Annotated in this window: 66 protein-coding genes, 1 tRNA gene and 1 pseudogene (2 of these 68 only partly in view); 55 read left to right on the top strand and 13 right to left on the bottom strand. The window is 46.6% G+C overall.

Annotated features, from left to right (window positions below; genetic code table 11):
• A protein-coding gene (locus FGT79_RS05725; RefSeq protein ID WP_138751777.1) for a LexA family transcriptional regulator crosses the window boundary here: on the top strand, positions 1–30 show its final stretch. Its footprint begins 204 nt before the window's first position; the window shows 30 of its 234 coding nt (coding positions 205–234); its start codon lies off the left edge, out of view; its stop codon occupies positions 28–30.
• Positions 31–70: 40 nt separating this feature from the next.
• On the opposite strand, the gene FGT79_RS05720 is transcribed toward FGT79_RS05725, so the two are convergent.
• Entirely contained in the window at positions 71–721 is a 651-nt protein-coding gene (locus FGT79_RS05720) for a LexA family protein (protein WP_138751776.1), read from the bottom strand.
• A gap of 177 nt (positions 722–898) precedes the next feature.
• Between FGT79_RS05720 and FGT79_RS05715 the strand changes: the two genes are divergently transcribed.
• From FGT79_RS05715 to FGT79_RS05580, 30 genes and pseudogenes are all read left to right on the top strand, one after another.
• On the top strand, positions 899–1,099 hold the full coding sequence (locus tag FGT79_RS05715; protein ID WP_138751775.1) for a helix-turn-helix domain-containing protein: 201 nt from the start codon (positions 899–901) through the stop codon (positions 1,097–1,099).
• Between the two features lie 189 nt (positions 1,100–1,288).
• Positions 1,289–1,951: a Rha family transcriptional regulator gene (locus tag FGT79_RS05710; RefSeq protein WP_246096163.1), complete on the top strand. Its 663-nt coding sequence runs from the start codon at positions 1,289–1,291 to the stop codon at positions 1,949–1,951.
• Positions 1,951–2,139, top strand: a complete 189-nt coding sequence (locus FGT79_RS30975) for a hypothetical protein (RefSeq protein ID WP_212758511.1) — start codon at positions 1,951–1,953, stop codon at positions 2,137–2,139. The genes FGT79_RS05710 and FGT79_RS30975 overlap by 1 nt, the downstream gene beginning before the upstream one ends.
• Positions 2,140–2,334: 195 nt before the next feature.
• The gene (locus tag FGT79_RS30970; RefSeq protein ID WP_171056090.1) at positions 2,335–2,499 is read left to right on the top strand and encodes a hypothetical protein; all 165 of its coding nucleotides are present in this window, start codon (positions 2,335–2,337) and stop codon (positions 2,497–2,499) included.
• Positions 2,496–2,633: a hypothetical protein gene (locus FGT79_RS30965; protein ID WP_171056089.1), complete on the top strand. Its 138-nt coding sequence runs from the start codon at positions 2,496–2,498 to the stop codon at positions 2,631–2,633. Before FGT79_RS30970 ends, FGT79_RS30965 begins: the two co-directional genes overlap by 4 nt.
• A 91-nt stretch (positions 2,634–2,724) precedes the next feature.
• A complete protein-coding gene (locus FGT79_RS05705; protein ID WP_138751773.1) occupies positions 2,725–3,009 on the top strand; it encodes a hypothetical protein in 285 nt (94 codons plus the stop codon).
• A gap of 98 nt (positions 3,010–3,107) precedes the next feature.
• On the top strand, positions 3,108–5,126 hold the full coding sequence (locus tag FGT79_RS05700; protein ID WP_138751772.1) for a hypothetical protein: 2,019 nt from the start codon (positions 3,108–3,110) through the stop codon (positions 5,124–5,126).
• Entirely contained in the window at positions 5,123–5,371 is a 249-nt protein-coding gene (locus FGT79_RS05695; RefSeq protein WP_138751771.1) for a hypothetical protein, read from the top strand. The genes FGT79_RS05700 and FGT79_RS05695 overlap by 4 nt, the downstream gene beginning before the upstream one ends.
• Positions 5,368–6,480, top strand: a complete 1,113-nt coding sequence (locus FGT79_RS05690; protein ID WP_212758509.1) for a hypothetical protein — start codon at positions 5,368–5,370, stop codon at positions 6,478–6,480. The genes FGT79_RS05695 and FGT79_RS05690 overlap by 4 nt, the downstream gene beginning before the upstream one ends.
• On the top strand, positions 6,481–7,206 hold the full coding sequence (locus FGT79_RS05685) for an MBL fold metallo-hydrolase (protein ID WP_138751770.1): 726 nt from the start codon (positions 6,481–6,483) through the stop codon (positions 7,204–7,206).
• Between the two features lie 13 nt (positions 7,207–7,219).
• Positions 7,220–7,831, top strand: coding sequence for a 3'-5' exonuclease (locus tag FGT79_RS05680; RefSeq protein ID WP_246096161.1), 612 nt, complete (start codon positions 7,220–7,222; stop codon positions 7,829–7,831).
• Between the two features lie 81 nt (positions 7,832–7,912).
• Positions 7,913–8,515 carry a DUF1642 domain-containing protein gene (locus FGT79_RS05675; protein WP_212758507.1) on the top strand — a complete coding sequence of 201 codons (603 nt, stop codon included), beginning with the start codon at positions 7,913–7,915 and terminating at the stop codon, positions 8,513–8,515.
• A gap of 15 nt (positions 8,516–8,530) precedes the next feature.
• Entirely contained in the window at positions 8,531–9,391 is an 861-nt protein-coding gene (locus FGT79_RS05670; RefSeq protein WP_138751768.1) for a hypothetical protein, read from the top strand.
• A complete protein-coding gene (locus FGT79_RS05665; RefSeq protein WP_138751767.1) occupies positions 9,327–9,674 on the top strand; it encodes a hypothetical protein in 348 nt (115 codons plus the stop codon). The genes FGT79_RS05670 and FGT79_RS05665 overlap by 65 nt, the downstream gene beginning before the upstream one ends.
• A gap of 50 nt (positions 9,675–9,724) precedes the next feature.
• A complete protein-coding gene (gene dnaB / locus FGT79_RS05660; RefSeq protein ID WP_138752939.1) occupies positions 9,725–11,083 on the top strand; it encodes a replicative DNA helicase in 1,359 nt (452 codons plus the stop codon).
• Positions 11,084–11,243: 160 nt separating this feature from the next.
• Positions 11,244–11,639, top strand: a pseudogene (locus tag FGT79_RS32505) (LexA family protein); the annotation flags it as partial.
• A gap of 20 nt (positions 11,640–11,659) precedes the next feature.
• Positions 11,660–12,229: a hypothetical protein gene (locus tag FGT79_RS05650; protein WP_138751766.1), complete on the top strand. Its 570-nt coding sequence runs from the start codon at positions 11,660–11,662 to the stop codon at positions 12,227–12,229.
• A gap of 236 nt (positions 12,230–12,465) precedes the next feature.
• Entirely contained in the window at positions 12,466–12,645 is a 180-nt protein-coding gene (locus FGT79_RS05645; protein ID WP_138751765.1) for a hypothetical protein, read from the top strand.
• The gene (locus FGT79_RS05640) at positions 12,609–13,694 is read left to right on the top strand and encodes a hypothetical protein (protein WP_246096159.1); all 1,086 of its coding nucleotides are present in this window, start codon (positions 12,609–12,611) and stop codon (positions 13,692–13,694) included. Before FGT79_RS05645 ends, FGT79_RS05640 begins: the two co-directional genes overlap by 37 nt.
• A 1-nt stretch (position 13,695) precedes the next feature.
• The gene (locus FGT79_RS05635; protein ID WP_138751763.1) at positions 13,696–13,926 is read left to right on the top strand and encodes a hypothetical protein; all 231 of its coding nucleotides are present in this window, start codon (positions 13,696–13,698) and stop codon (positions 13,924–13,926) included.
• Between the two features lie 3 nt (positions 13,927–13,929).
• The gene (locus FGT79_RS05630; RefSeq protein ID WP_138751762.1) at positions 13,930–14,529 is read left to right on the top strand and encodes an HNH endonuclease signature motif containing protein; all 600 of its coding nucleotides are present in this window, start codon (positions 13,930–13,932) and stop codon (positions 14,527–14,529) included.
• A 172-nt stretch (positions 14,530–14,701) separates the two neighbouring features.
• Positions 14,702–15,859: a DNA-methyltransferase gene (locus FGT79_RS05625; RefSeq protein ID WP_138751761.1), complete on the top strand. Its 1,158-nt coding sequence runs from the start codon at positions 14,702–14,704 to the stop codon at positions 15,857–15,859.
• Positions 15,860–15,891: 32 nt separating this feature from the next.
• Positions 15,892–16,107, top strand: a complete 216-nt coding sequence (locus FGT79_RS32500; RefSeq protein ID WP_425465007.1) for a zinc-finger domain-containing protein — start codon at positions 15,892–15,894, stop codon at positions 16,105–16,107.
• Positions 16,108–16,126: 19 nt separating this feature from the next.
• Positions 16,127–16,591: an ASCH domain-containing protein gene (locus FGT79_RS05615; protein WP_342778460.1), complete on the top strand. Its 465-nt coding sequence runs from the start codon at positions 16,127–16,129 to the stop codon at positions 16,589–16,591.
• A 13-nt stretch (positions 16,592–16,604) separates the two neighbouring features.
• Entirely contained in the window at positions 16,605–16,865 is a 261-nt protein-coding gene (locus FGT79_RS05610; RefSeq protein WP_138751758.1) for a hypothetical protein, read from the top strand.
• Positions 16,866–17,187: 322 nt separating this feature from the next.
• Positions 17,188–17,823, top strand: a complete 636-nt coding sequence (locus FGT79_RS05600; protein WP_138751756.1) for a hypothetical protein — start codon at positions 17,188–17,190, stop codon at positions 17,821–17,823.
• A 69-nt stretch (positions 17,824–17,892) separates the two neighbouring features.
• Positions 17,893–18,309, top strand: coding sequence for a helix-turn-helix domain-containing protein (locus FGT79_RS05595; RefSeq protein WP_138751755.1), 417 nt, complete (start codon positions 17,893–17,895; stop codon positions 18,307–18,309).
• 29 nt (positions 18,310–18,338) lie between these two features.
• Positions 18,339–19,028 (top strand): putative metallopeptidase, encoded by a 690-nt coding sequence (locus FGT79_RS05590; protein WP_138751754.1) that lies wholly within the window; start codon positions 18,339–18,341, stop codon positions 19,026–19,028.
• 155 nt (positions 19,029–19,183) lie between these two features.
• The gene (locus FGT79_RS05585) at positions 19,184–19,807 is read left to right on the top strand and encodes a sigma factor-like helix-turn-helix DNA-binding protein (RefSeq protein ID WP_138751753.1); all 624 of its coding nucleotides are present in this window, start codon (positions 19,184–19,186) and stop codon (positions 19,805–19,807) included.
• 17 nt (positions 19,808–19,824) lie between these two features.
• Positions 19,825–20,070, top strand: coding sequence for a hypothetical protein (locus FGT79_RS05580; RefSeq protein WP_138751752.1), 246 nt, complete (start codon positions 19,825–19,827; stop codon positions 20,068–20,070).
• 151 nt (positions 20,071–20,221) lie between these two features.
• Here FGT79_RS05580 and FGT79_RS05575 read toward each other — a convergent pair.
• Positions 20,222–20,294 (bottom strand) — tRNA-Val (locus tag FGT79_RS05575).
• 43 nt (positions 20,295–20,337) lie between these two features.
• A complete protein-coding gene (locus FGT79_RS05570) occupies positions 20,338–20,505 on the bottom strand; it encodes an aspartyl-phosphate phosphatase Spo0E family protein (protein ID WP_138751751.1) in 168 nt (55 codons plus the stop codon).
• A 330-nt stretch (positions 20,506–20,835) separates the two neighbouring features.
• On the opposite strand from FGT79_RS05570, the gene FGT79_RS30960 reads away from it, so the two are divergent.
• Together FGT79_RS30960 and FGT79_RS05565 are read left to right on the top strand one after the other, a co-directional pair.
• On the top strand, positions 20,836–21,003 hold the full coding sequence (locus tag FGT79_RS30960; RefSeq protein ID WP_171056088.1) for a hypothetical protein: 168 nt from the start codon (positions 20,836–20,838) through the stop codon (positions 21,001–21,003).
• A gap of 134 nt (positions 21,004–21,137) precedes the next feature.
• Positions 21,138–21,389 (top strand): DUF3892 domain-containing protein, encoded by a 252-nt coding sequence (locus FGT79_RS05565; RefSeq protein WP_138751750.1) that lies wholly within the window; start codon positions 21,138–21,140, stop codon positions 21,387–21,389.
• Between the two features lie 77 nt (positions 21,390–21,466).
• Here the strand turns inward: FGT79_RS05565 and FGT79_RS05560 are convergent, their stop codons facing one another.
• The gene (locus FGT79_RS05560; RefSeq protein WP_138751749.1) at positions 21,467–22,201 is read right to left on the bottom strand and encodes an MBL fold metallo-hydrolase; all 735 of its coding nucleotides are present in this window, start codon (positions 22,199–22,201) and stop codon (positions 21,467–21,469) included.
• 124 nt (positions 22,202–22,325) lie between these two features.
• Here FGT79_RS05560 and FGT79_RS05555 point away from each other — a divergent pair, with 124 nt between their 5' ends.
• The 3 genes from FGT79_RS05555 to FGT79_RS05545 all read left to right on the top strand — a co-directional run bounded on the left by FGT79_RS05555 (position 22,326) and on the right by FGT79_RS05545 (position 23,687).
• Complete coding sequence (locus tag FGT79_RS05555; RefSeq protein ID WP_138751748.1) at positions 22,326–22,529, top strand: hypothetical protein; 204 nt, start codon at positions 22,326–22,328, stop codon at positions 22,527–22,529.
• Between the two features lie 169 nt (positions 22,530–22,698).
• Positions 22,699–23,262, top strand: coding sequence for a stalk domain-containing protein (locus FGT79_RS05550; RefSeq protein ID WP_138751747.1), 564 nt, complete (start codon positions 22,699–22,701; stop codon positions 23,260–23,262).
• 116 nt (positions 23,263–23,378) lie between these two features.
• On the top strand, positions 23,379–23,687 hold the full coding sequence (locus FGT79_RS05545) for a DUF1292 domain-containing protein (protein ID WP_138751746.1): 309 nt from the start codon (positions 23,379–23,381) through the stop codon (positions 23,685–23,687).
• Positions 23,688–23,779: 92 nt separating this feature from the next.
• Here FGT79_RS05545 and FGT79_RS05540 read toward each other — a convergent pair whose 3' ends face one another.
• On the bottom strand, positions 23,780–24,196 hold the full coding sequence (locus FGT79_RS05540; protein WP_138751745.1) for a DUF1885 family protein: 417 nt from the start codon (positions 24,194–24,196) through the stop codon (positions 23,780–23,782).
• 132 nt (positions 24,197–24,328) lie between these two features.
• Complete coding sequence (locus FGT79_RS05535) at positions 24,329–25,798, bottom strand: aminotransferase class I/II-fold pyridoxal phosphate-dependent enzyme (RefSeq protein WP_138751744.1); 1,470 nt, start codon at positions 25,796–25,798, stop codon at positions 24,329–24,331.
• A gap of 176 nt (positions 25,799–25,974) precedes the next feature.
• Here FGT79_RS05535 and FGT79_RS05530 point away from each other — a divergent pair, with 176 nt between their 5' ends.
• Positions 25,975–27,156 (top strand): MFS transporter, encoded by a 1,182-nt coding sequence (locus tag FGT79_RS05530; RefSeq protein ID WP_138751743.1) that lies wholly within the window; start codon positions 25,975–25,977, stop codon positions 27,154–27,156.
• Positions 27,157–27,518: 362 nt separating this feature from the next.
• The gene (locus FGT79_RS05525; protein ID WP_138751742.1) at positions 27,519–30,548 is read left to right on the top strand and encodes an efflux RND transporter permease subunit; all 3,030 of its coding nucleotides are present in this window, start codon (positions 27,519–27,521) and stop codon (positions 30,546–30,548) included.
• Positions 30,549–30,685: 137 nt separating this feature from the next.
• On the opposite strand, the gene FGT79_RS05520 is transcribed toward FGT79_RS05525, so the two are convergent.
• The 3 genes from FGT79_RS05520 to FGT79_RS05510 form a co-directional block, all read right to left on the bottom strand.
• Positions 30,686–31,333 carry a DUF1054 domain-containing protein gene (locus FGT79_RS05520; protein WP_138751741.1) on the bottom strand — a complete coding sequence of 216 codons (648 nt, stop codon included), beginning with the start codon at positions 31,331–31,333 and terminating at the stop codon, positions 30,686–30,688.
• A gap of 75 nt (positions 31,334–31,408) precedes the next feature.
• Positions 31,409–32,050, bottom strand: coding sequence for a response regulator transcription factor (locus FGT79_RS05515; protein WP_138751740.1), 642 nt, complete (start codon positions 32,048–32,050; stop codon positions 31,409–31,411).
• Between the two features lie 34 nt (positions 32,051–32,084).
• A complete protein-coding gene (locus tag FGT79_RS05510; RefSeq protein ID WP_138751739.1) occupies positions 32,085–33,215 on the bottom strand; it encodes a sensor histidine kinase in 1,131 nt (376 codons plus the stop codon).
• A gap of 220 nt (positions 33,216–33,435) precedes the next feature.
• Between FGT79_RS05510 and FGT79_RS05505 the strand changes: the two genes are divergently transcribed.
• From FGT79_RS05505 to gndA, 6 genes are all read left to right on the top strand, one after another.
• The gene (locus FGT79_RS05505) at positions 33,436–34,380 is read left to right on the top strand and encodes an ABC transporter ATP-binding protein (protein ID WP_138751738.1); all 945 of its coding nucleotides are present in this window, start codon (positions 33,436–33,438) and stop codon (positions 34,378–34,380) included.
• A gap of 12 nt (positions 34,381–34,392) precedes the next feature.
• A complete protein-coding gene (locus FGT79_RS05500) occupies positions 34,393–35,562 on the top strand; it encodes an ABC transporter permease (protein ID WP_138751737.1) in 1,170 nt (389 codons plus the stop codon).
• Positions 35,555–36,706 (top strand): ABC transporter permease, encoded by a 1,152-nt coding sequence (locus FGT79_RS05495; protein ID WP_138751736.1) that lies wholly within the window; start codon positions 35,555–35,557, stop codon positions 36,704–36,706. The genes FGT79_RS05500 and FGT79_RS05495 overlap by 8 nt, the downstream gene beginning before the upstream one ends.
• 570 nt (positions 36,707–37,276) lie before the next feature.
• Positions 37,277–38,998, top strand: a complete 1,722-nt coding sequence (locus FGT79_RS05490; RefSeq protein ID WP_138751735.1) for a proline--tRNA ligase — start codon at positions 37,277–37,279, stop codon at positions 38,996–38,998.
• 254 nt (positions 38,999–39,252) lie between these two features.
• Positions 39,253–39,849 (top strand): hypothetical protein, encoded by a 597-nt coding sequence (locus tag FGT79_RS05485; protein WP_138751734.1) that lies wholly within the window; start codon positions 39,253–39,255, stop codon positions 39,847–39,849.
• A gap of 284 nt (positions 39,850–40,133) precedes the next feature.
• Positions 40,134–41,546, top strand: a complete 1,413-nt coding sequence (gene gndA, locus FGT79_RS05480; RefSeq protein WP_138751733.1) for an NADP-dependent phosphogluconate dehydrogenase — start codon at positions 40,134–40,136, stop codon at positions 41,544–41,546.
• A 15-nt stretch (positions 41,547–41,561) separates the two neighbouring features.
• On the opposite strand, the gene FGT79_RS05475 is transcribed toward gndA, so the two are convergent.
• The gene (locus FGT79_RS05475) at positions 41,562–41,885 is read right to left on the bottom strand and encodes a hypothetical protein (protein WP_138751732.1); all 324 of its coding nucleotides are present in this window, start codon (positions 41,883–41,885) and stop codon (positions 41,562–41,564) included.
• A gap of 145 nt (positions 41,886–42,030) precedes the next feature.
• Here FGT79_RS05475 and FGT79_RS05470 point away from each other — a divergent pair, with 145 nt between their 5' ends.
• The 6 genes from FGT79_RS05470 to ptsP all read left to right on the top strand — a co-directional run bounded on the left by FGT79_RS05470 (position 42,031) and on the right by ptsP (position 49,026).
• A complete protein-coding gene (locus FGT79_RS05470) occupies positions 42,031–42,558 on the top strand; it encodes a shikimate kinase (RefSeq protein WP_138751731.1) in 528 nt (175 codons plus the stop codon).
• 75 nt (positions 42,559–42,633) lie between these two features.
• Positions 42,634–43,929 carry a 3-phosphoshikimate 1-carboxyvinyltransferase gene (gene aroA, locus FGT79_RS05465; RefSeq protein ID WP_138751730.1) on the top strand — a complete coding sequence of 432 codons (1,296 nt, stop codon included), beginning with the start codon at positions 42,634–42,636 and terminating at the stop codon, positions 43,927–43,929.
• 58 nt (positions 43,930–43,987) lie between these two features.
• On the top strand, positions 43,988–44,422 hold the full coding sequence (locus FGT79_RS05460; RefSeq protein ID WP_138751729.1) for a CoA-binding protein: 435 nt from the start codon (positions 43,988–43,990) through the stop codon (positions 44,420–44,422).
• A 102-nt stretch (positions 44,423–44,524) separates the two neighbouring features.
• A complete protein-coding gene (locus FGT79_RS05455) occupies positions 44,525–45,151 on the top strand; it encodes a hypothetical protein (RefSeq protein WP_138751728.1) in 627 nt (208 codons plus the stop codon).
• Between the two features lie 249 nt (positions 45,152–45,400).
• A complete protein-coding gene (locus FGT79_RS05450; protein WP_138751727.1) occupies positions 45,401–47,287 on the top strand; it encodes a glucose PTS transporter subunit IIA in 1,887 nt (628 codons plus the stop codon).
• Positions 47,284–49,026: a phosphoenolpyruvate--protein phosphotransferase gene (gene ptsP / locus FGT79_RS05445; RefSeq protein WP_138751726.1), complete on the top strand. Its 1,743-nt coding sequence runs from the start codon at positions 47,284–47,286 to the stop codon at positions 49,024–49,026. Before FGT79_RS05450 ends, ptsP begins: the two co-directional genes overlap by 4 nt.
• On the opposite strand, the gene FGT79_RS05440 is transcribed toward ptsP, so the two are convergent.
• Positions 49,023–49,553: a type 1 glutamine amidotransferase domain-containing protein gene (locus FGT79_RS05440; RefSeq protein WP_138751725.1), complete on the bottom strand. Its 531-nt coding sequence runs from the start codon at positions 49,551–49,553 to the stop codon at positions 49,023–49,025. The genes ptsP and FGT79_RS05440 overlap by 4 nt on opposite strands.
• A 52-nt stretch (positions 49,554–49,605) precedes the next feature.
• Here FGT79_RS05440 and FGT79_RS05435 point away from each other — a divergent pair, with 52 nt between their 5' ends.
• The 4 genes from FGT79_RS05435 (at position 49,606) to FGT79_RS05420 (ending at position 52,630) form a co-directional block, all read left to right on the top strand.
• The gene (locus FGT79_RS05435; RefSeq protein WP_171056087.1) at positions 49,606–50,043 is read left to right on the top strand and encodes a VanZ family protein; all 438 of its coding nucleotides are present in this window, start codon (positions 49,606–49,608) and stop codon (positions 50,041–50,043) included.
• A gap of 187 nt (positions 50,044–50,230) precedes the next feature.
• Complete coding sequence (locus tag FGT79_RS05430) at positions 50,231–50,614, top strand: hypothetical protein (RefSeq protein ID WP_342778458.1); 384 nt, start codon at positions 50,231–50,233, stop codon at positions 50,612–50,614.
• Between the two features lie 308 nt (positions 50,615–50,922).
• Positions 50,923–51,927 (top strand): catabolite control protein A, encoded by a 1,005-nt coding sequence (gene ccpA / locus FGT79_RS05425; RefSeq protein ID WP_138751723.1) that lies wholly within the window; start codon positions 50,923–50,925, stop codon positions 51,925–51,927.
• A 4-nt stretch (positions 51,928–51,931) separates the two neighbouring features.
• Positions 51,932–52,630 (top strand): 5'-methylthioadenosine/adenosylhomocysteine nucleosidase, encoded by a 699-nt coding sequence (locus FGT79_RS05420; protein ID WP_138751722.1) that lies wholly within the window; start codon positions 51,932–51,934, stop codon positions 52,628–52,630.
• Positions 52,631–52,716: 86 nt separating this feature from the next.
• Here the strand turns inward: FGT79_RS05420 and FGT79_RS05415 are convergent, their stop codons facing one another.
• Entirely contained in the window at positions 52,717–53,895 is a 1,179-nt protein-coding gene (locus tag FGT79_RS05415; protein ID WP_138751721.1) for an acetoin utilization protein AcuC, read from the bottom strand.
• Positions 53,896–54,095: 200 nt separating this feature from the next.
• On the bottom strand, positions 54,096–54,731 hold the full coding sequence (locus FGT79_RS05410) for a GNAT family N-acetyltransferase (protein WP_138751720.1): 636 nt from the start codon (positions 54,729–54,731) through the stop codon (positions 54,096–54,098).
• Between the two features lie 241 nt (positions 54,732–54,972).
• On the opposite strand from FGT79_RS05410, the gene acsA reads away from it, so the two are divergent.
• Positions 54,973–56,083, top strand: the 5' portion of a protein-coding gene (gene acsA, locus FGT79_RS05405; protein WP_138751719.1) for an acetate--CoA ligase. The gene runs 614 nt beyond the window's last position; the window shows 1,111 of its 1,725 coding nt (coding positions 1–1,111); the start codon lies at positions 54,973–54,975; its stop codon lies off the right edge, out of view.

Here is a 56,083-nt window from a genome sequence, read left to right as displayed (position 1 = left end):
AAAGTCACGAAGGTGAACATAGTGAATTAGAAAGACCCGCCTCTGTTATGAGGCGGGTCTTTCGTATGTATTAGAAATTAATTACAATCTTTCTCAGTTTGCCGATCACCTTAATATTCGACTCATCGCCATCGTTGTAAATAATCGGTGGATATTTGTCGTTAGCTGACTGTAGGAAAAGTGTCGTTCCTTGTTTGTATACCTTTTTCAACACCGCTTCTTCTCCGATCAGAACTGCAGCTATTTCCCCGTCTTCAACTTCTTCTTGCTTGCGGATCAGCAGCAAGTCTCCATCATGAATTCGAGCTCCGGTCATACTATCACCCTTTGCTCTCAGGTAAAAATACTCCCCGCCATTAAGCCATGCTTTCGGTGTCGATTCATAACCCTCTATATTTTCATATGCGAGTTCGCCGTTTCCGCAAGAGATTTTTCCGACTATTGGCAGGCTTATTGTCTCTTCTTCTTCTTTCTCAATTCCGAGTTGGTCATAAGCGCCTTCTGTTAATTGGAGCACGGTTACACCGAGTGCTTCAGCCAACCTCTTCAAGCGCGCTGTATCTATTTTATGTTGTCCCTGCTCGTATCTTTGAATTGTTTTTTTGGATAGATCAACTTTTTCTCCAAGAACTTGCAGGCTGAAATTTCTGATTGTCCGGTACTTATGTATGTTTTTTCCGACGATTTCATAAAATTTTTGAGTGTCAAAAATCTCGCTCATTTCAAATTCTCCTTCATATAATGATCTGAAAATAGTATACCTCCAATAAGACACAAAAGCAAACAATTGTGGTTTTTTGTGTCTCGAAAAGGGTTGACACACTATTTTTGTGGTGATATTCTGAGTGTGTCTTAATCGAGACACAAAAAAAGAAACGACGACAAGGAGGTGATGGAGATGAAGATTACTGTGAAAGCAGCTCGAGTAAACAGCGGCCTAAAAGTAAAAGAAGCTGCTGATCACTTGAATCTTTCGCTAAACGGTTATTCTAAAAAAGAGAATGGTCGTGCTAGATTCTATGCGGACGAACTTGCTCAGCTTAGTAAATTATATAAAGTTCCATACGAAAATTTTTTTGAAGCGGCGTGTCTTAATTGAGACACGATATAAGATAGGCACTCCGCTGATCAAGGCGAAATTAATGAGGGTTTCGCCAGTAAACAAGGTAATCGCGAGTGAGTAACAGTTTTTAAACCAACGCTTACTAAAGGTTTAGTATACGGTGAAAAGCAATACACACATTTATTTGGAAACTTAATGCCACTAACATACGAAAGGATGATGAAAATGAGCAAATTAGTTCGCATCGAGAACGGCCAGCCAGTAACCGACAGCCTGATTGTTTCTGAAGTATTTGGAAAAGAGCATTTCAATGTAATGAACGACATTAAGACTCAGCTTAGCAAACTAGAGGAAGCTGGGGAAAGTGAATGGGGTTCCTTGAACTTTCAAGACACCCAATATCAACACTCGCAAAACAAACAATGGTATCCAAAATATGATTTAACTGAGGATGCTTTCGCGATCATTGCAATGTCATATGTTACGCCGGCAGCAATGAAGATGAAGGTGCGCTTTTTGGAAGAGTTCAAGCGTATGCGCCAGCAGCTATCTGATCCTTATGCCAATCTTAGTCCTGAAGTCAGAGCGATATTTGCGGTTGATACAAAGGTCCAGCAGCTTGAAAGCCGCATAGACGAAATCGACGGTAAGGTCGAGACACAGATCACTTTAACGCAAGGGGAACAACGGCGTATTCAGAAGGCGGTAGGAGCGCGGGTGTACGATTTCACTCAGGATTCTGACGAACGTAGATCTATGTTTAGTGAACTCTACCGCGAGATCAAGGACCGCTGGGGTGTTCCGAGTTACCGCGATGTTCTGCGGAAGGACATGCTCGACGTAATCAAATACATTGAAGCATGGTTCCCGAAGAAGGTGTCGATCTAATGACAACAGTTGAAACAGCCGCCAAGATGATAGCCGCAGCAAAGCGCGACACGAAGACATACGGCGAGGCGCTTATCAATCTCGGGCCCGCATCTAGGGAGGTAGCTCCCATTGATTTCGCAGCTTACGACATGGCGGTACAGTCGCTTCTCGCCGAAATGAAAGCTCAGCCGCACGGAGGTGCCTAGTCATGATCCAAATATTCCACAAGATCTATTGGCGCTTTTGTGGCGAAAAGCACTATGAGGAAACCGAGTTATACCTCGTCCCAAAAGACACCACTCGCCCGTCACAGCATCGTTCAGCTACACGGTACGTTAACCGCCAGCTTCCGCTAGGACACCGCACTCGCGGTGATGTGGGGCTACTATAGGAGGGATTCAATGCGTTCGATTATTGAAGCTAAGGCAGATGCGGTCACCCACTTGAACCAGCTTTACAAGTTTCTGTTTAGCAGTGAGGTTTCTGCCGAGCACATTGGCTGGTTGAATCTGGAGATTGCGGAGCTAGAACGGGATATCGTCCGTCAAGAGGCGATCGCGATATGAACCGCATTTCGGACGAGCTGCTGAACTATCTTGCTGATCGGTTTGTAAGTCAGAAGATATGGCACCTCTATCAGATCAACCTAGAACAATATATTGAGGGCTGGCAGCAGGGACATTGGAGAGATTGGGCTTGATTTCGCAAACGCGAAAATCATGTACCCTTATTATTTTTTTGCCAAAAACGGTATTCTGAGCGGTTTTAGTACCTGGGAGGAGGTGAAAACGATGAATGGAGCAGTCAAGAATGAGGATGTTCTTGTGAAGGTTGAAATTAGAACGCCGCATAAAACGGTGATTATCACCCTTAATGAGGAGTTTCAGAACAAAATTGTTATTTCCTTGGAGGCGTGGAATCGAAAACCGGACAAAGAAGTGAAAGTCATCTTTGAAGATGAAACGTTCACTTGGATCACTTGCCCGCAAGATGCATTTATTTACCGCACTTATACAACCATCGCTGTAGATGATGAAACGCCGATTTACGAAATTCCAGACGATTGTCCGTTTTAATGAAAAAGCCCTAACAGCGATGGCCGTCGCGTTAGAGCCGCAATCAAACAATTCAACGCCAGTTTAACACGGAGCTGGCAAGAAGGGAAGGGCTAACATTGAATCAGAAAATAGCACTTATATCATTAGCATTTAGCTATTTCAAAGGCTTGATTGATTTCAAGCTTGAGGCAGATGGAGAGGACGTCGATGTTTACGGCGACAATGCAGCAGGCAAGACCACCCTGTTCGACGGATTCTCGTATCTCCTTTTTGACAAGGACAGCCGCGATAAGGCGCAGCCTGAGAAGTGGATCAAGACGCTTAATCAGGAAGGTATACCGATCCAAGATGGCAAGCATCAAATTGAAGGTGTCTTGTTAATCAACGGGAAGACACTCACACTGCGTAAAGTTTTTTCGGAGAAGTGGACGAAGAAGCGCGGTTCAGCTATTCCGGAATTCTCGGGCCATGACACAAAATACTTCTTCAACGGCGCGGAGTTGAAACAAGGGGAGTACAAGGCAGAGATTGCCCGAATTATCGATGAGGATACATTCAAACTCCTCACCAATCCGACTTATTTTAACGAAGTGTATGACAAAAACAAGCGTCGCAAGCTTTTGCTTGAGATGTGCGGGGACCTAGCCGATGAGCACGTAATCGCAAGTAATCCCGACTTGCAGGAGCTGCCGTCTTTGCTGGGAGATTCGACGCTTGATTTGCATAGGAATTACCTGAAAACCGAACAGAAGCGAATTAACAGCGAAATAAACAACATCCCGGTTAGCATCACCGCGATTCAGCGAGCTATGCCGGCTATCAACGGCGCTGATGAAAAAACACTTGAGGTGCAGTTGAAGTCCATTCGGAGTCGCATTGCTGGGAAGGAGGAAGAGTTTAATCGTCTCCAATCAGGCGGTGAGGTAGCTGTACAAGAGAATCGCAAGCACGAACTGCAAGGGGAGTTGTTGCAACTCAAAAACAGCATCCAGTCCGGAACACTCGATAAGGTTAACGCGCAGCGCAGCGAGCTCTCGAAGCTCCAAGGTAAACAGTCAGAAATCGAGACGGAGTTCAGCAGGACAAGCCGAGATCATAGCGAGAACGTCCGCATCATCGATGGTAAGAATGCGGAACGCGAGAAACTACGTGAAAAATACGTAGAGGTTCAGGCGCAGGAATTCGCGCATACAGGCAGCGACGATTGCCCTTCATGCGGACAGGCATTGCCGTCTGAGAAAGTCGATGAAGCGCACCAAAAGGCATTACAAGCATTTAATGCAGGCAAGTCGTTACGACTGGAGCAAATCAGAGCTGATGGTCACGCTGCTAAGGACTTAGTAGAACGGCTAGGAGCGCAAAACGAGAAACTTGCAGTAAAACGTCAGCAGTTGAATGAGCAAATGGCTGAAGGAGAGAAGTCAATCAGCAAAACCAAATCTGCGTTGGCAGCATTGGAAGCAAACATTCAAGACGTTGACACTAACCCTGAGTACATTGCAAAAAAGCAAGAAATGGCAGATGTGGAGGCGCAGATAGTTTCTATTCGCACATCGAATGCTGGGATGATTGGCGAATCGAGATTGGAGTTAGTTAACCTTCGAATGGAGGCAGACAAACTCGAGCGTGAGCGCGGGGCGTATGCAGCTACCGCAAAGAGTCGAGAGGAAATTGCATCTTTAAAGGAAAGGGAGAAGCAGCTCGCTCGTGAGTATGAGGGGCTTGAGCGCCAAGTGTACCTAACGGATGAATTCATTCGAACTAAAGTGACACTGCTTGAATCGAAGATCAATTCTATGTTCCGAAACGTGCGGTTCAAACTGTTCAACACACTTGTAAATGGCTCGTTGGAAGAAGTATGCGAGACGTTATATGGCCCTAATCTGGTTCCTTACAGCGGCGGTCTTAACCGTGCAGCTCAGCTCAATTCAGGGCTAGACATCATTGAGACGCTATCCATTCATCGTGGTGTATCGGCACCGATCTTCATCGATAACGCCGAGGCTGTAACCGAGTTGGTTAAAACGACAGGACAACAAATTAGGCTGATCGTTAGCAAATCAGACAAGCTTCTACGGGTTGAGAATGCTGGCAACCCTAATGCAATCATTGTCGACAATGAGGTGATCGCATGAGAGAGGTTGTCGTCGTAAAAGTCCTATCAGGGACTGATCGGGATGGGCTAATGAAAGAAACGCTTGAGATTGACGGCAAAGAGGTGATGAGCGCAGGTTCGCTCAGTGAATGCCCAGAAGACGCGATTCTTGAACGTGATTTACTCGGACCTTCTGATTTCGCACATCTATTGAACAGTTTTCTGATTGAACATAAAGGCAAGCAAGTCCAATTTGTATATGAAGATATGGAGGATGAAGAATGAGCAACCAAGTGTATTCGACGCAACTAACTAAGGTGAATGACACCTTTTTGCCGATGATCGAAAATCAATTAATTGGTAACGGGCTAAATATGGACCAGTATTCAAAACAATGTGTAATGAATGCTTTGTCATCGATTAATACAGCGCTTGATGCTAAAGGGATTACTTTTAGTGATCCGCAACTGGACAAAAGCAATGTGACAACGATTTTGCTTCAAATTGCGTCACTCAAGCTTAATGCGGCAGCCAGCCCTCGTGAAGTATACTTCACGGTCCGTAACGTTAAAACGGGCAAAAAAGAGAACAACAGAGACGTTTACAAAAAGACAATTGAGATGGGCGTAGAGGGCGATGGTAACGACGCTATCCTGTCACGCTTTGGGCGCCACGTCAAAGAGGTTCGTCAATACTGGCTTGTTCGGGAAGATGATCATTTCGAATACCCGAGCTTCAACGGTCTTGAAATGACGCCGCCGAAATGGACACCTAAAGGTAAGGGTCCTGTTGTGAGAGTGGTTTATCCAATCATTCGTGACAACGATATTATTGAATACTACATTTCAGAGCGTGAAGAGGTAGCGAAAAACCTTTTTGCACACATCAACAACGGAATGATGAATGAAACATTCGGCATTTGCGCGAATCGTTATGATGCTACGGCTGACCAAAAAAAGCAGATCACAGCAAAGAAAACCGAGTATCTCAAAAGAGCTGAGAAACTTGGATTGGGAGCTTTGGATGATGCCGATTTGTTGCAGTGGATAAGCCCGGCGTGGTCAGAATTCCACAGCCGTGAATCGATGCTCATTCGTAAAATGAGAAACAATGTGGTCAAGAAAATCCCTAAGGATTTCGGAAATGCTTTCGTGGAGATGGTCCACAGTGAAGCGACTGACGAAGGCTATACAGCTACTCGTCGAGAGATTTCAGACAATGCCAACACTGAACCAATTGACGTGGAGTTTGAAGCTCGAACTGTCTCGCTAGATGAGTCTGAAACGGTCCAACATCAAGAAGTTGCTCAGCCTGCAAAATCAAGCGAGACGCAAACGAACACCGAAGATCAGGGAAAACCGGAAAAAATCGCTATCGAAGGTTTGGACTTCTAAATGATAAAGATAACCCCGATCGGCTCCAGCAGCGCAGGAAATGCGTATCACATAACGGATGGAGAAACCGCCTTGCTGCTGGAGGCGGGGCTCTCATTCAAAATTATTCAACGATCATTGAATTACCGAACAAGCGAGCTGGCAGCATGCCTCCTTACACATAATCACGGTGACCATGTTAAAGGAGCGAACGAGGTTATGAAGGCTGGAATCGACGTTTATTGCTCAGCTGGCACAGCAGAAGCTGCTGGCTTATCGGGCCACAGGGTTAACGCGGTTGAGTCGATGAACAAATTCACGATTGGTACATGGACCATCTTGCCCTTCGATGTACAGCACGATGCCGCAGAGCCGTTAGGCTTCCTGCTCGCTAATCAAGCTGGAGATAAACTACTGTTTGCTACAGACACCTACTATATTAAGTACAAGTTTTTGGGGTTGACCCATTTACTCATTGAATGCAATTACAGCGAATCAATTGTTGAGCAGAATATCCTTTCACAGACTGACGAGGATAAGCGAAGCAACCTCATCTATCGCAGGAGTCGCCTTATCAAGTCTCATTTCAGCTTAGAAAATATGAAAGAGTTTATCCGCTCAAACGACATGAGCCAGGTACTTGAGATTTGGCTGATCCACTTAAGCGATACGAACAGCGATGAAGCACTTTTCAAGCGTGAAATACAAGAACTGACCGGGCGACCTGTGTATGTCGCCGGCAGATAGGAGCGATTAATACATGTGCATTATGGATGATATATGCGTATTCGACTTTGAAACAAGCGGGCTTAGTCCAATTGAGGAGCGAGTAATCGAGATGGCCGCAATTAGATATCGAGAAGGTCAGAGGGTTTCGGAATTCAGCACCTTAATTAAATTCGATGGCGAACTAACTCCAAAAATTACAGAGATCACAGGAATTACTGATGAGAAGATTGCAAACGGCATGGATGAGAAAACGGCGTTTCTATGCTTGAGACATATCATGGGTCCGAGCAGCGTGCTTGTAGCCCACAATGCACAGTTCGATCTCCAATTCTTGCATCATGCCATGTTCCGAATTGCAGGTAAGACGTTTGCCAATCCGTTTATCGATACGCTGACGATAGCGCGGGACCGCACTAAATATCCCCACACGCTTACTGACATGTGCAACAACTACAACATTCCGCTTGACGGCGCACACAGGGCATTGGCGGACGTAGAGGGCACATTGGCTTTGCTACAGGCTATGCACAAACAACATCCAGTTGACGAATGGGTTAACAAGCTGAGTTATGTAGCTAAATATGGGGAGCCAAAATGGGTGCCGGCGCATGCGGAGTTAACTCCAGTAGTGTGGAAAAAATAAAGGACGGTGAATCGAATGGGACGCATGAATCAAAAGGATTTTATCCATATAAAAACTTGCTCTAAATCATACGGAGCCTTAGTGCTTATCGATCATGTCCGCGCTCTAGTTGCCCACGTTGAAGCAATTGAGCTCGAGCTCAGGGTATCCAAAGAGGACGAAGAAGAAGCGGTTCGTAGGTGTGGTGAAGCGGAGTTGAGTATTATACGCCTTAATCAGCAGGTCATGCAGCTTAAACGGGAGTTGGGTGAATCTCGCGCCGATGAATTACAGGCAACTATGTCTGCAGACAGGCTGAGCACCGAGAATGACGCATTGAAAGCTGAGCTAGAGTCTAAGAAAGTCGTGCTGCCGAAGGAAGTAGCAGAGGATCTAGAAGCACGATTAAAAGCTAATCAAGGAATGATCTACAGCACCGCTTATGATTTTGTTCATAACAAGTATATATCGAAACACACTTGGGGTTGGGTTAACAGGCAAAATGATTGCAATTTGATCACGATTGCCATAGTCAACGGCTACACAGTCGAGGAACCTCCAACCACAGAGGATAAGATGCGGGAGCGATTCGAGGAGCGGTTGATACATTACGAAATCAAAGCCGGCATTGATAACAAAACTCTAGCGGCTGTACTAGCTCACGAGGTGCGCGAAGTGCTGGCCGAAGAACGACAGGAAGAATAAAGCAGGTGAGGTGAAATGGCAGGCGGTGCTTTTCAAACAAGCAGGGAGTTATTCGAAAATCCGATCTGGCAAAACATCGTCGAATTTAGATTGTTCTTCTTAATCTACGGAAAAGCCGTTTTTGCAGAGGAGGGGGTTAAGGTTGCGGATGACCTTATCCTCCAGCGTGGCGAGTGGCTCCGATCAACTCGAAAACTGCAAGAAGACCTGCAATATGTGGAAAATAGACAGGTAAAAACCTACTCCGTTTCCACAATAAATCGAACAATTTCTCGTTTAGTACGCTTGCAGAGAGTCTGCACGAAAACGCATGAACTTGGAACAGTGTTTACAGTGCTAAATTATGAGCAATATCAAGGGTTTGGAGGGTATCGGAATATGGAACTTGGAACACAACTTGGAACAGTCACGGAACAAACGCGGAACAATAATAAGAATGTAAAGAAAGAAAAGAACTTAAAAGATCTTATATCTTGTATTTTTGACCATTGGATGAGCAAAGATTTGGTAAAGCACAGGACCATAACCCCGCAGATAAATCTGCAAATCAAGTACAAGTTGAATCACTATTCAGAGGAAGAAATGATTCAGGCTATTACGTCCTATGATGCCATTCTTAATAATCCAAATTACAAACTGAATACTAGATGGGGATTGCTAGACTTCTTAGAGAAGGGCCATTTCGAAAAGTTCCTACCAGATCGAGACCCTTATACCTTTTACCCCAAGGTCGTAAATGATCTAGTTCCACCAAAACAATCAAAGCTTAGTAAAAACAAAGCACTCCTGCAGCGGGGGAGGGCGAACGCAAATGTTACCGGAGCAAGCAGAGTTTCTCCTGTACAAAGCATCGGCAGCTTACCCGAATCAACTTGAGCTTGAAGAAGAGACTGTTGTTGTTTGGATAGAGCGACTTGCCAATGTCCCTTATGAATGGGGCCTGTCAAATTTAGACTTCCACATCGATACAAATGATTTTTTTCCCAAAATATCAAATATCACTCGTTACGATTTGCAGCCAGTCAAAAACAATGATGCATTGCGGCTGGAAGCAACTCAGAAGATAGCTCTCCTCGACCATTGGATACAGACGGATGCTCCTGCTCCGGATGGCTATTGGGAAAATGTGCGCAAGAAGATATGGGGTGATCGAACATGAGTTGGCCGCACGATGAAGCTCCACCTGACTATGAAGCTAACTATCTAGGGATGCCAGACGCAGAACCTTACAACCTCGAAGCTGAACAGGCTGTAATAGGGTCGATCCTGCTTGAAGCTGAATCTTTTGAGAAGGTAAAGGATCGGTTAACAAAGGGGAAGTTTTACGACAAGGCTCATAGAACGATTTACAAGGCTATGTGCGATGTGTACGAATCGAAGGCACCAATAGACGTTGTGACGGTTTGCGCGGCGCTACAGGACGATGACAAGCTTGGAGAAGTAGGAAGTGTTACTTACCTCGCTCGCTTATCCGGATCAGTGCCGTCTGCTTCCAGCATAACCTATTACGCTGATATCGTCATAGACATGGCCCTGCGGAGGGAATCGCTTGTCATTGCACGCGAGCTGGTGAAGCACGCTACATCGGAGCAGGACGTTGCGGGGTTTGTCGCACTGGCCGAGAAGCGCATATCAAAGCTGACGGCTGAGAACAAGCCGCCTAAAGCGTTCGTGACCATGAGAGATGCGCTGTTTCAGGTATTCGAACAGACTGAGGAAAAATTCAACAACCGTCATGAAAACAAAGGCGTTACGGGTATGCCGAGCGGTTTGACTGATCTAGATAAGATGACGGCAGGCTTCCAGCGGAGCGACCTTATTATCATTGCTGCCCGTCCTTCTGTTGGTAAGACAGCCTTTGCTCTCAACATCGCACAGAACGTTGCTATTAGGGCGAAGGAAACTGTAGCCGTCTTCAGTCTTGAAATGTCAGCATCTCAGCTTGTACAGCGGATGATCTCAGCAGAAGGCAACATTGATGGCGAAAAGCTGAAAACGGGATACTTCGAGCCGGACGATTGGGGCAAGATGACCAACGCGATTGGCATCCTATCAGAAGCCAATATTTTTATCGACGATACGCCAGGCATTACAGTCGGGGAGATCCGGTTCAAATGTCGTGAGCTCAGAAAGGAAAAGGGCTTGGGTATGATCATGATTGACTACCTGCAGCTTATACGCGGTAACGGTCGGAGCGGCGAGAATAGGCAGCAAGAGGTATCCGAAATCTCGCGGACTCTCAAGGAGATTGCTCGGGAGCTGGAAGTCCCGGTAATCGCCCTCTCGCAGCTTAGCCGTGGTGTGGAACAGCGGCAGGACAAGCGACCTATGATGTCCGATCTACGGGAATCAGGATCGATAGAGCAAGATGCTGATATCGTAGGCTTCCTCTACCGAGATGACTACTACGACAAGCAAACAGAAAAGAAAAACATTATTGAGGTCATCATTGCTAAGCAGCGGAACGGTAAAGTGGGAACTGTAGAAGTCGCCTTTATGAAAAATTACGGTAAAATGGTCGATCTTCATCGGCAAACAACAATTGACGACCATGATGTGCTGGAATGAAGCGGCGGCCGCGAAAGCCTGTAAGGGTTGATCCCTTTTATCAGGAGGCTCCGACGGAGATCGTCTACAACGAGCAGAGGCGTGTAATCGGTGAGATATATTTACTGCCGGCGAAAGTGATGTATGAAGGCATACCGCCGAAAAGGAGGAAGAGCGAGAAATGAATGAACAGTCCGAATACGCGAAGCAGCTGCACACACACGTCATGACGGACGAGCAGGTTATAGCTCAGATCGACAAGTGTATCGGTGACGGTGTCCCAATCAACATCAGTACGATGCGGCGGGGGCTGGAGATTCTACTGTACGAGAGACATGAGCGGCAAAAGGTGTCAGCTCTCAAAACTGGAATTAAGCCAATCAAAGGGACATGTGCAAGAGTATACGATTTTCTCGTTTCCTTTATCGCGGAGTGTGGTTACCCACCATCTAACCGCGAGATTGGTGAAGGTGTTGGGCTATTGTCTCCATCGACAGTACATCGTCATTTGGATACGTTAGAAAAATTGGGATACATCCTTAAAGACCCAACGAAGCCGCGGGCAATTACAATCATCGGAGCAAGGGAGGCGGCGCTGTGAGGTTCGTAGGAGTCGATCCAGCGACTAAAACCGGATTTGTTGCTTTGGATGAGCGCGGTGAGGTGCTTGTTGAAGTAGAACTAAAGGGCACGGGAAAGGTTGAGAAAGGCGGCATATCGATCAGTCAGCTTGTCAGCCTAGAAGACCAGTTGTATACGTTGCTGTTACCAGGTGACGAGGTGGTAATCGAAGATGCTGCACCGGGAACGCAACGGGGTATTACAACCGGAATGATACACGGCGGGCTGCGAAGCATGGTTCATCGACGGAAATTGAGATTTAACAAGTTAATGCCTGCATCGGTTAAAAAGTATGTCGGCGTAACTGGTTGGAAAGGTGAAGCTGGCAACAAAGAAAGAATGTCGGGGAAAGAGGGTAAGGACGCTGTTGCCAAGGCGGTGGTCGAGCATTTTGGATATACCCATAAGAATGACAACATCGTTGACGCGTATATCATGGCTCGAATCGCAATGAATCTATATCACATGCGAGAACTGAATCCACCTGTTGACACTTACCCTTATCAAATCGAGGTAGTAAATTCGATCCTCGCAAAAACGGAATAACCGCGCAATCGCTCGGTGAAGGGATTACTGCTGCCACACAACCGAACATATGTTTCTAAACGAGGTGATCGAGTGGTTCCGAATTACAAGAATGCGACTTTAGAACAACTAGTTAACATCCGGTATCACGACGATGGAGCGAGTCTCCTGCAGAAAATGGGAGCGGAATCTGAGCTTATCCGCAGGCAACGTAAAAAGCGAAGTGGAAAGCTGGACAAACATCCGAGGTCGAAACGATGAGCCGCCGTCTACAGCCGCTGCCGCAGCCAAAGCTAGAGACTGACCAAAAGCCTAATAGCGAGGTTACTGTGCGGAAGATGACGGATGAGGAATATGCACAAAAGGCCGCAGTTAAACCGAGAGAACGTGACGTAATGGCGTGGAAGCCGACGAGAAGGAAAGAGGTGGGGGATTGAACCACATCATCTTTTCAAGCGGCGGAACCGCAAGCCTGGCTGTAGCTGATTGGGTTAAAGAACAATTCCCTAATGACAATATCGTGATGTATTTCACCGACACGCTTTGGGAGCATCCAGATTGTTACCGGATGCTGCGAGAAGGGTCAGACAAGCTGCAGCTACCACTTTTGACACACAGTATGGGGCTCAACCCAATTCAACTCATGTTTGAAAAGAAGATGGTCTATAACTCCATGATCGGTGATTGCTCAAAGATATTGAAAATGCGTGTGGGCATGGACTTTCTCAAACGAGGCAAGCTGCCGGCAGTTGCGTACTGGCGGAATGAACAATTCTTAAAGGATGCTGATTTCAAAACGGATGCTACTCTTTATTTCGGAATCGATTTTGATGAGATGCACCGCGAGACGGCCATAACGAAAAATTGGGCTCCTTTCAATGTGATTTTTCCGCTAATCGAAAACAACATCTGGAAAGAGGAAGTCCTCAAGAAGTACGACATCGAGAAGCCAGAGCTTTACAAACTGGGCTTTAGTCATAACAACTGCCACGGACGGTGCGTGAAGGCGGGGCAAGGGCATTACAAATTACTTAAGGAGCAACTGCCGGATGTGTTCGCCAAGATCATGGAGCAGGAGTTCCACTTGAAAATGTACGTCTCAGCTTACAGGTACATCACAAAAGGCAATGATCCAAAGGACAAGACGCCGATACCTGACGAGGATAAAATTCCGTTACATGTTCAAGAGCCAATGCTCAAGGAACTTGATGATGCATACCGCGATTACTTCTATGACCGAGCCTTGAAACCTAAACTTTACGTTCACCCAGCAGGTTCAGCAGCAGTAAGGTACGCGAAGATTCAGCAGTATAGCTTCATGAAAAAGGATTCGCAGCCATATCCGATACGCCAACTCAACCAAGACGACGAGGCAGAGAGGGCAATGTACGGCGGCGCTGAATTGATTGATCGCTATGACATTGGCGGCTGCGGGTGTTTTACGGATTCACATTGTGAGATAGAACTTGAAGGAGTAGATGTTTAAGATGCGAAACACATTGGGCGATTTGAATAATCATTTATTCTCGCAACTAGAACGTTTGAGCGATGAGGATCTGAGCGGGGAAAAATTAGCTGAAGAGATTAACAGGGCCAAGGCCGTGACCAGCGTAGCTTCACAAATTATTTCGAACGGCAGTTTGGTTTTGGAAGCAAGAAGGCTTGCTGATGACAGATTGAATGCGGACACGTCCATCCCGAAAATGTTGGAGGGGTAGCCAATGTTTCGCTTTAGTCCTGATCAAAAAGAGTTTATCAAGGCCAATGTAGTTGGTCTAAGCAATGCTGACTTAACTCGACAATTCAATGCCCATTTCGGTTTGACGGTTCGTGAGACGCAAATTAAATCTTTTAAAAAGAACAACTTGTTAAGTAGCGGATTGACAGGAAGGTTTGAAAAAGGTCGTATGCCATTTAACAAAGGGCAAAAAAGGACATGGGCCGGCGGCGAAGATACCCAATTCCGAATGGGCCATAAGCCACACAATTATATGCCAGTGGGATCTGAAAGAGTAAACGCAGATGGCTACGTTGACCTCAAGATTGCTGACCCGAATAAATGGCGCGGCAAACATTTGATTGAGTGGGAAAAGCATAATGGTGGTTCAATTCCCAAAGGCCACGCCGTCATATTTGGGGATGGGAATCGCACAAACTTTGAACCTGACAATCTGATTATGGTTTCGCGCGCTCAGCTTGCAGTCATGAACAGGAGAGGCTTGATCCAGTGTAATGCGGACCTGACTAGAACGGGCGTTATCATGGCTGATATTTACCGTAAAATTGGAGAGCGAAAAAGAAGCGATCGTGCTGATCGATAAGAGATTTATCAAAGTCGGATATGCGAGGTGAGATCATGAGCAATATTGTCACTTTAAGTCACTGTATATGCGATGTGTGTGGCAAAGTTAAGCGAAAGAAAGAGCTCAAGAGATGGAACGAGCGAGATGTATGCACGCCATGTATAACTGAATTAGTTGGTGAGGTGTAGGGATGATTTTGACGGGAGACTGCCGGATAGTCATGCAGGCGCTACCGGAGCAATACTTTCACACATGTGTCACCTCACCGCCATATTGGGGATTGCGGGACTATGGCATTCCGCCTAGTGATTGGCCTGAAACAACTTACATTCCAATGCCCGGTCTGCCGCAAGTGACTGTTCCAGCATGGAATGGTTGTCTCGGGCTAGAGCCAACGCCGGAGATGTTCGTTGCTCATACTGTTTCAGTGTTTCGAGAGGTTTGGCGTGTGCTGAGGGATGATGGAACGTTGTGGCTCAATTACGGCGATACTTATTCCGGATCCATGAAAGGCCGCAACGCTGACGGACGTGGTAATCCCGGTGATATGCATAAGCAGCACACAGGCCAACATGCCGGAAGCATTCAATATCAAGACTTTGAAGCTCCAGGACTAAAACCAAAGGACCTTGTTGGCATTCCGTGGCGTGTAGCCTTCGCGCTTCAAGCTGATGGTTGGTATCTCAGAATGGATAACATTTGGAATAAACCGAACTGTATGCCTGAAAGTGTAAGGGATCGCCCCACAAAGGCACATGAGTATGTGTTTCTTCTCTCCAAATCGGAGCGATATTACTACGATGATGAAGCTATCAAAGAACCAATGGCCGCCTCAAGTATCGAGCGGTTGTCACAGGATATCGAGGGCCAGGAAGGATCCGCGCGGGCTGCTGGTGGAACAAAATCGAACGGCAATATGAAAGCGGTGGGTGGTTCTAAAGGTGCTTTTGGACCTGAACAATCTAGGCGTAGAAGTGGAAACAAAGAACGAAAGTATGGGAAAGATCGCGATCGACCCGGTTCTCACTTAGGAGGCTCTATTCCTTGGGAGGGTAATTCGAGAAATAAACGATCTGTTTGGACAGTGACCACAGCCCAATTCAAGGAAGCACATTTTGCAACGTTTCCTGAAAAACTGATCGAGCCCTGCATTTTGGCGGGTGCTCCGGTAGGTGGTCGCGTACTGGACCCGTTCGGCGGTAGTGGAACAACTGAAAAGGTAGCAATTGAAAACGGACGTGAATGTACAAGCATCGAGATAGGTGAACAGTATGTGGAGATCGCTGAGCGACGAATAGCGAATGTGCAGCCTAAGCTTCAGTTCGAAGGACAATCATTATTATTTTGAGGTGAACATACGTGATCGTACGTGAACGAGTGATGCGGGAAATTGGCAGTCTTCTTGATGGGAGATGTGATGGTTGTCCTCAACTAAAGGAATTGAATCGGATCCACGGACATTCTACCTCTCATGTTGACGGGTACTGCCAGCGGACTTGTGAGGTTGGTCTAAAACTTAAAGGCTTGGGTGAGCAGCTTAACGCTACACTCAGTCCGCGCGTGGAGTTGGCGTTCGATGATGAAGAATATGCTTGAAAATTAAAGATCATTAGGAGTGAGGCTATTGAAAGCAATAACGATAATTCAACCGTGGGCGACTCTGATCGCCATTGGCGCTAAAAAATTCGAAACGCGTAGCTGGCCGACAAAGCATCGCGGAGAGCTCGCTATTCACGCTGGCAAGAAAATAGACCGCGAAGCGTGTGAACAAGAGACGATTAAAACGGCGCTGGCTGCTCATGGATACACTCCAGACAACCTGCCAACTGGATCTATTGTTGCAACAGGGAGCCTGTCAGAATGCTATAAAGCTAGACAATACGGTCTATCTGATTACGTGGAGTTAACTAGCAATAGCGGAATCAAGTCAATAGATGGACCTGAATTTGTTTATGGGGATTATTCAACGGGGCGCTTCGCATGGGAAATAGCAGACGTGCAGCAGCTGGCGGAACCGATACCAGCCAAGGGGCAGCAGGGTTTGTGGAATTGGGCTGCAAGCGGTACAACATCTGAATAGGAAGGTGATTTAAATGAGCAAGGGACTCAAACGCCTTAACTGGATAACGACAATACTTCTGCTGGCAATGGTCTTATGGGGCATGTGGAACAACCTGCAGGAAGCAAAGAGTAATCAACGCTATGGGGAGCTTGTCAAACAACGGGGCGAAATCAATCAGCAGTATGGAGAACTTGTTGATCAAATGGCTGCGAATAACAAGAAGTCAGCTCAAGAGCTGCAAGAACTTAGAGATCGCTTTAAGGAGTATGTCGATCGCTTGGATGGCAGGTGAATATGAAATGGGTTGTACAGCAGCCAATGGAACGACATGCTTAATAACTGGTGACAGGTGTATGTTTTTCATACCAAGCAGCGCTGCGTGCGCTGCATTGTATGGCGAAGGTCCAGATGCCAATGAGGATAGATGCGAAGATTGTAAATTCTTTTTTTTAAAAGATGGGAAACGGTCTTGTACATCTAAGCCGTTTTATCATGAACCCCGAACAGAATTTTTGGACGATGACCTAGTGAGTTGTGGCGGGTTTGAACGGAAATAATCTCGCGGTTCGGCGATACAACATAATGAATATTAAATTACATGGAGGATGATTCAAATGTCATTTGTTAAATTGAATGTATTCGAAGGCAATAAGAGCGTGGAGTTAGAGGTAGAGGCTGCGACACCGCAGCACATTGATTCCATTATTGTTGGTACTTTCGGGATTTTCGGCATTACGCAGCAACCAGAAATAACTGTTGATCTAGGCGGTCCCGTATTAATAAAAGCGGACAACGCTTCTAGTGCCGATTTGAAAGAGAAGCAACATAGAGAGGTTCAGGAAGCTAAGTCAACCATTCAACAGCCTGTAACTGCTCAGGTGATACCGCCGGCTAACACTAACATCCAGTCAAAAAAAGTTGAGCTGCAGGGAGCGAATAGAACGCTGAATACATCGATCGGCGAGAAACTAGACAAGGCTATTGCAGAAGCACCAGAAAAGCCAGATTGGTACGATACAGGAATTAAGTTTAAGGACGAAGTGCCACACTACCGCCTGCGCTACTGGTGCCAAAATGAAGCTTGCAAAAATCAAGGCAATCACTACATCGCTCTCGATGATAGTGAAATAGAATGCCACAATTGCAAGACTAAGCATAAAGTACGTCCAGCAATGGGCAGATTCGCAGATCAAAAGATTCCCGTGAGAGATGCTTTCGGCAACTTCTTCCGTGCATCGGAGCTTGTTTAGAAGTCAGGCAAGTCATATATTTTTTTGTCAAAAAACCGAACGTATGTGCTGGGAAGGAGGTGCCAATTCATGATTTACCTAACCGCAGAACAAGAGACGTTGTACAAGCTGCTGGCGGAGCATCCCAAATCTTCTTACCAGCAAGTGGCCGATTTGACCGGCTGGGCACTACAAGGTGTGAGCGTTAGGTGCCGAGCGCTTGTAATCAAAGGTGCGATCGAGCGCAAAGGCAATCAGCGCCGCTTTACACATAGCGCGATAGAGGATATCAAGTACATGGTGACGTACGATGGCAATCCGCCAAAAACACCTGAGCTGCCGGATACGCTCATGGAGCACCTGAAGGATTTCAAAGTTACGGATCAGCAGCGGCGCACGATTAAAGAGAATCCCAATCTCTCACGTAGGGAGTTGGCTGCCAAACTTGGGATAAGCAAGCTTGAGGTAAATATGCTGCTTGATCGGATTAACTATAAAAGGCGTTAACAAATAACATTTAGGGGAGCGATATAGATATGGCGAAGAAAGCGAAAACGGAAAAGTTTCACACGGAAGCGGAAGAGGCGGTTTACACACTGCTGAAGGATGTTGTTGATAAGCATCACAATCATTTCGAAAAACCTCGCTTCCTGATTTTATTCAAGCATGGCGGATGGTCGTCAAAAGGCCGGAACGTGTTCGCTAAATTCAAGGTTTTAGCTGATGATCTGCGCCGCACGCTGAAGAAGGAAGCAATCCTGTACCTGAACTGTGATGCTTGGAGGAAAATGACCGAGCCGCAACAACGTTACTTTCTGGATGAGGCATTGTTCGGGCTTGATTTCAAAACGAATGCTAAAGGAGATATTTTGATTCATGCTGACGGGTCTCCACTCCTCAAGTCAGTTCCGCCAGACCTTGAAGCGTATATTGATGTAATTAAACGGCATGGACCTATTGCGGCTGATGTGAAGCGGTTGTTGCTGGGGCTTAAAGAAGTTGGTCAAATGACAATTGAGGATCTCAAAGAGGAACCACCAGCACCGCCGCACGAGGGGATCAAGGTTGTTGTCGGAGCTAATGGGGTTGTTGAGGAAGTGGAGGACAAAAACCAGCTGACGATAGAAGGTGTAGCCGCCGCTGCTGAAGCTGCAAATAACGATCCGATGCATGACGTCGACAAAGGCACTAAAACAGATGAGCCAGAGGATGATAACCTCGAATGAAGCTGATGGACATGTCCTTTAGAAGCTTCTGGCTGCTGGCACTCACTTTCTGCCTACTCATTTGGGCAGGCGTTATCCTACTCATAATCGCAATCAAATAATCATAACGCCCTCTGCTTCGGTGGAGGGCGATCCCACAAAGGAGCGTGACGTAAGTGGGCGAAGCAAGGGATACATTGAGTAAGGTGGATGATCGTGGGTTTCTCATAGATCTCCAAGACCTTAAAAAATCATATAACGCCACGCTGCGCATGCTTACTGCGCGTAGGCGGGAAATTGAAGAATATATTGAACACGATAGCGGAATGACGATGGAGGAACTGGAGAATAAGCAAAATCGAAGCACGTACAAACATTGGCGATTAGCAAATGACGGCCACTGGAATGAGCTCCATGACATTAGAGAGATGATCTCGGAAGTCAATTTCGTCATAGAGTGGTTACGTACTGGCCGGCAGCCTGGTACAAAGCGTGGAATTGATCGGCGGAGCGTATACCAAAACACAGTGCTTCTTGACCCAATGATTATGGCTAACTTCTCAAATGCTTATAACAGCCGCAGCGGATCGACGATAACCGAAGCAGAGCGTCATAGGTTGGAGGAAGTGTTGGGCATCCTCAGTCCACAAGAGAAAGAATGCTACGTGCTATCGTACGGTCAATGCTACAGTCATTCAGATATAGCTAAGGCACTGGCGATAAGCAAGGGCGCGGTCGACAAGTATGTGCAACGAGCACACGCGAAAGTTTCGGCTGGGTGGCAGGGGACGTTATTTTAATTAGAGGAGCAGAACTGATGGAAACTAATAAAGAATGCGAGAACGTTGTAGACGACTGGACAGAATATCCCATGACCCTGAGACCTAAACATATCGAAAAAATCATGAAGATGAGTCAGAAGAAAACGTACGAATTTTTAGGGGCGGCACCTTTCCATGTAGCTAAAGCAGGAAGAGAACTGTATATTAGCAAATTGGTTTTTCGTAACTGGCTCGAAGGAACCAACCTTGATATATTCAACAAAGAAGAAAGCAAGGCTTAGATAGCTTGCTTTTCTTTTTTTCGTATCATTCGTATCAAATTCGTATCACGGCACCAATTGGCACCACTTTTCATTATAAATACTCAATCCAAATAAAAATAAAAAACCCGCGAGCCCAATGTTTATAAGGCTTCGCGGGTTTTCATTCGTATGATCTGAACAGGGTTCGAACCTGTGACCCCTACCCTGTCAAGATAGTGCTCTCCCAGCTGAGCTACCAGATCGTATTAGCGACAGTTAATAATATATCAATATAAAAGAACGATGTCAACACTTATTATTTGCTAAAGAGACGGAGTACTCATTAAGCAGACGATCAAGCTCCTGACTAATTTTAATAATCGCTTGATCAGTGAAATTGTTACACGCTTCGAACAGTCTTACCATCTCTGCTCTCAGTTCTTCAATCTTTTGTTGATAGAAGCTGATTTCCATCTGAATCCCTCCAACTTTTCATTTGTTATAACAAGGATAAACGAAGGTTGTTAGAATTTTTCAAACAAGCAATTAGAAATATGTTAGTTTTTTGAACACGGCTCCATTGTGCTACCTTCGTATTCGATTATCTACACCGAATCCAGCATGATGAAACAAGGCTATTATCCATTATTCACCTCCTACAATCATTATCGGCAGTTTAGAGGGATTTTTTTACATGTAAGGTTTAAATAAAGTAATAGCTCGGGTTTATGCATCTTGAAATCGTATACTAAATAAAATCGAATCGGCATACCTTTAAAGAAAGCGCGCGGGAGGCGGTTTCTGTTGGCTGCAGAGTATGCCTATTTAGCCCTTTGGCTATTGGGGATGTTTGGTATTATCGGGGTGGTGGTTGGTGCCGTAGCTAAGTTTGCTATTGAAGATTCGCTGTCACATGATGAGCAATTTGTATGGAGAAGGCGGCTTCCAGCAGATGAAATGAAAAGAAAATAAGATAACAACGCACCGGCGTTGCCTCTTTCCAAGGGCTCGTCGGTTTTTTGTTTACATCTTTGCATGAAATCTTCATATAAATGGGCAATCTATATTTTGGCTGTACACTCATTGTATGGAGAGGGGTAATGACGATGAACGAATCAACAAACGGACAAGATACGAGAGAGCAGATTGTAGCTGTGCAGAAGGACGGTGATGGGGACCTCACAGCATTCAAAACGAGTAGCGGAAGAGTGCTTGCGTATCAGGAGGCGCTTCTAGAAGTGCAAGCTGGGCATATCGCAGGAGTGAATTCGTTCAAAGGCAAGGATGGGGAGTTCTATATTCGTGGAGACGCTGACGGGGATCCAACCAACAACCTGGATCAACTGCCTCTTTTCTAGATTTGATGATGAATGACATTTACGATGTGTCCATAAAAAAGGCGCTTGCATGTTCAAATGCGGCGCCTTTTTTGCATCTATACAATTGTGTAGGTTTTATGCTGCTCGACGATGCGCATGTTTCCCGTATGGCCAACATACTGCTCGATGGCGTCTCCGTAATGCATCAGCCATGTCTTCTGCTGGATGAAATCAGGCAACGTTAGCAGTTCATCCAGCGAAGCGTGAACGACACCAGGTGCTTCAAGCTGGCAATCGTGATAAATCGTGGAGACACCATTGTCTATCAATTGCTGAAGAAGCATCGGATCAAATCGCATATCAGCTGTATAGAAGAAACTTCCGTTAAATAGGAAGGAGTAACTTGGTTTATTAGGAATATGCTTCGTTTCCATCAGCTTAACCGTTAGCCCTGGATATAGCTCATGATCGATGCCCGGTGCAAGCGGTCGAACATCGAAAAAATGTTCAAGTTCTACAAGAGGTTCTTGTGTCAACCCGCCGCGCAGCGTCTGCTCCCACAGAGGCTCGACCAAAGATTGTGCAATATAAAGGATCGGCTTGCGCTGATATTTGAACATCATCTGGAACGCATATTCCTCTAAGCCACCGACATGATCTCCATGAATATGGCTGATTAAAACGCCGTCAAGCTCATCGAAGGCTATCCCTTGCTGATGCAGAGCTTTAGGCAATGTAATGCCGCAGTCTACAAGTAATCGGAAGCCATTGTGTTCGATGAGCGCGTTGTTATTATCGTACTTTTTGGCAAAAGCACTGCCTGTTCCAATCATCGTTATATTCAAAACAATTCCTCCTCATCATCCCACTTGTTTAATGTACCAAATTTTCAGTATGCCTGACAATTGCTGATGCACATTCGCCTTGATCTACATACAATGCTAAAGCGATACGTATAGTGGAGGCGAATGATGGATGAGCAAAGGCAAAGGTAAAACAGCTAAGAAAAAGCAACCGGCAAGCGACCGCAAGCATTATAACTATAAATTGGTTCTCTCTGATACCTGTGCGGTGTGCAAGACGCCTTGTACCAGAGGCATGAATTACCTTGCAAGAATGAGAACGGCTGGCTCACTAGGAAAGGGCATACCTTGTGTTCTGACGAGAACGTATGGGTAATATTCTTATATCATGCTCGTATTTCCCGGGCAAGCGCAGGTTTCAACATCATTTGACAGTGTTGGTACTCTAGCACTAGCTTCGAAAATAGTTCACATGAAGGCGCAACTTTGCATGCGATTTCGAGTATAACCTTACATCCAGGCTATCGGATGGAGGGCTTACAACTATGAAATTCAGAAAAGTTGCCATTCTGCTGCTGTTGCTGTCTGTATGGGGCGGTACGTTGATGTTTGCAGATTCGGCATCCCAGAAAGTACGCGTCATTATTAACGGATCAGAACAGGATGACGGCGGGTTAATCGCAGACAACAAAACATATTTGCCGCTGCGTCAACTAGCTACTTCGATGCAAGCCATCGTAGAATGGGATAATCAAAGCAAACGAGCTACTGTGTATAAGCCTAATGTGCATATGTTCTTATTCCAGAATAATGCCGTATTCGGGAATGTGGCCAAAGGCTATCAAGGTAAGTTTAAAGTGTTCTCCCAAATCGATAATTTGAAAACAGATGTGACAGCTGTTAAGGTTTCAATCTTCGACCCGAACGGGAAAGAGAAAGTGATTCAAACCGAGAACGTGAACACGTCCAAGGACAATTTCTGGTATGCTACAGATGAGATCGAATATAAATTCGAAGCTAGCGGGAAATACCCAATTCGTTTCTTTCTAAAGCTGAAAGGTTCGGATGAATGGACAGCCGTTTCTGAGAAATTAATATCTTCGATTTAATTGCAGCCAAGCAAGCAGACGCTCCGTTATCATAAGGAGCGTTTTCGTTTGACCATTGGTAGAATGTCATGTTACTATACGGTAGTCTATAAACATATTTGAAATGGGGTAATAACATGAGCGAGCATCAGCATGGCGATGATTGCGGCTGTGGTGAAGACCACGAGCATGAAGAGCATGTCTTTATCGTGACTGACGACGAGGGCCAGGAACGTGAAATGGTCATGGTTTATACGTTTGAATCTGAGAACAATGTGTATGCTGTATTGTTGGATCGCAATGATCCTGAAGCAGACGGCGTCATTTTCCGTATTGAAGAAGAAAACGATGAGTCTTTCCTAGTCGGTATTGAAGACGATGCAGAATGGGATCGCGTAACGGCGATTTATGAAGAAATTGCCCGTACGGAGAGCGAAGAGAAATAATTTCGCACGGCGCGTATAGAGCAGTTAATGAAAAACGATCGGCAAGCCTAGCTTGCTGATCGTTTTTCGTTCACGGTCAATCATGCCATCTCTTATTTCCTTGGATTATAATAGATTGTTCGGCCATTGAACATAGTTAGCTCTGCTTTCAGACGGCCTGCTATATACTTGCATAGCTCATTGGCCTTCGATTTATCGCCATGAGTGGCTTCTTCCGGAAGCACGACATGAATGCAGGGGACGCTGCTGCCTGACGTGCTTATCGCCATGCTTGGTCCGAATAAAATATGTTTGTATAGCGGGTGGGTGCCTTTCAAATAAAACCAGCGCTCGTCCTGCGTCTGTTCAATGGTATAAGGAAATGCTGCTTCCGCATAATTCCAATTCAGCTGTGAACCGGTATGGGTGGTTTGCTCCTTGTATTGCAAGAGCTGACTTTTAATATCGTTAATGTCCAGCTTCTCTACAGATGATCCTTGCACGAATTTTATGTAAGCGCTTTGACTCATCGCATCTCACCTCTGACCACATCATAGCATGCTCATTTTGGGTTGACAATAAGTGGAACTAATCGTGAATCTGGTATAAAAAAGGCAGTCCGCTGTCAAAGTATGACTGCAGGACCGCCCATGGCGCAGCGCCTATGAGATCGCTGTTTCTTCAACGATTACTTTAACAAATTCAATGCTGCGATCCTCCGGACCTTTTACAGGAAGTCCGACTTGAACATGGTCAACGATATAATCAATATTTTTTTGCGTAATGACTTCGCCTGGCAGAAGGATAGGGATGCCGGGTGGATACACATAAATAAATTCGGCTATTATTCTTCCTGCTGATTCCTTGAATGGGAGCACTTCCGTCTCGCCATAGAAAGCATCACGAGGTGTGAGCGACAGCTGAGGGATGTCCGGAATTTTGACGACTAGTTCACGTGCTTCGGCGCCTTCATGGAACCTCTCTGATAGTCCGCGCAGCGAAGCTAACAATTTAGAAATCGAATCAGAGGTATCTCCAGGCGTAACTAGGCAAAGAATGTTATACATATCGCTCATTTCAATCTCAACATTATAATGTTCGCGCAGCCAGTTTTCTGTCTCGTAGCCTGTTATGCCTAGGTGGCGGACATGGATGGAAACCTTGGTTGGATCGTAATCATAGGTTGCCTCGTCTCCAAGAATTTCTTCACCGAAGCAGTAGAGGCCGGGAATCTCATTAATTTGCTTGCGTGCATCTTGGGCAAGCTCGATTGCGCGTTCGGCGATAGCATGTCCATTCAAAGCAAGATTGCGACGAGAGGTATCCAGTGATGCTAGCAAAATGTAAGAAGTAGAAGTTGTGGTCAGCATGCTGATTACGGTTTGAATCCGGTGCGGGTTGACTCTGCCCTTGCGAACGTTCAGTACTGAGCTCTGTGTCATGGAACCGCCAAGTTTATGGACGCTAGTCGCAGCCATATCCGCGCCAGCCTGCATAGCAGACATCGGCAGCTTCTCGTGGAAATGAATAAGCACGCCATGCGCTTCATCAACAAGCACGGGAATGTCGAAGCTGTGTACCAGATCGACGATTTCTTTCAGGTTAGCACAGATGCCGAAATAGGTAGGGTTAATGACGAGAACACCTTTGGCGTCAGGATGGCGCTCCAGTGCTTTGCGAACAGAACGCGTCGTAATGCCGTGATCGATCCCCAGATTGTTATCCCGTGCAGGAGAAATGAAGACGGGTCTCGCACCTGCAAAAATAATAGCAGCCATGATGGATTTATGAACGTTGCGCGGCACGATGATTTTATCACCTGGCGCACACACGGTTAATATCATCGTCATAATCGCTCCGCTTGTCCCTTGCACGGAGAAATAAGTATAATCGGAGCCGAATGCATCGGCTGCCAGCTTCTGAGCTTCTTCAATTACGCCTGTCGGCTGATGCAGATCATCGAGCGGTGCTATATTGATTAAATCGATCGACAACGTGTTGTCACCGATAAATTCGCGAAATTCCGAATCGCTGCCCAATCCTTTTTTGTGTCCTGGAATATGGAACTGTACAGGATCCTGCTCCGCATGACGGCGAAGCGCGGTGAATAGCGGGGTGTTATTGTGATCCATCGCTCTCATCCCTGCCTTTCATTAGAGTTTACAAACAAAGTTGAGTATAGCAAATACAGGGGGGAATGCAAGCTTCAATTTTGTAAAAGGCGTATGACATGCTGATTTGTTCTTCAATTGTTCATACATCGTTGATAAATGGATATGGTAACATAGGTTGGTGGAGGTGTTGCAGGATGAAAGATAAACGAATGCTTATCGTAATGGCCATATTAATGACGACATTTATAGGTTTTGGGATTATCATCCCGGTAATGCCAGAAATTATTCAAGCCGCAGATCCAAGCAAAGCGGAGCTGCACACAGGTCGAATGCTGGCTATTTATTCAGCCGTTTCTTTTTTACTGTCTCCATTCTGGGGCGGATTATCGGATCGTATCGGAAGAAGACCTATTATTCTGATCGGCGTATTGGGCTTCGCGGCAAGCTTTCTGTTGTTTGGCTTGTCGTCAGAAGACTTGACGCTCATGTATTTATCACGAGTGCTAGGCGGCTTATTCTCCGGTGCAGTGGCATCCGTTATTGTAGCATACGTAGCCGACATTACACCGCCTGAGGAGAGAACGAAGGGCATGGCGCTTGTTGGTATATCGATCGGGCTTGGCTTCACGATCGGGCCTGGTGTAGGCGGGTTGCTGAGCGTGTTCTCACTTGAAACCCCATTTTATACGGCATCCGTGCTTGCGTTGATCACCTTTGTACTTGCTGTATGGAAGCTCAAGGAGTCACTAGCTCCAGAAGAGCGGCGTACAGGTGCACAGAAAAAGGTTTCAAGATGGGCAGCCTTTACCGGCCCGCTCAAGTATTTGTACATATTGGCGTTTTTCGTGACCTTCACGCTGGCTGGTATGGAAGCTACGCTGCAGTTTTTCGGAATGAGGCGCTTTGATGTAACGCCGCTGCAGGTTGGCATATTATTTTTTGTATGCGGGTTTGTTGGCGCGCTCGTGCAAGGAGGGATCGTTCGACGCCGGATTAAGAAAGGCGAGGAACCGAAATACATTGCGATCGGACTTGTCATATCGGCAATTGGTTTCTTCCTCCTTCTTGGTGCCCATTCGCTATGGTGGGCTACGCTGTCCTTGGCGGTGTTCGGTATTGGAAACTCCTTGATCAGACCTTGCGTAACATCGCTTATTACACAAAAGACTACAGTAGGGCAGGGCGTTGCATCAGGGCTAAGCTCGTCGATGGACAGCTTAGGCCGTATCGCGGGTCCTCTGCTAGGCTCCTTCTTTTTCACGATTGAAATGGGCCTGCCATACCTGCTGGGCGGAATACTTTGTCTCGCTGCACTTGTACTCCTGCTTCGCTTTCGCCAATTGGACAAGTCCAGCTTGGCACATACAGAAGCTTAGGCATCCCAATATCAAATGGCTAAAGCCGATTGTCCGCTTATAGTGGATAATCGGCTTTTTTTCAAAATATAAGAATGTATAAGTTTGTAAGCTTATAACGGGTTTATATTTCACCGTCAAAGCTCCTTCAGCGTCTAAAGGACGCCGCAGCCGTTTTTGCTTGTGTAACTGCTCTGTATTTCGTAAAGTTCACCTATAATGCTGAGCAAACAAGATTCCCCGTCTACAGACGTAGAAGATATCCGTCTCTGGTCGAGAGCGAATGCCCTTCTCTGGCCGTTTTTGCTTCCCTTTTCTTCCCATTATGATTAGAGAAGACAAAACAAATAGATAACCGTAAAGGGAAAAGGAGTCGGAAACAAATGAGTAAATTGACAGAATGGTCATTCCGGAACAAGGCGGCCATCATCCTGATCGTCATTATGGCATTAGCGATGGGGGTAATCAGCTATCTGAGGCTGCCGATGGAATTCCTGCCTGCGGCTGATAACCCTCAGGTTATGATCACAGCTATTGGGCCTGGCAACGATGCAAAGTCGATGGAGCAAAAAGTGACTAATCCGCTAGAAGAGGCTGTTACATTCGTCAAGGGGAAAACGGATATGCTCTCGACTTCAGGCGACGGATATGCACAAATTAATTTGAATTTTGATTCCAAAACCAATATGAAAGACGCGAAGGCAGAAATCGAGCGGATCGTCGCTCAAGTTCCACTGCCTGCGAATGTAATGAAGCCGTTTGTTGTTCAGTTTAATACGTCAATGATTCCAATCTCATGGGTTACGCTCACATTCGAGGATGGAATGAGCGAGCAAGAGAAGGAAACGAAGTTGAAGCTAGTGACAACAGAGCTTCAGAAATCCGAAGGTGCTGGTCAAATCAGTATTAGCGGAAAATCGACCCCGGCGGTTCATATCATCCCAGATACGGATAAGTTAGCGGAAGCGGGAATCCCTGTACAAGCGCTCACGGGCTTGCTGCAAGGCAGGGGAGATTCTGTATCTATCGGGGAGAGGACCATTGATGGTGCCGCAGGAAATTTGAACGTATGGGATCAGGTGACTGGCCTAGAAACACTGCGTAAGCTGCCGGTTGCAGCAGGCGTTGTACTGTCGGATGTCGCGGCCGTGGAGCTCTCTAAGGATCAAGAGAGCATCGGAAGAATGAATGGTAAGGATGCTATAATGTTCACCATTTCGAAATCTGCGGATGCGAATGCCGTTACGGTAGGCAATGGGATCGAGAAAACTGTGGAACGCTTGAATACAGAAGTGAAAGGTATTGCTATTTCGATTATTCTAAGTACATCGGAATCAGTGGTTTCCTCAGTTAACAGTATGATGCAGGAAGTGCTGCTTGGTGCGCTATTCGCAACAATCGTCATCTTGCTGTTCATGCGTAATTTCAGAGCGACAATCGTAACGATTGTATCGATACCGTTGTCTCTAGGCATTACTTTATATTTGCTGCAGTTGTCTGGTGTTTCCCTTAACATTATCACGCTCGGTGGGGTTGCGGTAGCCGTAGGCCGTCTAGTGGATGACAGCATCGTCGTCATTGAGAACATCTATAGAAGGCTTCAGAAGGAATCGTTCTCCGTGAAGCTGATTACGGATGCTACGAAGGAGGTTTCCTCCGCGATTACTTCCTCGACGCTCGTAACGGTAGCTGTGTTTTTACCTATGGGCTTGCTGCGCGGCTCTCTGCAGGCATTCCTGCTGCCGTTCGCGCTTACAGTCGCCTATTCCCTGCTTGCATCCTTGCTTGTTGCTTTGACGGTTGTACCACTGCTAAGCGCGGTCTTGCTGCGCGGCACCAAAGAGAAGGAGCATACGGGCTCGCCCAAATTTGCTGCTTTTATTAGATGGAATCTCGCACATAAATACGTGCCGCTCCTTGCTGCTGTTATATTGTTCGCTGGCTCGATCAGTGCCTATGTATTTATGCCTAAGGGAGCACTTGATTCCTCCAGTGCACAGAACATTAATGTCACGCTGCAATATCCGAGCGAAGCGCCAGCAGATTACGTGCTTGAAGAAGGAAAGAAGTTCGAATCATTCCTAACATCAGATAAAGATATCGAATGGGTTATGATGATGCTCGGCAATAGTGCGGACGCTGCACAGTTCGGCTCCGTAACCTCTCCAACGCTTATCACTTATATGATTGACCTGAGTGAAGGTGTCGATGCTGAAGTGTTTATTGAGAAAGTAAAGGCTCAGAAAGACAAATACAAGGACGCGACGCTGACAGCTGACGCCTCCGATCTAATTATGGGCAGCAGCTCCTCACAAATCTATATTGACGTCATTGGCGACAATATAGAAGCGCTCACCGAAACGGCGGATCAGTTGATCGCAACGATTAAACCGATTGACGGTGTGATTAAGGTCGAGAGCAATCAAGAGGAGAAGAAGTCAGTGTATTCTTTCCATGTTGATCCTGCTTTGGCTAAGGGTGAAGAGGTTGCGATGCAGCTCCAAAGCATGTTAAATCCGCTGCCGATCGGTACGATAGATGTGGAGTCAAGCGATACTCAGGTTCTGCTGCAGCCCGTTTTCAATCCGGCTTCCAAGGCAGAGTTGGAGAAGCTGACCATTATGACAGAAAAAGGTTCAGTTCCTATCTCAGAGGTAGCGGAGCTAGTTCGCACCGAGGAGCCTGCATTGTTCTACCATAAGGATGGAAAAACGTATATTCGCATAACAGCAAGCGCAGAGCCGAAAGAGTTGTCTATTGTGGGCACAGAGATTAATAAGGCATCCTCAGCGCTTAAACTGCCGGATGGCGTTACGCTCGCAGTTGGCGGCGCATCCGCAGAGCAAGCAAGTGATTTCGCGGATTTGGGATTAACTGCTCTCATTTCCATAGGGCTGGTTTATCTGATTATGGTATTGACGTTCAAGACGCTTCGCGCACCGCTGGCGATTATGATTTCCTTGCCGCTAGCTGCTATCGGTGCTGTTACCGGCCTGCTTATATCGGGGGTTACACCAGATTTCACAGCGATGTTCGGGGCACTGATGCTTATTGGAATCGTCGTTACGAATGCCATCGTACTCATTGACCGTGTGAAGCAGAATGAAGAGACCATGTCGATTCGCGAGTCATTGATTGAAGCAGCTACGACACGGATGCGTCCAATCGTGATGACAGCTGTAGCAACCGTTTCGGCTATGCTGCCGCTCGTATTCGGCTCCCACGAATCTGGAAGTATCGTATCCCAAAGCTTAGCGATTGTCGTTATTGGCGGGCTTATCGCAGCTACGCTTCTGACATTGATCATTGTCCCATGCGTGTATGAACTGTTATTCTTCCGCACTTCACGGAAGCAGCGGCACGCTCAGCTAGCAGCTTCACATGTGGAAGCCGCTGCACCGCAGCATGTTTAATAAAAAAAGAGGGAGCGCGGGCGGCTGGCGGCGCGCTTCATAAGAGACAAAAACGGCTGGGCAGGAATTATACCTGCTCAGCCGTTTTTCTGCTTCATAGTAATCCTATTGCTATTTTTCTTAAAAAAGAGAATCGTCTACAGATTTGCCATACGATAAAGCGGCATCAGCGTCTCATACGTCGTCGATGCAAGAGCAAGCAGCGCATCGCCATCACGCAGGAGGGGGTCGCCAGCTTGGAGATGCCGTCCGATTAGCAGCTCCGCTTTCTGTACATCGCGGAACCGTATAAGCGCATTCTGCCAGTCCTGCTTCGACATGTCGGACACTGCGGTTGATTCTTTTTTCATGTGATCAAGTGAGAGAACGTAATCATTAGGCACATGTGCGATGACATCGTCGATTTGATTCAAGAATGCTGTTGCGATATTGGCTTTATTCGGAACTTCATAGATTAGCGCCAGCCACAGGAATAAATGATCGTCAAACAAGCCGAGCTGGAAATGAGGATGCGCCTTATATCCGCGCTTATTGCTGCATATCGCAAGCCAAGTGTCTTTAGGCGGATTCACTTTGCGGCGTGCATGCCTAGCCACATGCAAATACATTTCATTGCCGGCGTGAACGGCAGCATCTACAGCTAGCTGTCCGCCGATTGCATGGAATTTCGGTTGAATCTGACATTGAATCGCGTTCATTCGTTCCGCAAGCCCTTCTAGGTTGAATACGTCGAAGTCGGCTTGGGTAAAACCAGAAAGCTTTGAAGATGAAGTCTGCGTAGTCATCGTAATAATCTCCTTCAATAAACCATTATTGACTCAGGTTTTCATTGCTGCAAGCTTTAGCTGCGAAAGCCTAAGTTATCGATGTAATAATTTCAAATAAAAAATAGCGATTTGTGTTCGATCGCGAAGCTCAAGCTTCGTTAATATTTCGGTAATATAATTTTTGACGGTTCCTTCGCTCAAATAGACTGAAGCCGCAATTTCTTTGTTTGATTGACCATCTGCAATGAGACGGACGATCTGTTCCTCTGCTGGCGTCAAGCCGATCATACTTACTGCTTTGTCGCTATCCGCACGCGGCGTCTCCAGCATGCCTGCCAGCTTGCGGGCAATATCCGGATGGATGAGGAAAGAGCCCTCGTGAACCGTTTTGATGCCGCTGATGATACGGCTTGGCGGGACGTTTTTGAGCAGATAGCCATTCGCTCCGTTCCGAATCGCCTGCGCAATATATTCATCATCGTCAAAGGTGGTCAGAATAAGTACGGCTGGAGCGGGATCTAACGATCGCAGCAGCTTCGTTCCCTCTACACCGTCGCAGACTGGCATTCGTATGTCCATCAGAACGACATCGACTGCCTGCTGGCGAACAAATTCGGCAGCTTCCAGCCCATTCGCGCACACACCTGCAACTTGCAGACCATTGTCGAGGTCCAATATGACCTTCATGCTCTCACGAATAAAAGGATCATCATCTACTACTAGTACCTGAATCATGGTCCAACTCCATTTCTAACATTAATCGATTTCGCTAGCTGCCAAGAAGAGGAAGTGTCGTCGTAATCGCGAAGCCACCCTCTCTCTCCCAAGCCATACTGCCCCCGATCAAAGCCATTCGTTCTTTCATGCCTTTCATGCCAAGCCCATCCGCAATCGGCTCATCTGGAATAATTCCGTTGTTAGCAATCGTGAGCGCTACATGCTCCGCGCCAAACACAAGCTCGATTGTAACGGACGTGGCATTGCCATGCCGTACTGCATTCGTAATAGCTTCTTGTGCATTTTTGAAAAGAATGAGCTCTAAGCTTGGATAAATCGGACGCGCATGCCCGGTTATACGAAAGGTTACGGATATGCCTAAAGCGGCTGCCGATTCTTGCACGAGCCGATCGAGTGCATAGCGTCGTATATCCTTTTCCTGATCTGATCCGATTCTACGTACTGTGCGGCGCATGAGCTCCATGCTGTCCTGCAGTTGATCGCGTATTTGCTTAAGCGTGGAGCGGGCTCTGTCTGCGTCGCTGTCAAACAGGTGCAGTGCTGCTTCCGACATCATCTTGACACGGATCAGCCGATGACCAAGGTCATCGTGAATGTCCTTGGCGATACGGTTTCGCTCTTCAATCTGAGCTTGCTGCTCGACCTGCAGCGCATACTGCTGCATCCGGCGTCGCGCGGCTTCAAGCTCAGCATGGCTCGCCGTTAAAGCTTCATACAAATCCTCGATTTGATGATGCTTAACCTCTGATTCATTCGATGCATTGAGAATAGCAGCTATCGTCAACCATAGCAGTACTGCTGAGAGCAGCAATGGCAGCGGACTGCCTTGAAGAGCCGTGAGTAGAGCAAACAAGCCTGCTATCGATAATGCGATGCTATGCGTCAACTCGGGCTTGCTGCGATAAGTGGCGATAAGTGTGGAGAATAGCGTTAGAAAGAGTACGCCGCCATAGTTATGAGCCACCCAAGCGAAATAGACGAATTCGGCTAGCAGTAATAACTGGCGGTATTTCGGACGCGCCGAGACGAATCGAATGAGCAGCAATGCAAGCAATACGCTGGTTGTATATACGGCATAATCGCGTGGTTCAACAGCTGTGATGCTCACAATGGCAGGGATCGCGACCAACAATGTTCGAATCCGGTTTAGCAGTTTATTCATATCAAAAGGGCTCCTGCTGCTGAATTTGCTTCATTATAGCATAATCGTATCGTATCGAACGAGCGAACGGTATTCTTTTCATATAACCTTCATGCTTATGAATGGAGGTTTGCAAATAGATGACTTTTGTCACCTTCATCTTATGACTTTATCAACCTGTTTCCCGTCGCCGAACGAGATACAATAGTCACACAAGAGATAAACAGGAGGTTGAAGAACGATGAGTCTAGTCATATTTCGCGATGTTGTAAAAAAATACGATATGGTCATAACGGTAAACCATCTTCAATTCACGATAGGGGAAGGTGAAATTTTTGGCTTGCTTGGACCAAATGGTGCGGGCAAGAGCACGAGCATCCAAATGCTCTCAGGGCTGCTTTCGCTTAGCAGCGGAGACATTCTAGTGGACGGATTCTCCATTCAGAAGCAGCCGCTTGAGGTGAAGAGGCGTATTGGGCTCGTGCCACAGGAGCTAGCCATTTACGAATCCTTGACCGCTCGTGAGAATGTGACGTTTTTCGGGAAGCTGTATGGGCTTCGAGGGGCGCTGCTTCGGGATCGGGTAGATGAGGCCTTGCAATTCGTTGGCTTGCTTGAGAAGGCGAAGGAAAAGCCATCAACATTCTCGGGAGGGATGAAGCGCAGGCTTAATATTGCATGTGCGATTATGCATCGGCCGAAGCTGATCATAATGGATGAGCCAACTGTTGGCATCGATCCGCAATCCAGAAATCACATTTTGGAATCCATACGTACGCTAAACAAGCTGGGGTCTACAGTCATCTATACTAGCCACTATATGGAGGAAGTCGAGGCCATTTGTACTAGAATCGGTATACTTGACCAAGGGAAGCTGATCGCATGCGGTACGAAGGATGAGTTAAAGCGTCAGGCTGGTCAAGGCGAGAAGCTAATCTTTGAGATTGACCGCAGGTCGGAAGCGTCTTATAAGGAAATATCGGAGCATCCTGGCGTGAAGCACCTGGAAGAACGAGACCAGGGGTTAACGCTTGAGGTTGCGGTGAAAGAATCGTCTTCTATACTGCAGGATTTGCTGTTTATTATCCAGAAGCATGGTATTCATCTTCGGAAATTGACAAGGGTAGAGCCGAATTTGGAATCGCTCTTTTTACAAATGACCGGTCGCACTTTGCGAGACGAATAGGAGGATTATGCGATGAGAGTTTGGTGGACAACCGCTTATTATGAGCTTGTTAAGATCAGCCGGATGCGATCAGTGCTCGCAATTCTAATTGGGATGCCTCTTCTATTGATTCTACTGCTTGGCAGTGCATTCGACACGGAGATTAAGCAGGCTAAGGTTGTTGTATTTAATGCAGATCAAGGGGACATGAAAGCAAGTATCGATACATTCTGGCAAGAAGCAGATCTTGGACTTTATATTGAGGTATTGCAAGCAAAATCGGCAAACGACGTGCAGGATTGGGTGCGAGAGGGATTAGCCGATTATGGCGTTAGTATTCCTTCTGCATTTTCGGAGAAGGTAAGGTCAGGAAATGCGGCAGAGTGGCTGACTTTCGAAGGCCGTTACGCAGAAAAGAACATAGCAGCGGAAGCAGCAGTCAATCGCTATATGTCGAGCGTTAATTTGCAGCTTGCAGCTATACGTTTAATGGGAGCGGAGCAGGCAGCTGAGGCATTCGGGCAGGCGGGGACGAGCGCATCGAATGAAGCGGCGATAGCGGTTCATAATCTAGGCATGGGAAACAGTCGAATTTTCGGCGAGACCACGGCGATTCAGTATTATTCGGCCACGTATTTGATTATGTTTCTGCTGTATGGAGGAATGACGGCAGTGATTTCATTAATTAATCAGCGGGAAAGCGGTACGCTCCATCGCTTATATGCGATCCCTTCTTCTTTTCGAATCATTGTATTCGGCATTGTGTTTGGTGCCTGCATGCTTGCTGCACTGCAAGCGATTGTCGTCATCTTGTTCACGACCTATGTGTATGACGTGAATTGGGGAGGCCATTACGGCGCGATTGCGCTCATTTGTTTACTCGCGACAGCAGCCGGAGTTGGTCTTGCCATTACAGTCGCATCTTTCGTCCACAACAAAAAATCAACTCAAACGATGTTCTCCATTATTGTGTTAAGTATGACATTTCTAAGCGGCGGCATGGTTACTGGCATCGAAAATATGGTAGGCGGAGCCAATAAGCTGACGATTAACCATTGGGCGAGCTCTACGCTACGGGCTATTATGAACGGGAGCTCACAAACGGAAGTATGGCAGGGTATTGGTGTTCTTTCGTTGATTGCACTGGGCTTATTAATCGTTGCAGTTGTTAGATTGCCGAAGGTGGTGAAGCGTCATGCCTAGCTTGCATATAGCTGCTCAACTTATTCGCAGAACGATGGGATCACGGCGCGGCGTAATTATGAATGTGGTGCTTCCGGCGCTCATCTTGTCCTTAATGGCGGGATTGCTCACAGGTTTGAATGCCAATAAAGCGATTATTGTCGTCAACAATGCGGATCAAGGCTCGTATGGTGCTTATTTAACTTCCGAACAGGGGCAGATGCCGTATTATGGAATTCTAAAAGATACTAAGCTTTCGGAGAATGAGCTGAAAGAGCTTGTCCTTGCTGGCAAAGCAGATGCTGCGATCTATGTTCCATCTGATTTCTCATCACAACTGCTGGATGGCGTCCGCTCGAAGCCGGTCGTGTACCAAATGAATGAGCAATTATGGAATGCTTCGCTCGCGGCAATGCTCAGCGCGGAAGTTGATCGCATTTACGAATCAGCAGAGCTGGCTAGGAGTTCAGAAACTTCGGAAGTTGATCCTACGCTGCTGACGGCCTTGCTTCAAGCGCAAGCAGTGCCAGTTGTTAGTGCTGTGAATAAGGAAATGAAGCTCGGCCAAATTGTCTCAAGTCCTATGATGATTGGACTTATTCTCATGTTTCTTATGCTGTTAGTCAGTCAATCCATCGGTTTTGTTATGGAGGATCGCGAGACGAGAGTCATGGCTAGAATGTATACGGCTCCGCTGCGTTCGATGGACATCGCTTTCGGCAACTTTATGGGGAGTATGCTGGTAGGCACGATCCAGCTTGTTATTTTTTTAGTGCTGCTGTATCACGTTTTTGGCTATTCGCCGGGCATTTCTTTTGGTTCTTTGCTGCTCGTTTTAGAATGTTTCCTTTTTGCTGCCGTTGGTCTGTCATCTGCGACAGCAGGTCTTGTACGAAATAGTAACCAGCTCTCGCAGATCAACAATCTGATCATCATCCCATCCTGCCTTGTCAGCGGCTGTTTCTTTCCACTGTCAATGTTGCCTGATTTCATGCAGAAGCTGGCTAATTTCACCCCGCAGAAATGGGCAATTCAGGCGATTGACCAACTAGGTGGAGGCGGCAGCTATTCCGATATCGGCTGGCAGCTCTTGATTCTGCTTTTGTTTGCAGCAGTATTGATTACATTCGGCTCTGTTGTATTAAGACCTAATCGCACAAGCTGATGAGATAAATACGGCTATAAAAGTTAAACAAGTGAAGCAGCAGCGCGATCTTGAGAATGATTTTGTTCAAGAAGCGCGAACAGCATGCAGCTATTTCGTTTCATTTGTATAGGAAGCTGGCACGAGAATATGCTTGACTTCATCTACGTTGTATTGTAAATTTGTCAAAAGTTCATGACAAACGAACGGCGTTGACCAAGACTATATGAATCAAGCTGCGTTTATGCAGAGAGGAAGCCGGGTAGGCTGTAAGGCTTCTATAAACGTTTGATACATTCCTATCTTGTGAGCTGCGACCGTAAGCTGCATAGCTTACGGCCGCCGGAATTTTCATTCCGTTATCGATTGAGGGCAGCCATTTGTTCAAATATAAGAGTTTATAAGTTTTTTGGCTTATAAAGGGCTTATATTTCTCGGACTGAAACGCGCTGCGCCGTCAAAGGACGGCGACAGCCGTTTCACCTTGAATGGCGGCTATATAAGGGTGGTACCACGAACGCATTCGTCCCTTTCGAATGCGTTCTTTTTGGTGTTTATATCTAGAAATGTAATGACTGGAGGTATTTTCACATGAGACAGAGCCAACTATTAATGCCAACCCTGCGCGAAGCGCCTTCGGAGGCTGAAGCAGCTAGCCATCAACTGATGCTGCGTGCCGGCCTAATTAGACAGCTAGCAGCTGGTATTTACACGTATTTGCCGCTTGGCAGGCGCGTATTGCGCAAATTAGAGCAAATTGTTCGCGAGGAGATGGACGCTTCAGGTGCGCAGGAGGTACTGATGCCATCGATGCAGCCTGCTGAGCTATGGCGAGAATCCGGCCGTTATGAGGTGTATGGTCCTGAGCTGATGCGTCTGCGGGATCGTCATGATCGGGAATTTACACTTGGACCGACACATGAGGAGGTTATTACAACTTTAGTTCGGGGCGAGGTGAATTCCTACAGACAGCTTCCGATCACCCTCTATCAGATTCAAACGAAATTCCGCGATGAGAAGCGGCCGCGATATGGTTTGCTGCGAGGCAGGGAGTTCTTAATGAAAGATGCGTATTCCTTCGATGCAGATTGGGAAGGGCTTCACCGCAGCTATACGAGTATGTACGAAGCTTACCATCGAATATTTACGCGCTGCAACCTTTATTTCCGCGCGGTAGAAGCAGATGCGGGCTCGATCGGCGGAGAAGGCGGTACCCATGAATTCATGGCACTCGCCGATATTGGCGAGGACACGATTGCAGTATGTCAATCGTGCAGCTATGCAGCCAATCTGGAGAAGGCAGAGTACGGGTTCCACAATCAGACTGCCGGCAATCCTTCGATTGTACAGAATAGACAGCTGAGTGAGCCTAAGCGACTTCATACGCCGGACATTAAAAAAATAGATCAGCTTACAGAAGCATTCGGGCTTGGTGCTGAAGCATTCATGAAAACATTGATCTATTTAGCAGATGGTAAGCCAGTAGCCGTTATTGTACGCGGAGATCATGAGGTCAACGAAATAAAAGTGAAAAATCAGTTAGCTGCTGTACATGTGGAGCTAGCAGATCAAGCGACGACAGAGCGAGTCACGGGAGCCCCAACGGGTTTCGCAGGACCAATCGGTCTTCACATACCGATCTTTGCCGATTACGCTGTGCTTAACATGGAGAGCGGAATTGCGGGAGCGAACGAAAAGGACTATCATCTGCATATCGAACAACCATCTTCCCTTATATTGAAAGCGGAAGCAGGTGATTATCGCAATGCGGAAGCGGGAGATTGTTGTCCGCGCTGTGCGGATGGCCGATTAGCTTTTCACCGCGGCATTGAGGTCGGACATGTATTCAAGCTAGGCACGAAATACAGTGAGACGCTGCAGGCTAAGTATTTGAATGCTTCGGGCAAGGAGCAGCCATTCATTATGGGTTGTTATGGGATCGGCGTATCGAGGCTGTTGTCTGCTGTACTCGAGCAGCATTCCGATCATAATGGCATTGTGTGGCCCCGAGCGATTGCTCCTTATCAGGTTCATGTCGTACCCGTATCGGTAAAGGATGCGGTCCAAATGGATTTGGCGGCACATATTGCAGCTAGACTTAGCGCAGCAGGGGTAGAGACGCTTCTGGATGATCGCGACGAGCGTCCTGGCGTTAAGTTCAAGGATTCTGATCTCATTGGAATACCGCTTCGTATTGTCATCGGCAAACAGGCAGCAGAAGGAATTGTGGAGCTCAAGGTGAGAAAGTCCGGTGAGCTTCACCAAATGGCATTAGAGGCTGCGCTGGCTTTCGCCCTAGGTACAGATTATTAATCCGCTTAGGAATCGAGTAGTAAGTGCAGTCGAGTGCTAAAAATTCCATTATCGCCTAACAAATATAAGCACCTAAAGGGTACGAGCCGTCTTCAATTGGAGGCGGCCGCGCCCTTTTTTAACGAAAGTAGCCTTTCGAAGTAAAATTAGTCAATAATCCAAGTTGCCAGAACATAAGATGAAGTATAAGATAAAAGTAAGAACAAATTATCAGAACATTTCGTCAACTAAACTGAGTTAAGGGAGGGATTGCCGTGAACAAAAGCCATGAAGTCGAATATTGCAATTTGGAACTGCGATTTGACCGCCGGCAAATCCAAAATCTCATCCGTGATCTTATTCAGGAGGGTTATTCCTTGTATTGGAGCGAGACGGAGGGACAGTTTCTTGTTTCGATTCGAACGGGCCGCAAGCTCGTAAAGCTTCAATTCCAACGAATGAAAAACCGTTACAAAATTGTCGGAGACTACATCATTAAAGACGAGAAGCTGTCGGAATTGATTGAAAAGCTGATTAATGACACACGTGGACATGCGGTTGTGAAGCGCATTAAAGATCGTCAAATCGTCATTGAGAGTATTATGTTCGGTGAGATTATACGACTTGTGGAGGTGTCCGGTATGGAACATCGGATTATTTATCAGAAGAAGCCTTTCGTTACAATAGAAGAAATGATTAGAGCGTTTCAATCGAAGCGGGCTGAAGAAAGAGCCATCGTCCTTCGTTATGAGCTGGATTATGAGTTGTCGATGCTGTTTGACGCCCTGCAAGGCACGGATGAGGAAGCGGTTACGGAGTCGAAAGAACGATTGCTCGCACTTCGCTCGGAAATGCTGCAACTGGAGCTTTGATGATAGATGCTGACTCCCCCATAATAACCTAAAAACGATCAAACGCTGCTTATGCCTTCAGCTGTTGATCGTTTTTAGGTTGTACTGACGCTCGGAATGGAGGCACTAAATCGGTAAAAATGCAGATGGTTTAGGCATTTATAAGCTAAACTTTTTAATCCAGTCAATAAAACTAATGCAGGTTTATCGACATTTTTCCGCATAGACAGTTTTCTTCTTGGAATAAAAAGAGTAAAATAAAACTATTGTGACCCAAAATAGATGATGAAGGATGGAAGAACCAGATGTCTAAACAGCAAATTGGCGTAATCGGATTGGCCGTAATGGGTAAAAACCTTGCCCTTAACATTGAAAGCAGAGGCTTCACGGTATCGGTGTTCAACCGCTCCCGCGAGAAGACAGATGACCTCGTACAAGAAGCAGCGGGCAAAAACCTTGTCCCAACATACAGTATTGAAGAATTCGTGCAATCGCTTGAAGTTCCGCGCAAAATTCTAATCATGGTACAAGCAGGCGCTGGTACTGATGCAACGATTGATTCGCTCGTACCGCATTTGGCAGAGGGCGACATCATTATTGATGGCGGTAACGCTTATTTCCCTGATACCGTTCGTCGCAGTAAAGATCTTGAAGCAAAAGGCTTCCGCTTCATTGGTACAGGCGTGTCAGGCGGCGAAGAAGGCGCATTGAAAGGCCCTTCCATTATGCCAGGCGGTCAGAAATCTGCTTATGAGCTTGTTGAACCCATTCTTAAAGCGATCTCCGCTAAAGTAGGCGACGATGCTTGCTGTACATATATCGGACCAGATGGCGCAGGTCACTATGTGAAGATGGTGCATAACGGCATTGAGTACGGTGACATGCAGTTGATTTGTGAAGCATACGACCTGCTCAAAAACGTGCTTGACGTTAGTGCAGAAGAGCTTCATTCCATTTTCTCAGAGTGGAACAAAGGCGAGCTTGACAGTTACCTAATCGAAATTACAACGGATATCTTCTCCAAATACGATCCAGAAACTGGCAAGCCGATGGTTGACGTCATTCTGGATTCCGCTGGTCAAAAAGGAACAGGAAAATGGACGAGCCAAAGCTCACTTGATCTTGGAGTACCACTTTCCATTATCACTGAATCGGTTTTCACTCGCTTCTTGTCCGCGATGAAGGAAGAGCGCGTAGCAGCAAGCAAAGTGCTTAACGGTCCTGCAAAAACACCGTTCACAGGTGATAGAGCTGCGTTTATCGAATCTGTTCGTAAAGCATTGTTTGCAAGCAAGATCTGCTCATACGCACAAGGCTTTGCTCAAATGCGTGCAGCTTCTGAAGAATATAACTGGGATCTTCAATATGGCGAAATCGCGATGATCTTCCGCGGCGGCTGCATTATCCGTGCACGCTTCTTGCAGAACATCAAAGATGCTTACGACCGTGATCCTAACCTACGCAACTTGTTGCTGGATTCTTACTTCCAAAACATTGTTGAAACGTATCAAGGCGCATGGCGTGAAGTGATTGCGACTGCTGTTGCTAACGGCGTACCGGTTCCAGCATTCTCAAGCGCTATCGCTTATTTCGACAGCTACCGTACAGAGCGTCTGCCAGCTAACCTGCTTCAAGCACAGCGCGATTACTTCGGTGCACATACGTTCAAACGTTTGGACAAAGAAGGAAGCTTCCACTTCAACTGGATGCAATCTTAATCGTATAGCTATATCCTAAGGCTTTGGCTCTTGTGGATGGACGATATGCAAGCCGAAGGTTGCTTGTCTCAGCCATTCACGTAGTCGGTCTGCTTCTTGGTCGGAGTAATGCCTCCGATGTATGAGCGACATGGCTGCTTCAGCAAAAAAACGAAAGTTTTGCAATAAACGTGGCTGCGAAAGATCCATTAAGGCTGGATCTTCGTCAGCCACCTTTTTTTTAATAAATTCAAGCATCCAGACGACATCCTCTCGGCAGAGGGGATGATCAGGATCGAGAATGCGATGGATACGTTTCTGTGTCGGATGCAGACCTTGCCAAGATTGATCACTGGTCATCGCTGGCGTCACTCCTGTTCTTGAAATAACATCTTTATCATCCATACGACATATGCAACTTTTTTATACCCTAGAATAATAAAAAAATGATATGATGTTGTAGAAAAAATGGTTTAGGATGAATGAAAAGGGTGAACCGTTTACGATGGAAGGGCAACAAATAAGTAAATTAGTGCTGGTCGGGTTCATGGGAACCGGCAAATCAACGGTCAGCAGGCTGCTAGCAGAGGAGCTCGGCTGGAAGCGGGTCGATGGTGATGAGGAAATCGAAAAGTATGAAAACAGACTGATTTCTGATATTTTCGCTTCAGATGGAGAAGCCGCATTTCGTGAAATTGAAACCAAGGTGCTGCATCAGCTGCTAGTCGGCGAGGATTGCTGCGTGATTTCAACTGGAGGCGGCGCTGTCCTTCGTGAGACGAATCGTGAGCTAATGCTGGATAATGGTTTCGTCGTTGCGCTTAAAGCAAGTCCGGAACAGATCTTAGCTCGAGTGAAGACGGATACAGCTCGTCCGTTGCTGCAGGGAGATGCAGAGGAACGCGTTCATTTACTGCTTGAACAGCGCAAGCACGCGTATGATTTCGCACATCTATCTATTGATACAACTAGCATGACTGCCGAAGAAGTCGTTGCAGCCATTATGGAGCAATGGAGCTTGGCATCATCGTGAAGAAGGACATCATTTTAACTGGCCTCGCAGGCCAGTTAAAGTGTATATATTATTGTTAAGGGAGATCATAGAACTATGGACGTTTTAGTTACACCAACGCCAAGACTTGAAGGTGAACTTCAAGCGCTTTCTTCGAAAAACTACACAACTCGTTATTTGCTGGTTGCAGCACTTGCGGAAGGTACGAGCACCATTTATTTCCCAGCACACAGCGAGGACAGTGACGCTATGCGCCGTTGTATCCGTGATCTTGGGGCGATTGTGGAGGAGGATGACGAGAAGATCGTCATTACGGGCTTTGGCCGCAATCCGAAGCCAGTGGAGCAGCTTGATGTAGGAAATGCAGGGGCGGTATTGCGCTTCTTAATGGCAATCGCGGCTTTGTGCCCAGACGTTACCTTCATCAATCGGTATCCGGATTCCCTCGGCAAGAGGCCTCATAGCGACCTGATCACAGCACTGAGTGCAATGGGCGTTACGATTGAGCACCAAGATGGCAAGCTTCCAATTCGGATTCAAGGTGGAGCGCCAAAAGGCGGGAAAATTCAAGTTTCAGGAAATATCAGCTCCCAATTTTTGAGCGCACTCCTCTTTTTGACTCCACTGCTACCAGAGGACAGTGAAATTGAAGTGCTGCATGATTTGAAATCGAAAGTGGTTGTAGGCCAGACGCTGGAGGTTCTGGAGCAAGCGGGAATTATCATTCATGCGGATGAGGATTATATGCGCTTCCAAGTTCCAGGCAATCAAAGCTATGCAGCCAAAACCTATTCTGTGCAAGGAGATTATCCAGGTTCGGCAGCGATTCTAGCAGCTGCTGCTGTAACGAATTCGGATGTCATTGTGCATCGGTTGGAAGAGCGCAGCAAGCAAGGGGAGCGTGCTGTAGTAGACGTGCTCCAGATGATGGAGGTTCCGCTGACACATGAGAACGGGATCGTTCATGTGAAAGGAAATGGCAAGCTGAAAGCAGTCGAGTTCGACGGCGATCATGCAACGGATGCGGTTCTGGCTATGGTTGCAGCAGCTGTGTTTGCAGAAGGTACTTCAAGGTTTTACAATGTAGAAAACCTAAGATACAAGGAATGTGACCGCATTACCGATTATTTGAATGAGCTTCGCAAAGCTGGCGCAAACGTAGAGGAGCGTCAAGCTGAGATTATCGTTCATGGACGTCCAGAAGGCGTAGAGGGCGGTGTTGAAATTAATGCACATTATGATCACCGCGTCATCATGGCGTTGACGGTTGTAGGCTTGCGAGCCAAGCAGCCAATTCGCATTCGCGATGCTCATCATGTAGCGAAATCGTATCCGATCTATTTTGACCACTTGAAGGCTTTGGGCGCAAACGTAGAGTGGATTGAAGGTTAGATTGAATAAGCAGCAACAGCAGTCCGTTTTATCCATTTGAGAAATAGAGGTGATTAGGATGGGATTCCAGAATCCAACACGTGAGCAGATAAAGGAAATTCTTGAGCGAAGCACGACGGTAGCCGTTGTAGGTCTGTCTGACAACCCCGAGCGAGTGTCGTATATGGTATCCGAAGCGATGCAAGCAAAGGGCTATACGATTATTCCCGTTAATCCTAACGCTGATACGATCTTAGGTCAAAAAAGCTATGCTTCGCTCCATGATATTCCTGTTCCTGTGGATATTGTGAATGTATTTCGCAGAAGCGAGCATACACCGCCTGTAGCGGAAGAGGCTGCTGCTATTGGTGCCAAAACGCTCTGGCTTCAACTTGGCATTGCGAACGAAGAAGCAGCAGAGATCGCCTCCTCAGCAGGGCTTGAGGTCATTATGGACCGATGCATTAAGGTCGAGGATTCGATCCTGCTGTCAGGCGGGAAATCCAAAAAATAACTTTGATAAAAAACGGGTCACTCCTACACAATAAGAAGGCTTCATAAGCGAGTGTTTGGCTTGCTTGAAGACTTTATGCTTGTAATCCAAGGAGGACACGACGTGAATCAATATTCGCAACAACCGGGTAATTATCAAGGTCAACAGGGCTTCCTGAACCAAAGCACGCATTACGAGCCTATCGGACACGTGCAATCGCATTATCAAGGACAGCTCAGCCAACCGAGTTTTGGCAACCAATCGAATGCTATTATTTCGAATGTGCCGGGTGGTTATCAGGCGTCTAATTCTTACAACCAAGGCATTCAGCATTATGCGCCTAACAACTATTTGAACTCGACTAATCCGGTAGGAACGAATCATTCATTCATCTCGCATCAACCGGTTCAAAGCTACGCACAATCGCCTGCGACGGCATTTGGCAATGTAGGCCCGGTTATCGCGCATGTCGGCTATCAAGCGGGAAATGACAATCAACACTCGTATTATCAGCCAAGTTCGAATGCTGGGTCGCATTATGTGCAGCACACGGCTTCCAATTATGGAGGTTATGCGCAAGCTAACCATCAGAACGGCTATGGCGGCATGACACCGACACATTCGAGCACACCGCTCAATCCTGTATATGAAGCGACTAATGCTTATCAACAAGCTGGTCCGGTCATTTCGCATGTAGGCTGGCAAGCTCAGAGTGCAGCAAATTCCCCTTATTCAGGCGGCATGCGATAACATTGTTTTAAAAAAACATTGGAAAAGAATCATCAACATCGGCGGGCCCTTACAGGCTCGCCGTTTTACTTTGACAAAAACGAAGCAAACGCTTAACATCGTTATAGAAATGTTAGGAAACGGCTAGCGATGACAGTTTTGTTATGCAAAACGCAGCTAATGCTTACGAAGTCAGTTTTGCTAAGTACGCAAAACTAAGTGAATGCTTACGAAGTCAGTTTTGCTTCGCAAAACTTTAGGAGGTGCAAAATGATTTTCATGGGAAGCTTGCAGCAGCTTGGCAGAGCCTTTATGCTGCCGATGATTGTATTGCCAGGCGCAGCTATCTTTTTGAGCTTGAGCAAGCTGCCATGGGCATATATCGGCCTACCAGGTATGGAAGGCTACTTAATTGCTGCCAGCGAGGCGATTTTCACTTATTTACCTTACATATTCGCACTCGGCATATCGCTCGGGCTAACGGGGAACGCACTTGCTGCAGGGATGGCCGCTCTTATAGGGATGTTCATATATAGCGGTATAACAGGCACAGCCGAGGTTCAGATCGAGCCGACCGTTCTGATCGGTACATTGATTGGAATTACAGCAGGAATAAGCCATGAGCGGTTCAAGAGCTTACGCTTGCCGGAATACATACAGTTTTTTGGAGGACCGAGATTCGTTCCGCTGTTTGTTAGCGTCATCTGCCTGTTCTTTTCAATTGGCATGATCAACATCGCACCTTATTTGCAGAAAATGCTGGTCGAGCTAGGTGAGATTGTTGCATCAGGCGGAGGCTTCGGCGTTTTCTTATATGGCTTTGTCCATCGCATATTAGTCGTATTCGGCTTACATCATCTCGTAAGTCATGTATTCTGGTTCCAGATTGGCGGCTATGAGACGGAAACGGGTCAAATGGTATATGGGGATCTACCACGTTTTTTTGCTGGCGATCCAACGGCAGGCGTATTTATGGCCGGAATGTACCCGACGATGATGTTTGCTTTGCCTGCTATCGCGCTGGCTATTATTCATGAGGCCCGTGAGGATTTGAAGCCGAAAATTAGAAAAACGTTTCTTTATGCGGCGTTAGCCTCTTTTCTAACAGGCGTGACCGAGCCGGTGGAATTTGCTTTTCTATTCGTTGCTCCTTATTTGTTTGTTGTTCACGCCATACTTTCAGGCATCATTATGTGGGTGACTTATGAGCTTGGTATTAGACACGGTTTCTCTTTCTCAGGAGGCGCTATCGACTTTGTCATCAATGAGCATTTGGCGACAAGAGGCTGGCTGATTATTCCGATTGGTATCGTAGTTGGTTTTATTTATTATTTCTTGTTCCGCTGGGCAATCCGCAGATTCCGTATTCCAACGCCAGGCCGCGAGGAAGGCTCACAGCTGGATGAGTGGGCTGGTGATATTCCTTACCGTGCACCGCTTATTCTTCAAGCAATAGGCGGCAAGCAAAATATCGTCAAGATGGAGTCCTGTATTACCAGGCTGCGGCTTAAAGTTTCCAATGACAAGCTGCTTGACGTTAATGCGCTTCGCAACTTAGGTGCAGCAGGCGTAATCAAGCTCGGAGGCGGGCAGGTTCAAGTCGTCTTCGGTACCTATTCGGAGCTCATTCGCGAAGAAATGATCAAGACGATCCATCGCGATCAAGCGCAGGTATTGTTCCATTCACCCATGCAGGGAAGAATGATTCCGCTCGACGAGGTTCCAGACCCTATTTTTGCTGGAAAGCTGGTTGGACAAGGTGTGGCGTTTATTCCGGATCGAGGTGAGCTGGTCTCACCTGTGAAAGGTAAAGTCATTCATATTTATCCGACGATGCACGCGATCGGCTTGCTTACGCCGGAGGGTCTTGAGGTGCTGCTGCATATCGGAATCGATACTTCAGGACTAGGAGGAAAAGGCTACTTTAATTCGCTTGTTAAAGAAGGGGATGAAGTGACGCCAGGCATGATGCTGATTAAGTTTGATCTGCAGCGGGTACGGAAGGAAAGTAAATCGCTCGCCACGCCGATGGTAATTACAAATTCTGATCGCGTTCAATCTTGGAGGTTCGCACCGTTCAAAGCAGTGAAAAAGGGGCAGTCCTCAGTTTTATCCGTTGTTCTTAAAGAGAGAAATGGTGGAGGGGAAACACAATGATTCAAGGAATTGGGGCGTCAGCGGGCATAGCGATTGGGAGATCGTTTGTGCTTCCGAATTGGGAATGGGAGCTGCCGGAGCAGAAAATCGATGTCGCTGATTTCGCTAGAGAGTTCGAGCGCGTGTATGAAGGCATTCGCACCTCGAAGTCGGAGATCGAGCAAATTAAAGATGAGCTTCGCGATGTTGTTGGCTCGGAAGAGACACATATCTTCGATGCTCATATTGCAATTTTGGATGATCCTGTCTTTATGAATGAGATTCAAGGCATCATTCAGCGCCAGTATAAGGCAGCAGAGGTGGCTGTAAAGGAAGCTATCGATCATTTTGTGACGATGTTTGATCTGCTTGATGATGAGTATATGAAGGAGAGAGCGCTGGATATCAAGGATGTCGGCAATCGACTGCTGAAGCACTTGCTTGGAGCACCAGAGATTACGCTCCCTTCCGACACGCAGCCCTTTATACTCATTGCGAAGGAGCTGTCCCCCTCACAGCTTGCACATATTAACCCACAGCATGTACTCGGTATTGTGACCCTTGCTGGGAGCACAACCTCGCATTCAGCCATTATGGCTAGAGCATTAGGAGTACCGCTTGTTGTAGGAGTTGAGACGAAGCTGGCCGAACCGATTCAAACGGGCCAAACCATTATTATTGATGGCACAGACGGAAGTGTTTTTATAGATCCTGTGCAAGAAATTATCCTTACTTATACTAAATTGCACAGTCATCAAGCAGAGGCGAAAAAACAGCTTCACGGCATTGCAGGCCACAGGCCTGTTACGCCTGATGGCAAGAGATTAGAGCTGGCAGCGAATATCAGCTCCTTCAAAGAGCTTGAAATCGCTCTATCTAGCGGCGCGCATGGCGTTGGTTTATTCCGTACCGAATTTTTATATATGGACCGCAATCGCTTTCCGAAGGAAGAAGAGCAGTTCGACGTGTATCGCAGCGTTGCAGAAAGACTCGGAGGCGAGCCGCTTGTCATTCGCACGCTTGACGTAGGCGGCGACAAACAGCTTGATTACTTCGAATTGCCGGAGGAAGATAATCCGTTTCTAGGCTACAGAGCGATTCGGATTTCGCTCGACCGCAAGGATTTGTTCAAGACACAGCTTAGGGCGATTTTGCGTGCTAGTCATTATGGGAAAGTGAAGCTGATGTATCCGCTCATATCTTCCGTTGATGAAGTTCGTGCGGCTAATGCTGTACTGAACGAAGCGAAGCTTGAGCTTGAAGAAGCTGGTATTCCTTATGATAAAGGAATGAAGATCGGCATTATGATCGAAGTGCCGGCAGCGGTTATGATCGCGGATCTTCTAGCCGAAGAAGTGGATTTCTTCAGCATTGGCACCAATGATCTGGTTCAGTTCACGCTTGCAGTCGATCGCATGAATGAAGAGATATCACATCTATATGAGCCCTATCATCCAGCGTTAATTCGAATGCTGAAAATGACAGTTGAAGCTGCCAAAAGAGCGGGAATTACAGTTGGCGTGTGCGGAGAGCTTGCTGGCGATTTGCGCGCATTGCCCATTTGGCTGAGTCTCGACGTTGACGAGCTGAGTATGTCCTCCCATTCGATTCTGCAAGTGAAGCAGCAGCTGCTAAGTACTTCGCAGGAGGAGAGTAGTGAGGTGTTCCAGCAATTGCACAGCTGCCGTACAAGTACCGAAATTCTAGAACTGCTTACCTCCTTCGTGAATCGAGTAGACAAAAAAACAGCGAATGGTTAGCCCATTCGCTGTAGTAGTGCATCTACAAATGCTTTGGCATAGGGAGGAAGGTCAGGCGGACGTCTCGCTGAGATGAGGTTTCCGTCGACTACTACCTCTTCATCAAACCATGTAGCTCCTGCATTTTCCATATCATCGCGTATGCCAGGTGTAGAAGTCACCTTGCGGCCCTCTAGAATTTTAGCGGAAATCAATACCCAGCCTGCATGGCAAATTTGGCCGATTGGTTTATTCTGAGCATTTAGCTCTTGAACGAGCTCAAGCACTTTTGGATATCTGCGGAGCTTATCGGGTGCCCAGCCGCCAGGAACAAGGAGACCAATGATATCCTCGCTGTTTACTTCATCGAATGATAGGTCGGCTATAGCCGGCACGCCGTATTTGCCAATATGTTTTTTACCTCTCTCAGGACCGGCATAGAGAACCGTTGCCCCAGCTTCACGGGTGCGGTATACCGGATACCATAATTCCAAATCTTCGAACTCGTCGTCTAATAAGCAGATGACGGTTTTGTTTTGTAAGGACATTCTATTCCCTCCATCTATGAATGATCTCTATTATTGTAACGAAGGAGAAACAATGAAGCAAATAAATCAGACATCGACACGCTTTTCACCTGCACGGCTGATGCGTTTCCTGCCGGCAGTCATATGGATGACGATTATTTTTATCTTGTCCTCAAGAACGAGTGACGAAATCAATACGTTTCTGCCATTCTTTCAAACTTTCTTTCCCTTTATGAAGGGTTTCGATTGGGGCCATTTTGTCTCTTATTTCATACTTGCGCTTACCTTGGATTACGGCATTGGGAAAAAAGCCGACCGGTTAGGGATGAAGCTCCTTATTGTACTGCTTTGCGGAATATATGGTGTGTCCGATGAATATCATCAGTCCTTTGTGGGAGGTAGAATGCCAGATGCAATGGATGTGCGTAATGATATGATCGGTGCAGCGATTTGGACAGCGGTAGCAGCAGTGCCGTGGGTTCGAAGAAGATGGCGGAAGGTAGCCCCTTGACTAGGAAAAATACGGATTTTATTGCCTTTTATAGTAGTAAAAATTACAAGGCTGGTAAAGCAGGAATTTACGCGAAATTGGTCGAATCATTTATACATTGTAACTCTGAAAGCTACGCCTCGTGTTAGTAGCTGCTATTAAGAAGGAGTGGACCACTTTGTATAAGAGCTGTCATTGTGGTGACATCATGAAGATGAAACTGCGCACAGTCATTTATTCAGGGAAAGTAGAGATCGATAACGTCCCTATTTACTCATGCACAACCTGCAATCGAAGCGAAGTATTTCCGGAAGTAAAGCCTGATCTGACCGGGTTAATCTCACAACTCGGCGCACAGCCGGACAAACAAACCTTTTTGTTCAATGAATGCAATGAGTGGGCCAATCTATTGGTTGAGGCCAAAGCAGAGAAGCTGCATACCGATCAACCTGCATTTGAGCGTTTAATTGAGCAGAGAATAAACAAGCTGCTTGACTTGTTATTACTTGCCCAAACACTCAATGATGAAGCATGGATTTCCGATGTGAAGAAAAGGCTTGAACAAATGAGCCGGCGCACGCTGCTTACATAGCTGCATGGTTTTGTTAGGCCTGATGATGCGCAAACGGTAAATGAATAGAATTAATTTCAAGCGGGCTGAGAATATTCTCAGCCCGTTTTTACATGTTGCCATAGTCACTCCTAGTGAATTGGAAGCAATTCAAAGTGTGTGTTTTCTTTTTGTACATAAGGATGTTTCTTGTTTTGAAAACACAATGAAAGCACGAAACAGCAAGGTTTTTGACGTCTTTTGTTTTGCGTTGCTCATTTCTTTGTGCTATGATTACGTTAATATTTGTCGTACGAGAATCATATTCTGAGCTAATGGAGAGGACCACTGTGACGGTAACCATTTATGATGTAGCAAGAGAAGCAGGAGTGTCGATGGCTACGGTTTCTCGGGTTGTGAACAACAATCCGAATGTGAAGCCCGCTACACGGAAGAAAGTATACGAAGCAATCGAACGCCTTGGCTATCGTCCGAACGCTGTTGCAAGAGGACTTGCAAGCAAGAAAACGACGACTGTTGGCGTAGTTATTCCCGATATTTCTAACGCTATTTTTGCGGAAGTTGCTCGCGGAATCGAAGATATCGCTAATATGTATCACTATAATATTATTTTGTGCAACGCGGATAAGAAGAAAGATAAAGAAATCCGCGTTATTAACACACTATTGGAGAAGCAAGTCGATGGTCTGTTGTTTATGGGCGGAGCCGTAACAGAAGAGCATTTGCAGGCGTTTAAGACTGCCAATGTTCCAATTGTACTATGTGCGACATCAGATGAGAGTGGACAGATTCCATCTGTCGATATTAATCATGAGGATGCTGCATACGATGCCGTTCAGAAGCTGCTTGAGCAAGGCCATACGCGCATTGCGATGATCAGCGGCACGCTTCAGGATCCATCTATCGGCTATGCACGATTCCAAGGCTATAAGCGCGCACTAGAAGCTGCAGGTATTGCATACGATGATGCATTGGTACGTATCGGCAATTATCGCTACGAATCCGGTGCAGAAGCAATGAAATACTTTATTGAGCTGGGTGAGCGTCCGACAGCCGTATTCTCTGCAACGGATGAAATGGCTATCGGAGCGATTCATAGCATACAGGATTCAGGCCTGCGCGTACCTGATGATATTTCCATTATCAGCGTTGACAACAGCCGCATGGCTTCCATGGTTAGACCACAGCTTACGGCAGTTGCTCAGCCGATGTATGATATTGGCGCAGTATCGATGCGTTTGTTGACTAAGCTGATGAAGAAAGAGAATGTAGATCAATCCAAAGTAGTTCTGCCGCATGAAATCGTTGTGCGTCAATCGGTTGGAGGAGTATAAGGAAATGTCGTTTAACAAAATCGGAATTATCGGTGCAATGGTTGAAGAAATCGAATTGCTCCACGAGCACGTAACCATTGCGTCACAGGTCACGAAAGCAGGCATTACGTATTACGAGGGAACGTTTCATGGCAAGTCGGTAATCTATTGCAAGTCAGGTGTCGGCAAAGTTAACGCTGCGGTTTGTACGCAGATTTTGTTGGATCTTGGTGCTGATTGCGTCTTGTTCACAGGTGTTGCCGGAGCGCTTGATCCACAGTTGAATATTGGAGATATCGTTGTGTCAACGAGCTGTATTCAGCATGATATGGATTGTTCCCCGCTTGGGTTTGCTCGTGGAACGATTCCATTCCATCCGAAATCGGAGTTTGTGGCCGATGAGCGTTTGGTTGAGCTTGCTACATCTGCAAGCAACAGGTTGTTCTCAGGTCGCAGCCTGAAAGGAATCGTATTATCGGGCGATCAATTTATTGCTAGCCGCGAATCTGTTCAACTGCTTCATGAGACACTTGGAGGTGCTTGTGCAGAGATGGAAGGCTCGTCCGTTGCTCAAGTTTGTGATATGAATGATACGCCGTTTGTTATCATTCGTTCAATGTCAGACAAAGCGGATGGATCTGCTCATGTGAATTTCCCGGAATTTACGGTGATAGCATCTAAACATTCTTACCAAATTATTGATGATATCCTCAAACATATCTAATCATAGCGCAGATGAAACAAGAAGCCGCGATGCCAAGCATCGCGGCTTCTTGTTTGATGCTATCAGGGGGGAAATCAATTAATGTACTAGAGATCCTGTATGACAATCTTTTGGACATGTCTGTTCTTTTCGGTTATTTCTTGGCGTCTAGGCATCGGTTCAATGTCAGCTTGGTCATCCGTCCATTTGGCTGGCAGCTTGTAGGGACTGAGCAGCGACCAACGATTAAGCCAGCTGTCTGGAAGTTCTACGTCCTCACCAGCGGCAATGCGAGACGCAATAGGATGGGAGATCATCGTCAGCCAGACAAGGGACCAAGCTCTAGGTACGACTCGAAAAATATCGTAGCCGCCCCCGCCGAGCGCTATCCATCGGCCGTTCGTATAGGTATGAGCAAGTTCTTGAATAATGGAGGGTATTTCGGCATAAATATGCATGCTGCAATGAATGTGTGAGAGTGGATCATACGCATGGGCATCACAGCCATGCTGGCTAATGATGACATCTGGTTTGAAGGCGGCTATCACTTTGCGCAGGGTGACATTGAAGCTCTCCAGCCATGATTCATCCTCTGTATAAGGCTCAAGCGGTACATTAAAGCAAGCACCGAATCCATGATCCGCACCTTTCTCATGTACATAACCTGTCCCTGGAAATAGAAACTTGCCTGTCTCATGAATGGAATAAGTGCATACATCCGGATCATTGTAAAAAACCCACTGTACACCATCGCCATGATGAACATCTGTGTCGATGTACAGCACGCGTGCATGATAGGTTTGGCGGATATGCTTGATTGCGACTGCGGCATCGTTATAGACGCAGAAGCCTGAAGCGCGGTCTGGAAAAGCGTGATGCAGGCCGCCGGCAAGATGGAAGGCATGCTTGACCTGACCGGACATAACGGCCTCTGCGGCTGCCAAAGAACCGCTTACAATGGTCATTGCAGCCTTGTGCATGCCAGGGAAGGCAGGCGTGTCCTCGGTATGAAGCCCGAATTGCTGAGCGAGGCTGCTTCGTTCATCCAAATGAGCTTCTTCACTTAGCTTTTTGACAGCAGCCAAGTAATCGGTTCTATGCACAAGCGACAACAGCTCATCTTCAGAATAGGATGGAGGTGCCGTCAATTGTTCCTCGGTTAAGGCGTTCACATCTTTGAGCAGATCGATCGTAAGCGTTAGTCGAAGCGGATCAAATGGATGCTCCTCATCAAATTTATATCCGCTAGAATCCGTATGATGTATGAAAACAGCATCAGAAGCCATTTTAATCCTCCTAAAGGTTTGCGTAGCAAACCTACTTCGTAAGCATGAGCTAAGGTTTGCGTAGCAAACCTACTTCGTAAGCATGAGCTGAGGTTTGCGCAGCAAACCACTTCGTAAGCATGAGCTAAGGTTTGCGCAGCAAACCACATCGTAAGCATGAGCTAAGGTTTGCGCAGCAAACCTACTTCGTAAGCATTGGGCTAATACATAAAGCGCTGACGAAACCGCACGCGGTCAAAATGCTCCACAGAGCTGAGCGGCACTTCTTTGCCGATTCGAACCATTAAGCAGTTGGCGGGATGTGAGCAAATTTCGGGATCGTCCGTTGCGAACCAAACCATTCCAACGGCTTGCATTAATTTCTCCATCATTTTTCGGTATTCCCATACGTTAAGCTTGGTCCCTTCCAAGTCCCAATGCCAATAATATTCTGTCGTGAAAACGATCATATTCTCTAATTGTTCTTCAGCGAAAGCCAGATGAATCATCTTTTTTCCTAATCCGCAGCCGCGATAATCATCCGCAACTTCAATGGCTCCAAGTTCGATAAGGTCTGTCATGCCGCCTTCAGACCAGCGCTCAAGCTCATCGGCAAAGTGAAACGTTACATAGCCGACGATTAAATTATTTTCACGTGCTAGAATAATTCTTCCTTCAGCCAGCTCCGCTATTTCTACCAGCGCACTATGCTGCTCCTTAGGACGACGGAATGCATCTAATGCTTCATGCATGGTCATAGAGGCAAGCCGGCTGGCTGGGACAGGTCCTTCTAGTATTAGTTCACGGCCTGCGTCCAAAGCGATTACTTCACGCTGCAAACGCTTTCGATGTTCCAAGGCAAATCCTCCTTTGCTGTGAAAAGCGTGCCTGTACATTGTTCTCTACTTCTCTTTATAACAAAGATTCAAGCAAATGAAAAGCGTAGTCGAATAGAAAAAAGATATGCTATAATGAGTTTGACGGTTCAAATCATAAGATGCGGAAGCAGGAGATTACTTGTTTGCATCCAGGCATGCCTCATTCTTGTAAGCGTATTCTTATAGAGATGATTCATAGATTTGATGGGAGAGTGATAGCATGATCAACTTACATCAAGAACGAATTCCAGCGACGGCAATAAACCCTAATTTACCGAATTATGAAGAAGCAGCTGATTCTTTTGATTGGAGCAATATAGAGAGAGAGTTCAGCTGGTATACGACAGGCAAAGTCAATATGGCGTATGAAGCGATCGACCGTCATGTTGAGCTTGGCAAGGGTGATAAGACGGCTCTACTCTATAGTGACAGTGATCGTGATGAATCATATACGTTTGAACAGATTAGCAAGCAGTCCAATCGATTCGCTAATGTGCTGAGGAAGCTTGGCATTTCCAAGGGTGAGCGCGTGTTTATTTTCATGCCTAGGACGCCTGAACTCTATTTCAGCGCATTAGGAGCATGGAAGGTAGGGGCTGTGGTAGGACCACTATTTGAAGCTTTTATGGAGACCGCAGTAAAGGATCGTTTACAAGACAGCGAAGCCGTTGCGATTATAACGACGCCTGCGCTATTTAAGAGAATCAAGAGAGATGAGCTTCCGAACCTCAAACATATTATCGTGTTTGGCAAGGATGTACCAGTAGAACCGGGCATTATCGATTTCGCGGAAGAGATGTCGGCTGCATCCGATGAGGCTGAGATTGAGTGGCTTGATCGTGAGGATGGGCTGATTCTGCATTATACGTCAGGATCAACTGGCAAACCCAAGGGCGTCTATCATGTTCAGAATGCAATGATTCAACATCTATATACGGGGCGAGTGGTTCTTGATTTGAAAGAGAACGACATTTATTGGTGCACAGCAGATCCAGGCTGGGTAACAGGTACTTCGTATGGAATATTCGCGCCGTGGCTTAATGGGGCTACTAGTGTTATTCGAGGCGGCCGATTTAGTCCAAGTGACTGGTATGGCGTTATTCAGAAGTACGGTGTCACGGTGTGGTACAGCGCTCCTACAGCGTTCCGCATGCTGATGGGTGCTGGAGATGATGTTTCCCAGAGCTTTGATCTAAGCAGTCTGAGACATGTTCTTAGTGTAGGCGAACCTTTAAATCCCGAGGTTGTTCGTTGGGGACTTAAAGTGTATGGCCAAAGGATTCATGATACATGGTGGATGACAGAAACGGGTGGTCAGCTGATTTGTAATT

The sequence above is a fragment of the Paenibacillus sinopodophylli genome, from assembly GCF_005930355.1.
Taxonomy (GTDB): Bacteria; Bacillota; Bacilli; order Paenibacillales; family Paenibacillaceae; genus Pristimantibacillus; species Pristimantibacillus sinopodophylli.
The sequence above is the reverse complement of the archived record's forward strand: the minus strand, read 5'-3'. Positions and strand labels throughout refer to the sequence as shown.

Coding starts and splice junctions, on each gene's coding strand:
- FGT79_RS05500 (WP_138751737.1), top strand. CDS start 34,393: ATGAGAGTTTGGTGGACAACCGCTTATTATGAGCTTGTTAAGATCAGC.
- FGT79_RS05540 (WP_138751745.1), bottom strand. CDS start 24,196: ATGAGTCAAAGCGCTTACATAAAATTCGTGCAAGGATCATCTGTAGAG.
- FGT79_RS05525 (WP_138751742.1), top strand. CDS start 27,519: ATGAGTAAATTGACAGAATGGTCATTCCGGAACAAGGCGGCCATCATC.
- FGT79_RS05435 (WP_171056087.1), top strand. CDS start 49,606: ATGAAGCAAATAAATCAGACATCGACACGCTTTTCACCTGCACGGCTG.
- FGT79_RS05550 (WP_138751747.1), top strand. CDS start 22,699: ATGAAATTCAGAAAAGTTGCCATTCTGCTGCTGTTGCTGTCTGTATGG.
- FGT79_RS05430 (WP_342778458.1), top strand. CDS start 50,231: ATGAAGATGAAACTGCGCACAGTCATTTATTCAGGGAAAGTAGAGATC.
- FGT79_RS05450 (WP_138751727.1), top strand. CDS start 45,401: ATGATTTTCATGGGAAGCTTGCAGCAGCTTGGCAGAGCCTTTATGCTG.
- dnaB (WP_138752939.1), top strand. CDS start 9,725: ATGCCAGACGCAGAACCTTACAACCTCGAAGCTGAACAGGCTGTAATA.
- FGT79_RS05440 (WP_138751725.1), bottom strand. CDS start 49,553: ATGTCCTTACAAAACAAAACCGTCATCTGCTTATTAGACGACGAGTTC.
- FGT79_RS05610 (WP_138751758.1), top strand. CDS start 16,605: ATGAGCAAGGGACTCAAACGCCTTAACTGGATAACGACAATACTTCTG.
- FGT79_RS05685 (WP_138751770.1), top strand. CDS start 6,481: ATGATAAAGATAACCCCGATCGGCTCCAGCAGCGCAGGAAATGCGTAT.
- FGT79_RS30975 (WP_212758511.1), top strand. CDS start 1,951: ATGACAACAGTTGAAACAGCCGCCAAGATGATAGCCGCAGCAAAGCGC.
- FGT79_RS05475 (WP_138751732.1), bottom strand. CDS start 41,885: ATGACCAGTGATCAATCTTGGCAAGGTCTGCATCCGACACAGAAACGT.
- FGT79_RS05415 (WP_138751721.1), bottom strand. CDS start 53,895: ATGGCTTCTGATGCTGTTTTCATACATCATACGGATTCTAGCGGATAT.
- FGT79_RS30970 (WP_171056090.1), top strand. CDS start 2,335: ATGCGTTCGATTATTGAAGCTAAGGCAGATGCGGTCACCCACTTGAAC.
- FGT79_RS05460 (WP_138751729.1), top strand. CDS start 43,988: ATGGGATTCCAGAATCCAACACGTGAGCAGATAAAGGAAATTCTTGAG.
- FGT79_RS05505 (WP_138751738.1), top strand. CDS start 33,436: ATGAGTCTAGTCATATTTCGCGATGTTGTAAAAAAATACGATATGGTC.
- FGT79_RS05715 (WP_138751775.1), top strand. CDS start 899: ATGAAGATTACTGTGAAAGCAGCTCGAGTAAACAGCGGCCTAAAAGTA.
- FGT79_RS05470 (WP_138751731.1), top strand. CDS start 42,031: ATGGAAGGGCAACAAATAAGTAAATTAGTGCTGGTCGGGTTCATGGGA.
- FGT79_RS05670 (WP_138751768.1), top strand. CDS start 8,531: ATGGCAGGCGGTGCTTTTCAAACAAGCAGGGAGTTATTCGAAAATCCG.
- FGT79_RS05590 (WP_138751754.1), top strand. CDS start 18,339: ATGGCGAAGAAAGCGAAAACGGAAAAGTTTCACACGGAAGCGGAAGAG.
- FGT79_RS05630 (WP_138751762.1), top strand. CDS start 13,930: ATGTTTCGCTTTAGTCCTGATCAAAAAGAGTTTATCAAGGCCAATGTA.
- gndA (WP_138751733.1), top strand. CDS start 40,134: ATGTCTAAACAGCAAATTGGCGTAATCGGATTGGCCGTAATGGGTAAA.
- FGT79_RS05595 (WP_138751755.1), top strand. CDS start 17,893: ATGATTTACCTAACCGCAGAACAAGAGACGTTGTACAAGCTGCTGGCG.
- FGT79_RS05545 (WP_138751746.1), top strand. CDS start 23,379: ATGAGCGAGCATCAGCATGGCGATGATTGCGGCTGTGGTGAAGACCAC.
- FGT79_RS05690 (WP_212758509.1), top strand. CDS start 5,368: ATGAGCAACCAAGTGTATTCGACGCAACTAACTAAGGTGAATGACACC.
- FGT79_RS05420 (WP_138751722.1), top strand. CDS start 51,932: ATGTCGTTTAACAAAATCGGAATTATCGGTGCAATGGTTGAAGAAATC.
- FGT79_RS32500 (WP_425465007.1), top strand. CDS start 15,892: ATGCGGGAAATTGGCAGTCTTCTTGATGGGAGATGTGATGGTTGTCCT.
- FGT79_RS05495 (WP_138751736.1), top strand. CDS start 35,555: ATGCCTAGCTTGCATATAGCTGCTCAACTTATTCGCAGAACGATGGGA.
- FGT79_RS05625 (WP_138751761.1), top strand. CDS start 14,702: ATGATTTTGACGGGAGACTGCCGGATAGTCATGCAGGCGCTACCGGAG.
- FGT79_RS05680 (WP_246096161.1), top strand. CDS start 7,220: ATGTGCATTATGGATGATATATGCGTATTCGACTTTGAAACAAGCGGG.
- FGT79_RS05705 (WP_138751773.1), top strand. CDS start 2,725: ATGAATGGAGCAGTCAAGAATGAGGATGTTCTTGTGAAGGTTGAAATT.
- FGT79_RS05535 (WP_138751744.1), bottom strand. CDS start 25,798: ATGGATCACAATAACACCCCGCTATTCACCGCGCTTCGCCGTCATGCG.
- FGT79_RS05580 (WP_138751752.1), top strand. CDS start 19,825: ATGGAAACTAATAAAGAATGCGAGAACGTTGTAGACGACTGGACAGAA.
- FGT79_RS05555 (WP_138751748.1), top strand. CDS start 22,326: ATGAGCAAAGGCAAAGGTAAAACAGCTAAGAAAAAGCAACCGGCAAGC.
- FGT79_RS05490 (WP_138751735.1), top strand. CDS start 37,277: ATGAGACAGAGCCAACTATTAATGCCAACCCTGCGCGAAGCGCCTTCG.
- FGT79_RS05635 (WP_138751763.1), top strand. CDS start 13,696: ATGCGAAACACATTGGGCGATTTGAATAATCATTTATTCTCGCAACTA.
- ptsP (WP_138751726.1), top strand. CDS start 47,284: ATGATTCAAGGAATTGGGGCGTCAGCGGGCATAGCGATTGGGAGATCG.
- FGT79_RS30965 (WP_171056089.1), top strand. CDS start 2,496: ATGAACCGCATTTCGGACGAGCTGCTGAACTATCTTGCTGATCGGTTT.
- FGT79_RS05665 (WP_138751767.1), top strand. CDS start 9,327: ATGTTACCGGAGCAAGCAGAGTTTCTCCTGTACAAAGCATCGGCAGCT.
- FGT79_RS05530 (WP_138751743.1), top strand. CDS start 25,975: ATGAAAGATAAACGAATGCTTATCGTAATGGCCATATTAATGACGACA.
- FGT79_RS05565 (WP_138751750.1), top strand. CDS start 21,138: ATGAACGAATCAACAAACGGACAAGATACGAGAGAGCAGATTGTAGCT.
- FGT79_RS05515 (WP_138751740.1), bottom strand. CDS start 32,050: ATGATTCAGGTACTAGTAGTAGATGATGATCCTTTTATTCGTGAGAGC.
- FGT79_RS05710 (WP_246096163.1), top strand. CDS start 1,289: ATGAGCAAATTAGTTCGCATCGAGAACGGCCAGCCAGTAACCGACAGC.
- FGT79_RS05720 (WP_138751776.1), bottom strand. CDS start 721: ATGAGCGAGATTTTTGACACTCAAAAATTTTATGAAATCGTCGGAAAA.
- FGT79_RS05570 (WP_138751751.1), bottom strand. CDS start 20,505: ATGGAAATCAGCTTCTATCAACAAAAGATTGAAGAACTGAGAGCAGAG.
- FGT79_RS05510 (WP_138751739.1), bottom strand. CDS start 33,215: ATGAATAAACTGCTAAACCGGATTCGAACATTGTTGGTCGCGATCCCT.
- FGT79_RS05695 (WP_138751771.1), top strand. CDS start 5,123: ATGAGAGAGGTTGTCGTCGTAAAAGTCCTATCAGGGACTGATCGGGAT.
- FGT79_RS05645 (WP_138751765.1), top strand. CDS start 12,466: ATGAGCCGCCGTCTACAGCCGCTGCCGCAGCCAAAGCTAGAGACTGAC.
- FGT79_RS05600 (WP_138751756.1), top strand. CDS start 17,188: ATGTCATTTGTTAAATTGAATGTATTCGAAGGCAATAAGAGCGTGGAG.
- FGT79_RS05520 (WP_138751741.1), bottom strand. CDS start 31,333: ATGACTACGCAGACTTCATCTTCAAAGCTTTCTGGTTTTACCCAAGCC.
- aroA (WP_138751730.1), top strand. CDS start 42,634: ATGGACGTTTTAGTTACACCAACGCCAAGACTTGAAGGTGAACTTCAA.